The following is a 53279-nucleotide window of genomic DNA, read 5'->3' as shown; positions in this document are numbered from 1 at the left end:
AAAGACGCGTCATTCTTTTTTGAGTCAGCCTCGTCGTTTTAGTGAATCGTCATATGAGCCAGGACACCATAATGATCACTTGGTATGACGTGATGGGGCAGTCGTTCATGTCCGATCAATTGAACGCGTTGTAAGGTCACTGGTGCCGGTGAGCGTTGACACAATAACCAATCGTACCGGGCAGATGTCGTGATTCCGTCATTCTTTTTAGCATACGAATTCGTCATAGGATCAAGAGTCACAGGAGCAAGTTGACCGGTCCGCATCGCAAAACTGCCAGCGAGATCGACCCACTCTTAAGCATTGCTTGATGCAGAGAAGAATTTGGACAATCATTAAAGTCACCACCAAGGAACTCGACCGTCGCGTCATCTGTTTGTGAGGCAATCCATTCGTTGACGAATCGAAGTTGATCGAGTCGAATGTCTGAAGCACGCCAGTTGAAATGAATGTTCGTCACGGCAAATCGAACACCTTCAATCGAAAACGGAATCCGAATCGCACAGTGATGGTTGATGTTTGCTGTCGCTGCGGCACTCGAATCCGTTCGCTCAAACGGCAGTTTCGTTAAAATGGCAAGTCCTTCATCCGGTGAATCCATATAAGGATCCATCATCCAATAAGGATAACCGGTCGCCTCTGCGAGATGTTCGGCGATTGAGACGAACGGTTCATCCGGATGAAACGTCGACATCACTTCCTGCAGAAGAAGAACATCCGGTTGATGCTGATTGATTTCCGCACACAATGCCGCAAACCGTTCCTGACGCTTGTATGGATGATGCCAAATGTTATACGTCGCGATCGATAATGAAAAACTCATAATGCTAAGCCCATCAGGACAGTATCATAATAACAGCCGTCCGACAGCAACCGATCGTGGCGTAGTCGTCCTTCTTCTAGGAAACTGTGACGTTGGTAGAGTCGGATCGCCCCGTGATTCGTCTCGACGACTTCGAGTTGGATTTTCAGAAGCGACTGCGTCTTCGCCCAAGCGATCATCCGGATCGTCAATTGGGTGCCGATTCCTTGTCCCCAATCCGAACGCAGGACACCTAAGCCGAACGATGCTTTATGAGCAAAGCGCTTTAATGCAAATCCACGACACCTGGCGTAAGCAATGAGTTGTTCCTCCCGTTCAACGACGAGGATTTGATCCGGAACCGATGAATTGTGTAACTGATCAACGAAATCGGTCGCCGTCATCACGTCCTCACCTGGCATCCGGTCGAAGTACTCCGTTTCCGCGTCCAGTGCTTGACGTAGTACAGCAAGTGCTTCAGCATCACTAAGACGAGCCGGACGAATGTGGTAACGTTGCGTATTAAATGAGTGGTGCGTCGCCTGCATATATTAACCTCCCATCTAGATAGAATATGCCAGCATTGTGGCATTGTTGTCGGATTGTAATCGGTCACATGTATATGCTAGGGAAACGGTGTATCACGAAGAGGGTCAACTGACGGACCATCCGGTGCAGTTGCAAACTCAATAGTCCTTCGTCAACGATGTTAACGGCGAACGTGGACGATCCAAGCGGTCATATAGGTAAGGGTTCCAACCGATAGGACGAGCGCGATCGCATAAAACGGAAACGAGGGATACCGTTCAAGTAGTGGCTGTTCAAATAAAAAGGCGATCATCAGGATAGGAAGACTGATCAAAAAAGCAACGTACGCCGCGCGGGTCGCCTTACCAGTGATAAGGGCTTCTCGTTCGTCCGAGTCAGAGAATTCTGCTGTTGACGTCGACCATTTTGAAAATGACCGGGAGCGATCCGTTCGTGAGAGATAGCCAATGCATGAGACGACAATAGCGATGATGACCAGTGGCAGCATGATGCTGAGATCGAGCTCAAACGACAGACCGGTACCGGATACAGGATCATCTTGAAATAATTGAAGTTTGTCATGAATCGCACTGATGAGAGACGCAGCTAAAAAATAGAGACAACAATTTAAAACAGATTGGGTTATGACGCGGTTCATCAAGACTCCTCCTCTAATTGAAATAATTCCTCCACTGGTCGATCGAAGACGCGAGCAATTTGCATTGCGAGTAATAAGGATGGCGTATAGCTGCCTTTTTCAAGCGAGATGACGGTCTGGCGTGTCACGCCGATATGTTCAGAGAACTGTTCCTGCGTCCACTTCTGTTGTTGGCGGTAAATCCGGACTTGATTCGTCAGCTTCATCCAGCGACCTCCTTTCCAGTTATCTGTATTGTAAAGTCTGTTTTACATTTTGTAAAGTAGACTTTACTTTTTAGATGAGAAAAAGCCAATGAATCAAGACGATCCATTGGCGTAGTCGTAAGCGATCCATTCAAATTGGTTTATATTGCAATGGGAATGAAGCGAGCCATTCGCAAACATTACATGACGTGCGGCGTTACAATGATGGCTATGAGACATACGAACATCGTAATGACGTGATGTCGTCGTAAGGACAAGGGAAGCAAAACAAGCCCTGCGATCGTGACACCAGTAACGATCCATCCTAAAAGAAATTCCGTGTCATGGGAAGCGATCGGAATACTCAATAGATACGCTGTCGCGTGCGGAAAGTAGCCCAATACATCAAAAAGAATCCCGCTAAAAACACCAATCAATAGCAAACCGATCGCTAGCTGAAACCGTTTTTTTGATTTAATCATATAGATGCTCCTAATCTGTTTGTTTGACGCATGACTTCGTGATCGGTGCGTCTACCTTCTAGTCATTCGTCAAAATGAATCGAATTCCTGTCTGTTATCTTTCTCGGAACTTTATCAAAAATCCTTGCTTCTATGCACCAATCGGAATATTCAGATAATAATCGGGTATCATCATGAAAACACCATCGCCGATTCAGTGGAAAGGAGAAGAGAAGATGATGCCTGAACTGATACCGGATAACCGGGAGCTCGAACGAAGGATTCGAATCGTCCATCTGTTGCGAAAACTGGGTAAAACAGACGAAGCGATTGCAAGGTCCCTCTATGTACCGATCGAATGGGTCCAGTCGATTTATGAAGAAGACGACTGGCAACAAATGCAATCATCCTAAGGCAAGGGCGTCTCGTCCTTGTTTTTTCATCTGTTCTGTTAGACTTATCTAATAAACATGAAATCAGGATGTCAGAAATCAAAGACACATAACAACACGGTGCGTGATTTGAAAATTGGACAGGAGGAGACAAAAGATTCAACTATTGCACTATGATGTATTTACGACGACACCAGGAACCGGTAATCCAGCCGGAGTCGTCTTAAACGCCGATTCGCCGTCACGTCGATTTTCAACGGATGATTCCAGATCATCAATAATTTGCATCCGTTTTGACTGACTATCTTCAAGCATCGATTCACCACATCTGTTTCGATACATATGATGCGCAGGCGACTTTACACGGACGTCGCTTCTCAGCAACGGGATCAGGTAGCGTCGAAGATCCGGTAACAGGAACGGCGAGTGGTGTGATGGGTGTCTATTACCGAAAATTCATGAAGCCATCCGTCTCAGAAACGATGATCACCGTCGAGCAAGGACATGAGATAGGACGATCAGGTCAGGTGAGAATCCATGTCTCCGGTCAAGGACTTAATCACAACGACTGGAAGGTCGAGATGGACGGGAAAGCCGTCTTTGTTGGTGTTAAGAAAGTGGGAGAGGAAGAGGCAGATGTTGAAACACTTCATTTGGGATTTTGACGGCACCTTGTTCGATACCTATCCGGTGTTGATCGATGTTTTCGTGGACATGCTCGAGAGCGAGGGGCAATCGGTCGATCGAGAACGTGTCGCTGAGCTGATGGCGATCTCGGCAAAGACGATGTATGAGGCGTTTGCGGTGTCCGAAGCGTTCATTACGAACTACAAACAACAAAAGGCGACGATCGAGCGCGAACGGTCCGGTCCGTTTCCAGGAATTCATGAATTGCTTGAGACATTATCGGCAAGTGGTGCGACGCATCATATCGTCACCCATCGCGGAACATCCATTCATGCGTTGCTTGCAAAACACGAATTGACGCATCATTTTCAAGACATCCTGACTGCAGAACATGGCTTCGTCCGTAAGCCGGATCCGGAAGCTGTCACGTACTTGATTCATCGGCATCAGATGGCTCTAGACGAGACGATCATGATCGGGGACCGGGAACTCGACGTCTTAGCGGGACATCGTGCGGGTATTGCCACATGTCTGATCAACGAACGAACAAATGAGACGGTTGCGACCTATACGGTACCGACGCCTGAACAATTACACGAACGATTACTGACATAACGACAGCCCCGCTTCCAGTGATGGGAACGGGGCTGTTTTTTTAAGAAGACAAACGATCCGATTCAGTTACTTCAGTACGTGGTGCATGCCAGAAGTATGTCAGTAAAATACCGACCGCAAGCATCATCGTCGCGAAATAAAACGGATAGTTAAGGTTGACGTCAAACAATAATCCGCCGACGATCGGTCCGAGAATATTCCCGATACTCGTAAACATCGAGTTCATTCCACCGACAAAACCTTGTTCATCCCCGGCAATCTTCGAAAGATAGGTCGTGACGGCAGGTCTCATCAAATCAAAGCCAACGAAGACGACCATCGTCACGAGAATGATCGAGACATAGTTCGTCACGAACGTCATCAAGACGACGAGCAACGTCGAACCGATCAAACTGTAACGGATCAAGCGAATCTCACCGAACCAACGTGTCAAACGATCGAACAGCCCGACTTGGACGATGACACCGACAATCGCACCAAGGGAGATCGCAAGCGCGATATCTTTTGCCGTGAAACCGAACTTCCGGTCAACGAACAGCGCGAACAAGGACTCGAACGAGGCGAGGCCGAACGACGAGATCAATAGGACTAGGAAAGCGATGAAATAGAGCGGACTAAATACTTTCCGAAAACCCGTCTGTTGTTTGATGGTCGTCGCCTCATAATGACGGTTAGGTTCCTTGAGCGTAAAGATAGATAACACCATTGCCGTCAGACCGAACGCGGCAGCAAAGAAGAACGGCGTCCGCGTGCCGAGGTCAGCAAGAAACCCGCCGATCCCGGGTCCAATGATGAAACCGGTCGAGATGGCGGCAGACATATAGCCAAGCGCTTTCGGACGGGTTTCGTTCGTCGTGATGTCAGCGATGAAAGCGGTGACAGCTGGCATGATGAAGGCCGCACTGACACCACCGAGAATCCGCGACGCGAACAGGACTTCGACCTGTTGACCGAGACCGAACAAGAGCTCAGACATGCTAAAGATGAATAAACCGATGATGATCATTGGCTTGCGTCCGTACTTATCGACGGCACGTCCTGCAAGCGGGGACAGAATCAATTGCGCGAAGGCGAAGGCAGATACCATGTAACCAACCGTCGCCCCGGAGATGCTTAACTCATTCATGATCGTCGGTGTGACAGGAATGACAAGTCCGATTCCGAGAAAAGCGATGAATAAGTTGAGCAGGAGTGTACTTAAAATCAATGTATTGTTTTGCATAGGTCACCTCAATTGTTTGGAATCGTTTTCGACATGCCACGCCAGACGATTGGCCAGACGGCTTGCTGTCTAGCATGAAAGGCGTCGACGCCGTTATAGACAAGTTCTGTCAGCGTACCTTCAGCGACCGTCAAATAAGCAAGCGCTGCACTTTTGTAGTCCGTCGAATAGAAAATCTGTTCCGTTCGGTCACGTTCGCGTAACAGACGCGTCAATAAATCATGCAGTGAATCGAAGAATGGGTTGAAGCGATCGGTCATCTCTTGTTCGAGTTTTTCTGGTGGAAAATAGGCTGCCCGAAGGATGAATCGCATCAGGACATCATCCTGCTGCTCTAATATGAACCAATCGAAGAAGCCGTGCAAGGATTGCTCGAGCGGTTGCTGTCGTGTTTTTGTGAAATACGTAGCGAAACGACGCTTTTGTTCCTGCAAGGCATATGTCGTCGCTTGCAGAAAGAGGTCGTCTTTGCCTTTATAATGCGCGTAGATGGACGGTTTTTTGATACCGACTTCTGTTGCGATCTCTTGTAGCGATGCTCCTTCATAGCCGTGCGCTGCAAAATGATGGATGCTCGTCTGTAATAATTGTTGTGCTTTCAGATAAATCACCTTCCTAACGGTCGTTAGGTAATACTGTAACAGGAAATTTCATGGGCAGTCAATGAGAGTGTCTTACCACACAAAAAAACTGACTCTGCCATGGCGGAATCAGTTTTATAAGGAATCATTATTTATTCATGACACGACCGCGTGTTGCGACGCGTGAACCGACAATCCCAGCGAACGACGTGAAGATCAGTGTCAGAAGGAGACCGACGAACGACCAGATCGAAACTTTCGATGCCGTTTGTGTCGCTTGTTCCGTTTGCTGACGAACATCTTGAACCGTTTTCTTCAAGTCAGCTGATCTCTCGTCAAATGTTTGTTTCGCATTATTGATTTGATGCGTTGTTTCTTTTGTTGCCGTGTTTAAACCATCGACAATGTTTTGCGTCGCTTTATCTGCCTCGGCGCCTGTAAGATCCGTGTTCTTCGCAACTGCGTCAGCGATTTTCTTTTCATCGAGTTCCTTCGTATCGATATCTGAGACGTTTTTCGTAACGGAGTCGAACCCTTTCGTCGCAGCGTCTTTTGCAGTCGACGCGACAGACTCGATGCCGCTACCGGCATCTCCACCGACTGTTCCGAGTAATGAACCGACCGATTGTAACGTATTGACGGTCGTAAACGACAAGAGAGCGAACAAGAGGATGACGCTCGTCGACCAAGTCAAAAATCCGTGAATGAGACCGGGTCGAGCTGACGTCACACCAGGAACGAATCCGGCAACGAATAACGAAATGAGCAATGACAGAATCGCCCAGATGATCAAGCCTGTTCCGACGCCATCGAACGGGTTATACGACGTGACGTCCGTGACGCCGAGACCGATTGCCGATCCAATCAGACTGAAAAGAATCAATAAAGATAAGAATGATACCACACCGGCAAAAATTGAACTCCATGAAATGTTACGACCCGCATCGTCCGCTTCCGCTCGGAAGTGGGATGAAAAGCCTTTATTTGTTTTTTTCCGTAATCAGCACTACCTCTCCCAAATTAATCTTTCAAGTTTGAGATGTTCATGAATAGCATAGCTTCACCACAAGTTTCTTACGCGCATAGCTCTTTTATATCCGGGAAGTCACAATGAAAAACCTAGTATTACAGTTACATGATTAATGATCGTATGAACTTTAAAATGTCCGAAATATTCCAACATGCAATTACCATGACATGTAGAAAGAGACTAACGTATCCCTTTAAAGGTCAATCAACGGTGACGATATAAGAGGTGAAATGAAATTAAAACAAGGAGATGAGTATATGAATTGGTTTAAGAAATCACCTTCACCTTCCTTTGACGCGCTCATTGAAGTCGAACGCACTCATGTCATATTGAATGTTCCAGCATCCTTACATGAACAATTACGTCTAATCGGTCTACACGCCATCGATTTACAAATTGCACGAGTCATCCGCGAGGATGTTTCCCGTTGGATGCCGAGCATGGTCGATGCGTTCTACGAGGAGTTAATCCGGGTTCCGTCTCTCCGTCAGTTGATTGAAAAACATTCGAAACTTGAACGGTTGAAAGGCACCCTCGCTCGGCACATCTTACAAATGTTCGATGGTCAGGTGACAATGGACTACATCGAAGCCCGGCGCCGGATTGCTGAACGGCATGTTCGGATCGGTTTGCACAATAAATGGTACATCGCTGCCTTCCAGAAAGTCTGGAACGTTCTCAGTGAGAAGATTGACGACAGTGCTTGGCCGGAAGCAGAGCGTGTCCGAATCATGCGGGCAGCGGGAAAACTATTCAACCTCGAACAACAGATCGTCATGACGATGTATGAGGATCAAATCGATGAAGAACGCCAAGCGATCGCGACAGCAAAACATCACGTCGGGGATGGCGTTCAAAAATCGACCGAGGAACTCGCTGCGATGAGTGAGGAGTCGTCAGCAAACTTCCAAGAGATTGAACGGCACGCCAAACACGTCTCAACGACGACAAACGCGATTTCGATCCAGTTGACGGAAGCGGTCAGTGAAGCAGAAGCGGGCGTCGTCCTGGTTGAAGAAGAGACACGGCGCTTTGAGCATGTCGTTGCAGATTTATCACGGACGACCGAACAAGTCGCTGAACTGTCTCGTCTGTCGCAGGAAATCGAACGGATCGCTGGGATGGTGACGACGATTTCTGATCAGACGAATCTACTCAGTTTGAACGCCTCAATCGAAGCGGCACGTGCCGGGGAGATGGGACGCGGGTTCACCGTCGTTGCGCAAGAAATTCGGAAGCTTGCCGAAGAGAGTAAACAGTCGGCAACAGAGACGTCGCGGATCGCCCAAGAGATTACGCAAAAGATGCTCGTCGTCTCAGAGCGGATGGGAACGACGGAGACAGCGGTCGTCCGGACGACGACAGAGATGCAACAAGTCGTCCGTGCCTTTTCAAGGATTTCGGAACAGACCGACAATGTCTCGCGGCAAATTCATGAACTATCGACTGATACGAAGGATGTCGCCGGCACGATCGAAGGCATGCGTAAGATTGCAGAAGCGATTGCTGAGACAGCGGATGATTTACAAGAAGTCGCCGCGACCCTCTGATTTAGTCCTCCTTTCCATGTGAAAGGAGGACTTTTTTGACGTTTTATGGAAAAATAGAGTTGGAGGTGTGGAAGGTTCATGGTGCAGAGTCTATTATTGATTGTTTTATGCTTTTTCGCTTTGATCGGACATTACCTGACGACAGGGGAACTCGCTCCACGTGAGGTGTACGGATTACTTGGTTTAACCGTCGTCGCTTTCTTGAACGGTAGAGTCGAATGGTGGCAAATCCGGTGTGATTTGCGTTATCGTAGACGAGAGGCAGAGGTGTCCGTTCGCTTAGCGGACCGGGCGACGCAAAAGACGAATACGGTTTTCTCGCGCATGAACAATGGCTGACGTTCTCACGACGTTATGCCACGTGGTGGCAGGCGATCCTTGTGCGCTTCAAGAAGTTTGAATCGTTTTTCCTCGATGTAACGTTCGACGGAGAAGGAACCCTTCTTCAAATTAAAGAAACGAGAACGGAATGGCTTCGCAATACGACACATTTCGTGATTCGTAAAGATGGACGTGACGTCGGTACAATCCGTACCGATCCGGCACTTCGTCAGCAATTGCGGCTACAAGAAGTCTTACTCGTCTCGTATGCCGGTCAGGAGTATCAGATTCGTTCCTCGACAGTCACGAGAAAGATCGGTGTTCATCAGAACGGGGACTGCATTGCGACGAGTTCACGACACAGGACACAACTTCACTTTGATTGTGAGACGAATATACGTCTATTAGCTGTCGCAAGCATGATCGTCTTTCGACTTGTTTATTCATAATTATTTTATTTCAAATACCTTTATTATAACAAAAATAAAATGAAACAGTTTCAAGGGAGTACGGCGTTACATACTAAAATACTCTTATTACGAAAAATCCAACTGTCTGATACGGAAGCGATGTTTAGAACGGATTGTGGAACAATGGAAATGGTAGCGATGCATTAGCTGCAGTCCTTGCCTTTGGTTTTCAAGAAACGCTCCTTTATAAGGTTTCAGTCGCCCATAATATCGATAAAGCTCCAGGAGGAATCATGCAGAAGGTCGGTATGATTCAAGAAGGACTGTATGGGTGATGATTCGCAATGCGACTGGAAAATATAAGGATTGTGCAATCGATGGGCTGCTTCGTGAAATATATGATATAAAAAGAACGAATAACGAATGAGGTGTGATACGTTGCAAGAAATGACACTGTATCGGAATTTTAACGAACTGGCAGATGATGTATTGGAATTAGCGAAAGAGATTCTACCTGACCAATTGTTGTATTTAACGACGATCGAAGAAAACCAACAGATGATTTTACGACTCTCAAATGATCATCAACGAATCGAGATTCGAGCAGGACAAGTGTTCGAGATGGAAAAGACACTTTGTCGTCACATCAATTTCGAAAAGAACGAACCCATCTGGTATGAGTCCATCAGCGATGACGAGCGCTTAGAAGATATGCAGGACGCATTAAAAGCGTTACAGATCGAGTCCTATCTCGGGATTCCGATCAGCTTAACGAATGGTCAACCCTTTGGTACGTTGTGCGCTGTCCATTATGAAGCAAGTCAATTCGAAGAGAAGAGCATTCAACTTCTCCAACGGATCGCGAAACTATTTTCGTATTACCTTGAGCTCGAACAGTTTGCTTGGAAGGACACGCTAACACAATTGTATAACCGACGTTATTTGATGAGACAGTGGGAAACGGAACAGCAACATTCCGGTGCGCTGTTTTATCTTGATCTTGACGGATTCAAGCAAGTGAACGACGTGTATGGGCATGAGACCGGCGACAAAGTCTTGATCGACGTCGCGAAACGACTACAGGATAGTACACGTTCTTATGAAGACGCGTTTTCTGTCCGGATCGGGGGAGACGAGTTCTTGATTCGTTTCACCCATCAGAAGACGAAAAAGGAGTACGAACGAATTGCGCAGCAGCTCCTTCAGAAACTTGGAACATGGCAGACGCCATACGCTGTCTCGACCAGCATCGGGATCGTGCTATTTGATGATGAAACCATTAAGCTAAAAACAATCATTCAACAGGCAGACCGTGCGTTATATGCCGCAAAAAAAGACGGTAAGAATACGTTTCGTTTTGCGGATGCTGTCTCACATCGCGTCCAATAATCAACGAAAAAACGCGATGTTTCCTCACAAGGAGGAGCATCGCGTTTTCAATTAACCGGTCTTTCGAATCGATTCGAACAAGCGTCCCTTATAGACATCAGCGATCGTATTGAGGAACGTCTCGCTCAGTTTTTTCGGGAAGAACGGTTTTGCATAGACATACTGGTAGGCTTTCTTCAAATCATCCCATTGTGTACACGGTTCGGTTTGACGGAACCTTGCGACATCGATGATCCGTGCTCCATTTGCCGTTAACAAAATATTGCGTAGATGAATATCTGATGGATTAAGACCTACGGCACGTGCCTCTGCTAGCGCTGCATCGACAGTCGTCAAGACGGATTCTGGAATATAGGTCCCGCTGACGAGGCATTCGAATAACGTTTGTCCTTCGATGTATTCGAGCACAAGGTAATCGGGTCCATATTCGAACATCCTCGCATACGTCGAAAACGTCGTCAGTTGTTCATAAATGCCACCTTCTAACTCAGCGAGAGGACGAAATGACGGATAGAACTTCTTGATGACGCGGTCGGTGCCACGAACCCGGAATACATAGGCGCTACGACCGGTGCCGATCCAGTCGAGCTCTTTTGGGAGATGTTCGATCGTACAGACCGGTCCCGTTTCTTTCAACTGAATCAACTCGGCTATCTCAGCGTCTGTCTTCACTGTTGCCACTTCCTTTCGCTCTGCTTGATCGTATGGTCATTATACGCTTATCTGACGGGAAAAGTTTCAAAAATCATTCGTGTGTGAAAGTTTTGAACATTTTGTGATATGCTAAAAATGCTACACTGTTACATACTTCAAGGGGGTCTATAATCATGTCAACGACACAACAATGGCGCGACCATTTTGATGGTCTTCGCGCATACGAAGAAGCCGTCGCATTACTATACTGGGATATGCGGACATATATGCCGGATCAAGGTGCAGCGAATCGTTCCGCTTCGATCGGATTCCTCTCAACAGAGAGCTTCCGTCGCCGGACAGGGAAAACGTACCAACAATTACTGGCAGCGATGGAGCAAGAGACGCTGACGGGCATCGAAGCGATCTCGTTCGCGAAAGCAAAAGAAGCATTCGATCGCGACTCGAAGATTCCAGAAGCCGAGTATCAAACGTTCATCACGTTGATTTCGGAAGCCGAGAGTGTCTGGGAAAAGGCGAAGGACGCGAATGATTGGTCGATGTTTGAACCATATCTCGAGAAAATCGTCGCGATGGAACGCCAGTTCGTCGAGTATTGGGGTTATGATGTGCACCCGTATGACGCGCTCCTGCATGACTATGAGCCAGGGATGACGGTCGCAACACTCGATCCATTATTTGCGGAACTCCGTCAAGCAATCATTGGTTTGCTCAGTCAACTCGAAGGAAAAGACTTCCCGACGCTTGATTGGTCAGCGGACCGCGAGACACAGATCGCCTTGAATCAAGAATGGCTCCGTGATATCGGTTATGACTTCACGTCCGGTCGATTGGATGAGACGGTTCACCCGTTCCAAACGACGATTAACCGGAAGGATGCGCGGATCACGACGAAATATGATGAGAACGACTACCGGAACTCCGTCTTCGGCACGATGCATGAAGCCGGGCACGCGACGTATGAGCAAGGTATCGAACCGGAACTCGATTCACTTGGTCTCGGTGAAGGTGCTTCGATGGGGATCCACGAATCACAATCACTGTTCTTCGAGAATTTCATCGGACGTAATCAAGGCTTCTTATCAGCACGTTATCATGGTCTACAACAAGCAATCCCGTCGCTTGCTGACGTCCCATTTGAACGCTTCTACGCAGCGGTCAACGAAGTCAAACCGTCACTCATTCGGATCGAAGCCGATGAATTGACATATGCCCTTCATATCATCATTCGGTACGAGCTTGAAAAACGCCTGATGACGAAAGAACTCGAAGTGAAGGATCTCCCGCAAGAATGGAACCGTCTCTATAAAGAGTATCTCGGCGTCGATGTCCCGAGTGACGATAAAGGCGTCTTACAAGACGTCCACTGGTCAGGTGGATCGTTCGGTTACTTCCCAAGTTACGCGCTCGGTCTCGTCTACGCGGCACAATTGAACGAAGCGCTTCGTCGTGACGTCGAAAACGTCGATGGTCTGATTGCAGCTGGTACACTCGCACCGATCAAAAGCTGGCTGAAGGAAAACATTCACCGTCACGGGAAATCGAAGACACCGGCTGAACTGATCGAAGCAGCAACGGGTCAATCGATCTCGGTCGCACCCCTCGTCAACTACTTGACGAAGAAATACACGCGTGTCGTCGAGGCACTCTGATGTTATGGTTTGCACACCGCGGTGTCAGTGACCGTTTTCCTGAGAACACGCTCGAAGCAATCGCCGCTGCGATCGAAGACGACGTCGATGGTGTCGAGTTCGATGTCCATTTCTCAAAGGATGGTGTTGGTGTCATCATTCATGACGAGACTGTCAACCGGACGACGAACGGGACAGGGCGTGTGATCGACATGACGGTCGCTGAACTGCAAGCACTCGATGCCGGAGCACGTTTCAAAGGAGAAGCGATCAAGACGAAGATTCCGACGCTTGACGAAGTACTCGCAATCCTCGCACCAGCGACACTGCGGCTCAACATCGAGCTGAAGACGGATACGATTCGCTATGATGGCATTGAGGCGTATGTCCTCGAGCGTTGCGCGGCGCACGGCATTGCGACGGATCGGTTGTTGTTCAGTTCGTTCAACCATTATTCGGTTGCTCTGATTCGCAAGCTTGACCCGAGCGTCGAGACGGCGATTCTGTATCCCTATCCGATCTATCATCCGGAAGAACAAGCCCTCCGGATCGGTGCGACGGGGATTCATCCCGATTACCGACGCGTGACGGAGGCGGATGTCGCGTTCGCTCACGCAAAAGACGTCACGGTTCGGGTCTATACCCCGAAGACGATCGCCGATGTCCATCAGATGCAAACGATCGGTGTTGACGCCGTCATCGTCAATGATCCAAAAGGAATGCGCGACACACTCGAAGGATGAGGAGGGGAAGGGATGCGCAAGGAATACGTATTCGTCATCAGTTTGTCGCTCGTCGCCTTATTCGTCGGTCTCCAGCTTGGCTTTGCCCGCTTGCCGGAACCAAAACCGAAGCAAGTGACGACGACACCGATGCGTCCTGCGAATTATGAGGCAGGACTTGCATCAGCGAAACGTGAATTGAAGCAGATTCAGCGCTTCACCTTGAAAAGCACCCTTCCTGCTAATGGAACGACGGTGACTTGGATCTATGAGACCCCATCCGATGAACGGATTGCGGTCGATTGGTACTATGTTGAGAGTTACCCGGAAGCCCAAGTCCAGATGACACGTAATGAGACGTCCCGGATCATCTCGTATGAACGCTACTTGATCGTCATCCGACCAATATACGGGACGGTCGTTGATAGTGAACTAGAACAGTTCGCGCTCCGCTTTACAGGTTATTTCACGACACAACAATAGGGGGAAAACGATGTCAGGTAAAATCATTCTCTTGATTGGTGGATCGGGCAGCGGAAAGTCTTCCCTAATCAAACGTCTGCGGACGGAATACGCACACGTCCGGTTCATCCCGTCAGTGACGACACGACCGAAACGTCCGACGGAAATTGATGGAGCAAGCTATCACTTCGTCGATGTCAAGACGTTCCAGCAACTGATCCAAGAGGACGGGTTCATCGAATACGCCCATGTTCATCGCGCGTGGTACGGAACACCACGGCAAGCGTATATCGATGTCCTCGAACAGGATCAAATCGTCATCAAGGACATCGATCCAAAAGGAGCAGCAAACTTTAAACGTCTGTTTGGTGACCAAGTCATTACGATCTTCGTCTCGGTCCCACCCGATTTGATGAAGGAGCGATTGTTGATGCGAGGTGATACACCGGAGTTCGAAGCGCGACTCGTCGATTACGAGGAAGCGTGGAAAGACCGCGATCACTACGATTATATGATCGAAAACATCGATTTCGAAACGGCGTATGCCGATCTGCTTGAGATCATTGCCAGCTATATCCCACAGGCATGACGAAGAGGACGCAAGTAAGCGTCCTCTTTTTGTCTTCAGAAAGGAGTCTTCATGCTACCAGATCATCCATTACTGACCGATATCGATAGCGTTAGACGGCTTGCCGGACGCTCGCACCAAGCCATCTGGTTCGTCAAGACGGCAACAACACACTACATCGTCAAGGTCGTGACGGACCCATTAAGTCGTCAGTTTGAACGAGAGGCGGCTTTAATGGTACCAGAACAAAAGGGGATTTCTCACGCCTTACCGCTAGCGACCGGACGGACTGCGACGACCGCGTACGGCATTTATCCATACCTACCCGGACGAACCGTCCGAAGCGTGCTTCTCGAGTCACCAGAATTAGCTCCTCGACTCGGTCAGGAGGCAGGGCGAGCGTTGAGAAGCATTCATGACGTGATAGCACCGAGCGGGATGGCGGCATGGAAAGAACCTTGTCAGGCGAAACATGACCGCTATCGCGCAGCGGTTAATGGGTTGCTTGAGCCAGAGTGGATCGAGCGACTCGATCGGTTCATCCTTTTAAGGCTTTCCCTTTTAGCTGAGCGTCCGAATCAACTGCAACATGACGATGTCCATCTTGATAATCTTCTTGTTAAGAATGGACATCTCTGTGCCTTCCTCGATTACGGGAACCATGATTACGGCGATCCGTGGCATGACTTCGTCAAATGTGGATTGTTTCAAGTCGAGACGAGTCCCGTCTTTGCCCGTCACATGATCGATGGATACTTCGAGAGCGAAGTACCGTCTAACTTTTGGCAGATCTACAGCCTCTATATGGCGATGGTCGTCTTCTCGTCTCTCGTCTGGGCAAAACGGTTCGATGTAGACGGATTGGAGGCAATGCAACGACGCGTTCAGCGGATCATCCGAGACCACGATGGGTTTCAGTGTGAAATACCGCTTTGGTATGAGAGGCAAAATCATGACTAAAAAAATGGATTCGTCTCTCACTTGAAGAGAAACGAATCCATTATTTTTTGAGTGGACCTTTAAATGAAAAGGAAGATTACCATTCGAATCCTTCTTCACTATACTTGCCGTTCGAATTGAAGAACCGTTCTTCAGTTTTACCGTTTACCGTATTCGTATAAATCACGTAGACGTCGAGATGATCGTTTTGATCCGCCATCTTCTTAGCGGCTTTCTTAGCATCCGCTTCAGTCGTATAGGTTTCTGACTTACTTGCCTTACCGTGTTTTTCTTGCCCTTGTTCTTCATAACCTTCTACTGTCCATACTTTTTTTGATGACATCATTAACTTCCTTTCCTGCCAAAAGCGAGTCCGCTTGGCTGTTACATTATGCTGTGCAAACCAATCCATCGTCAACTGTTGCTTTATTCCGTAACGATCTCGTCCAAATGATCGGCATAATAACGAAGTGCCCGGTTAAATGTCTGAATCGAGGCGTCCGACGACGTCGCAGCAAGACTCTTGAGTAACCGACCGACAGCCTGATTGACTTGACCGAGGTTGTACTCCGTCATCGCGAGGAATGCTTGTAAGGCGTGGGCGTCTGGAAATTCAAGCAACGCGCTTCGGAAAACGCTTGATGCTTGTTTGAACTGACCGATGACGCGGTATGTACTTCCGAGCCCGATATGAGCTTGCAAGCGGTCCTCACCAGCAAGACCGAGCGCAAGTGCTTGTTCATAGTAGGGGACAGCAGCCTGTTCCTCACCAAGACTATCATGACACCAAGCCATCTGATAGAGGACCGTCGGATCGTTAGGGGCTATCTCGACATACTGACGGACGAGTTCCTTTGCTGCTTCATACTGTCCCGTCTTTCGTAAGTGTTGCACTGATTCGAAATCAAACATCGTGTTTCCTCCTAATCGATTACTAAAAAACGGATCCGATCGCTTTTGACCGGATCCGTTCCATCGAACAGCTTAGACTGTTTTTTCAAGCTTCGTTAAGAGCGAACGGAACAACTCCAGTTCCTGATCCGAGAAGTCCTCAAAGACGTCTGCAAGGTAATCCATCTTCATCGACTCGAGTTTTTCGTAAAGCTCAATGCCTTTCGGTGTTGCCCGCAGTTCGACGACGCGACGATCGAGCTCGCTCCGCTCACGTGAGATCAACTCTTTTTTCGTCAATTCGTCTGCCAGAGCCGTAATCATGCTTGCTGAAAATTGGAACTCTTGCGAGAGCGCTGAAGCAATTTGAGGACTGTTCGCACAAAGTGATTTTAAGATGAAGAACTCGTTACGTGTCAAGTAAGTCGTAAACATGCTACGCACGTCCTTTTTGATCGCGCGGTAGTTCATCCGTAATCCTTTTTCCGTATCAACGATCAACTGATCGCGTTGTGCTACTTCTAGTGTAGTTGCCATGTATCCTTCACTCTTTCTATACCGTAGTTTCTTTCACTCGTGATTTAGTATAGTGAAAAATTTTAGTTTAATCAATATTTTTCTCTTGAATCATCTGACTCGACGACACGGGCGACGATTTCTTCGACGTTGCGTAACTCCGGATAAAAACGGCGGAAGAAGTAGTCAATGCGGTGCGTATCTTCACCAGCGATCGTCAATGCCATACAGATATAGGCGATCCCGATTCCTTGACGAGGCAGGAATGGATTCGGCATGACCTTTGCACAACGTAAGGCGAGCGGACTATGTGTCGAGACTGCTTCAATCAGTTCACCGTACGTCCGGATATCGACGTAATGGAACATTCGGATCAGTTCGTTGATCAACTGTTGATCGGAATCGAGCATCATTTGTGACGTGACGAGACGTTTGTCGAGTTCGCTGATGACGGGGGAGTGGTCGATGAAGTAATTCAAGTTATCTGCTGTGATCCGGACTTGATGCGGATCAGACAAGATTTGTTGGACCGTCTCGTCTTCGAATTGTTTCAATTGCTTCTTGATGTTGACGAACTCCTGATCGGCGATCTCGAGTAATCCTGCCACCCGACTGAAGCTACGCCGGACTTCTGCCGGGACGCTGTTCGGATTTTTATATCCAAGATCATGCTCGATCTCGGCCCACGCATGTTGAAGGATCGAGCGGATCTGAATCTCTGCCGTATAGTCCTTGAAACGTCCATACTCGCTTAAGGCAAGCCGCTGTTCACTGAGTGACGCGACGAAGTGGACCGAGAGGTAACCGAATTCAGTCGTATCGAGCAAGGTCGACTTATCGACCGATTGATCACGATCGATCGCGAACTCATTCTCGATGATGCGTGCCGCTTCCCGGACATCGTCATGGAAATAGGTGACGATCCGGATCCCGGTCAAGTCATGGACGTCCTTGAGCGAACGGTATTTATTCGGTTGCCGTAAGACCTTTTGATACAGGCTCTCGGAGTCTTTCGTCCGGGCGACGATTGAGTGGTATTTGATGCCTGCCGCGTCTAACAGCTCGGACAGAAGCATCTTCAACTTGTCGGCATAGGCATCATATTCTTCCTTATCATTGACGTATTCGAGCATCATCGTATTCAAATCTTGTGATTGCACCGTTTTGCACCTTCCTCATCCTGTAGTCATCTAGCCATATTGTAGCACTCTGCTTCACTAAACGCACAAGAAGACCCTGTTTGAAGCAGTACGATTCGTGGGAAAAAGACAAGTAGTATGTGTTCAGGAGGAGATTGAAAATGGAAATAGTGGATGCCCGTGCTTTACCTGCCGATCATATGGATGTCTTGCATGTCACACCGTCGTCGATCTATTTTCGACGTCGCCTCGATGACGCCCGTTACCACATCAGTCGGTATGATCTTGAAGATCAAGAACAAGTCGATCTGACGCAGCAGGCTTTGACGGATCACGGACCAACTCGTCCGTTTGTTCGTCATGGAAAGGTCTATTGTCTGAATGAACATACGCAAGAGCAAGGCGGGGAGACGGAAGTGCTCGTCCTCGATCTCTTGTCCGGGAAACGCGAGCAGATTGCGTCGTTTTATGTCGAAGGGGATTTGACGCTCTACTGGGTGCTCAATGACAACTATCTCGTATTCTTGCAGACGACGGATACGACGTCCGCGTTTTTGTATGACGTCAAGGACGAATCACGGCAGACGATTCGCGATCCACGGCTCTACGGGATGACGGAGAATTACCGGGAACTCTATTTCTTTCTCGTCACGCTCGAAGACAAGGAGTACATCGTCTGTAACGCTCGGCTCGATGAGTTCTCGTTCTATGACGCCCTTGAAAGTGGTGTCATCTCACCAGAAGATCCGATTGATCACTCCGAAAGTCTGTTGATCGCACCACTGTCGACCTTGATTGAGGAGATTGAACAAGGTGTCGAACATTTATCATTTGCGACACTACTGAAATTAGATGGGGAAGGGGACACCGTCCAATATCTCGGGGAACAAGAAGGGCATCTTATCTTCAGTGCCTATACCGATCGTCTGAACGAAGAAATCTTTTACCGGATCGATACGGAAGCGAGTGTCGAAGAGGTCGCCCGGATCCAGTGGAGTGACTATGAACCGCTCGATTTCACTTACGATGACGTTGAGTCGACGATCTTCATCGTTAATGACCGTTCCGAGCACCATCATGAAGTAATCAACTTACGCAACGGTGCCCGATTCCTTGATAAAGAACCGTTCGAACGTGTCTTACGCGGACGTTTCTATCTACACGAAGCGGTTGGAGACAACGCGGAACCAATGGTCACCGTCTATGACGCAGAACACAATGAACGTTATCGGTTCGAGGATGCCTATTATGTCACCGTATCCGGAGAACTCGTCATCTTATCGGTCCATCAACTTTAAAAAAGGGCGGTTGTTCTTTTCATGAGAGCAACCGTTTATCATCTAAAATGAAATTATTTCAATTACCGAATTTATAACAAAAAATAAAAACCAGCTGAGAGTAAACCTCAGACTGGCTAGAAATGCTACACTTATTCTGCGTCAGTCGTACGTGTGTAGACGTCGACTTGAATATTTCCAGCAGTTGCACGTGAGTAAGGGCAGACCGTATGCGCGACTTTCGCGAGTTCAGCCGCAGCTTCTTCTGAGATCCCGCGGACGAGAACATCGAGTTCGACTGAAAGCATGAATCCGTCAGCTGCTTCGTTTAACGTTACGTGTGCTGTGACTTCACTGCCATCGTGTTTGATCCCTTGTTTGCGAGCGACCATGTTCAAGGCAGAGTCGAAGCAAGCAGAATATCCTGCAGCAAAGAGTTGTTCTGGGTTCGTTGCTTGTTTTTTCGATCCTGGTACTGGCATTGCGAGGGCGACGTCAAGGATTCCGTCCTCCGATACGACGCGTCCGTCGCGACCTCCGACAGCTGTTGCAGATGATGTGAACATTGGTTTCATGTGTGTAACTCCCTTTCGTTGTTAGATTCAAATAAGTAGCTTACAATTAGATTGTATACAATTTAAATCGAAATGCAACTCGTTTGCTCACGATAGGAGGAATTTTTTATGAACCCGTTAGCTTTAGATGAACAACTCTGTTTTCCGTTTTATGCGATTTCGCGTGAGATCACGCGTCGTTATCGTCCGTTACTTGAACCCCTCGGTCTGACGTATCCACAATATCTCGTCATGCTCGTCGTCTGGGAGGAGGAGGGACAATCGCTTAAAGCCATCGGCGAACGGCTCCATCTTGACTCCGGTACGTTGACGCCGTTACTCAAGAAACTCGAAGCAGCAGATTTGTTGCGACGCGTCCGTAAGCCGGAAGACGAACGACACATCCAGATTTTTTTGACAGATGCCGGTCGTGCGTTACGGAAACAAGCAGAGACCGTTCCGCTTGATCTCGTCCAAACACTCGACGTCGATGAAGAAGACTTACGCGTCGTCAAAGCGGCACTGAATCGTCTCGTCATGAAAATGAGCGACCCGGATTAACCGGATCGCTCATTGTCTTATTTACGGCGGAAGCCTTCTTCTTCAAGATAGTTCGCTGCTTCCTTATACGAGTTGAATGCACCGTCTAAAAGATCACCGGCGTAGACGAGCCACGTGTCGATGTCTTCATTGAGCAACGTCAATTCGAACTGGTTATCGTTGACCCATGTTTCTTCGAGTGTTTCGACCGATTGGACTGTTGAGAGTGCTTTGATTGCATCTTCTAATAAGAGAATTAAAGCAGGTTCTGAGAATTCACGGATGTTGACGAAACCTTTTTCGTCCGTTTCATAACCTGGTAGACCAGCGGCATAGACGAAGCCGTTACCGTTCGGATGCAAATGATAGACGAGATTCTTCTTCTCATACTGACTGTCCGGAAATTGGAAATTGACGCGCTTCAGCGAGACATCTTTTCGGACGAGTTGTGGGAAGGTCTCGATAATTCGTAGTTTTTCTTCAAAAGTTAACATGGTTCCTCCTTGGTGTTACAGTTCTTCACTTCTATATATGCGATGAAATCAAACAAAATGTCAACCGCTGTCTGAAACCAAGCGACGTTTTTAACCGTAAATGGAAACGAAAGGAAGTGTTTTTTGATGTCTACTGTACAATGGCATACGCTGCCAGAACGATCGATTCGAGCAGAACGGCTCGGATTGTTGCCGTTACATGGCTTAATCGCCGTCATCTTGATCGGAACGACGATTACTCAAGTCATGTGGCTCGACCTGACACCTTGGTGGATGGGCATCGTCGGTCTGCTTTGGCTGATCTATTTCATTCCCCGTATCGTCTACATACCCGTTCTTCGCTTGAAGTATATGCGTTATCGCATCGATGAGGAATTTCTCGTCGTCCGCAACGGCATCTTCTTCCGCCGCGAAGTCACCGTGCCGCTCGTCAAGGTGCAATTGATCGATAGCCAAACGGGACCGATTCTGCGTCGCTATGATTTGATCACACTTGATATTCGAACGGCATCCGGCTTCGTCACGTTGTCAAGACTCGATCGTGCTCAAGGAGACGCGCTACGCACACAAGTCGAACGATTCGCGAAACTCGAGGAGCGGGAGGAGGAATCGTTATGACCCGGCGCGTCCACCCGCTGTTCATCGTGATGTCGAGTATCTCGATCATCCGCTCGCTCCTGATTCCGTTCGCCGCCTTGATTTTAAATGCGATCCGAAAAGGCGAGATCAACACCTATACGTGGATCGGGATCAGTGTTGGGATTGTGTTCGTCCTCTTATACGGGATCGCCTCCTGGTATTTCTATACGTTCACGATTGATGCCGAGACGATTCGGGTCCGCAAAGGAATTTTCCAAAAGAGTGAACGGACGACGCAACGTAAACGGATCGAGTCGATCGGCATTCAGCAAAACGTCATCGAACGACTGTTGCGTCTTGCGACGTTGACCGTCGAGACATCGTCTGAGAGCGGAACACCGGAAGTCGAACTGAAGGGGATCCGTCTTGATTTTGCGAAAGAACTGAAGTCGTCGATCAAAAACGAGGGACAGCTCGTCGTCGAAGAACAACAGGCGGAAGTCGCCTATACGATCCCTGTCCGCGATTTGGCATTAGCCGGTGCCTTGTCAGGACGCGTCGGACTAGCGCTCGTCGGGATCGGGACCGCCTATCAATTCATCGATCAGTTCATTGAACGTTATGTCGATCGACTGTTCTCAGAACTCGCTCATTTATCGTTGTTCGTTTTGACGGGACTTGGCGTACTCGTCTTACTCGTCATCTACATCGGCTCAATCATCGTCTATATCTTGAAATACGGTTCGTACCGTGCCGTCTTGCAACACAACCGATTGTTGATCGGGTACGGGATGTTGAACCGGACCGAGGTCGCGTTTCATGCTGATAAGATTCAAGCCCTCGTCATTCAGGAAAGCTGGATTCAGCGTTTGATCGGACGAGCGAGCCTGTCCTTGCACATCATCTCGGCGACCGGAGAGAAGGAGCGACTGTTGCTCCATCCGTTCATCCGGACGAACGAGATTGATCCGTTTCTGGCGACATATCTGCCGCGCTTTCGACAGTTCAGCCCGCAGCATGAAGTCGCACCGATTGGCTTTCGCTACCGGGTTCGTTGGCCGTTACTCGGTTATGCGCTGTTGTTTACTGCATTAAGCAGTGTCTTCATCATCGTCCTTGATTCCTCATGGCGCTTCCTGATCTTGCTTCTGTTCATCTGGTTACCGTTCTATTACTTCGCTGTGCGTAGCGGTTACCGAAAGACCCGTTTCGGAACCGGCCACGATCTCTTGATGTTACGCAAACAATGGGTCCAAAAAGAGACCGTCTATACGCCACGACTGAAAATCGAGGAATTGACCTGGTCCGTTTCTCGCTGGCTCGAAGCAAAGGAGATTGCCCGGATTGAGATTCAACTACGGGGCAATACTGCTTTTAACGCGCTTTATTTTGAACGAACGGATATCGATACCTTACAGCGCTGGTATAAACAATCGTTCCTTTCGACCCCGTTAGCAGGGGAAGTGAAAACCGACGACGAATAAGGAAAGACTCACTGTCGGAAAGGAAGCGAAGCACATGCGCAAATGGGGAATCGGCATCGTGTTGCTCGTCACGTGTCTGCTACTGTTCATCGTCTATGATGGATACCGGATGCAAGAAACATTGATCGGTCAGTCGGACGTTTCTCCGATTCTGAAGACGACGAGAACGGACGGACAGGTGACGAAAGACGAGACATGGTTCAAACAAACGAGCGAGACACAGCAATGGTCGAAGGACGGGCTCGTCCGCTTCGGTCGTTATCTACCGGTTGACGGTAGCAAACAGACAGTCCTCCTCGTCCCGGATGAGATGATGTTTTCACAGACCGGTGCTTACGCATTAGCTCGTTATTATCATGAGGCTGACTTTAACGTCTTACTCATCGAACGGCGTGGGCAGGATCGCAGTGGCGGCGTTCGGAACTACGGCTGGCTCGATCGACTGGATGTCTTGGAATGGACAAAGCGCTTAGTGGCTGAAAACGGAGACGATAGAATTGTCTATCACGGACTCGGTGTCGGCGCTGCGACCGTTTTACTTGCTGCTGGTGAGACCATACCGATGCAAGTCCGAGCGATCGTTGCCGAAGGAGCTTACGCCCGACTCGACGACTGGTTCAGTTTCCTTGCGGACGATCAGATCCATTACCCAGCGCTGCCGTCGTTGACGGTCGCAAGCATGTGGAACAAAGGGGAACAGGACTTCTTCTTCGGCGACGTCTCGGTGACGCGCCAAGCGACGAAAATCCGGGTTCCGACGCTGTTCATCCATGGACTGAAGGACGACCTCGTCCCGGTTCGGATGATGTACGAGCTGTATCAAGCAAAAACCGGATTAAAACAATTGTATCCGGTTCGTGATGCCGGACATGACGAGACATATACGATTGATCCGGACAACTATGAAAAACGATTGCGTTTGTTCCTGCAACCTTACTTGCGGGAGATGTAAAGAAGGGAAGACGGATGCATGCAGACGACACAATCATCCTACTACTGGGTAGGATCCGACGAACCATTCGTTGACACGAAGCAGATTGACCAGATTGGTCGGGTGACGCTCGGTCGATTCGGAGGCTGCTCAAGAAGCGGTCAATATAAAAACGAAGACGGGGCTGCCATCTTGATCGGCGACGATTGGGAGATGACCGTCGTCTTAGACGCTCATAAGACAGCGGATAGTGCAGCACTTGTCTTAGAGCAGTTGGCACAACACGAGTCGCGTATTCGGACTGATCTTGATGCACCACTTACGGAAGCATTCCGACGGATCGAGACGACCGTGCTGGATCTATTTCAAGACCCGGACTTTTTAGTGGCGTGTGCGATGTTGCAAGGAGAAACCGCTTGTTTGATCGCCGTCCGCAAAGGACGTTTCATCTGGTGGTTCTCCGTTGGTGACGTCGTCTTGTATCTGTTTCACCCGGATTTGATGAAGATGGGACAAGCTGCTTTGAATGAGCGGCAGTTCTATGAATGGATTGGACGCGCGAACGCCTTTGCGTTACCGGTCCCGAGTTACACACGAGGCGTCCGCGAGTTGCGGAAAGGGGACAACCGATTGTTCGTGACGACGGATGGTTTGCTCGAGTGCCCGGGAACACCGTATGCTGAACCGAAGCAGATGGAGGACACTTTACGATCAGGTGGTATTGCTGAACTCCTCTCGACGATCGAAGTACAGGGCGTTCGTGACAGCACGACGGTCGTCACGTGGACCGTCACGATTGACGAACGCGTCACCCAACCAAGTGATACATGAAATAACCCGCGCTCCTGCTTGAGCGCGGGTTATTGTTATTCTGTTTCAGGCGTTTGTTCCTGTTGCTGATCGAGTTTGACCGGTTCTTGGTCAACGGGTGGCTTCGCTTCAGCCAACGGGAAGGCGATGCCCGCACTGGTCAACAAGGTGATCAAAGCGGCGCTCGTCAATGTTTGACGCATGGTTCGACACGTCCTTTCTGTCTGATTCCGACACTATATTTTAATAATTCTGAACATTCTTCATCGTTTCGTCAAGCAATCTTTTACTTCCACTACGTATTTTTCCCAAAAACCCAGTATACTTAAACATGAAAAAGGGGGAAATCGATTGAAATTAACGAAAGCCAACACACGTTTATTAGAAACCGTTTTACCACGCTTGAATCTGAATGTCGCAGAACCGGACCGGACGGAAATTGAAGACCGTCTGCGGGCAGATATCTACGAAGCCCAGCGGAAGCAGCGTCCATTCGAAGAGATTCACGGTCTATCCGTCGAAGCACGCCTCGATCAGATGATCGCTGAGTTACCACAACGACATCGGATGGAGACGCAAAAACGCTGGACACGAAACTATGTCTCCTCAATTCTGATGTTCATCTTCATCGAAGGGATCGACGGATTGTTCCAATTCGCCCTGATCGATTACTTATTCTTCTCAATCATCGCTCTTTTCTTGATCGATGCGATGTCACAAGTCATCACGGCACCTAAGATCAAACAAGTCAAACCGCGGGTCTGGATTCAATTCGTCATCAGTTTCATTTTATTCTCAACCTATAAGGCACTGCTCGTGACGATCTTCCCGGCACCGGACGTCTTGATTCAGGTCAGTGGATTGCCGTCTTATATCATAGGCATTGCAGGGCTGGTCGGTCTTTATATCTACTGGTCGAAGAATCCGTTACGAAAACGCGGCGCGTAATTTGCGAGAGGGGATGGTTGCGTGGAATTCACACATTGGAAACGACGGCTGCAAGATCATTTCGAACGAATGGGCTTTTCCTTACTGACGGAACGCCTAGCGATGCAAGACATGGTCAAACTCGAAGCGACACATGGTGCCTTCCTGTTCTTCCCGGTGACAATCCATCTGTATGAGCGGTCCGGCTGGAAGATGGTCGCGTTTGAGGCAGAGACGGGGGAGGATCCGCAACTCGTCGAGCAGCAGATTGCCTCGTTGTTCCAACTCTTGATGGTGACGTTCCAAGAAGAAGAGCGGGAATTTCTGCTCGGTTTCCATGCTAATACCGGTCGTTACCTGACGGACCGTAATGCACCCGTCGGACGGCTCGTCCGTCTGATCGAAGAGTGCTGGTATGACGGTGACGTCCTGCGAGTCGACACATTCGATCCGTTTCCGGGACTGTTCGTCGCACCACCTTTTGCCCATCAAAGTTATGCCTTCATGCCGGAAGAACGGACGTGGCGCTTATCCGTCGGGCGTACTGGACGTCCGGCGAACGATTATCGTTTCGACGGAACGATTTTGTCCCCACACCGCTTACCGGAATCGGAATTATTTACTGTGACACCAAAGTCGGTACCGTTAGAGGATGAAGAGGCGATCCGAAACTTACTGGAAACGGAACGACAGACGATCGCTAAGTTCCATGATCGTGCCATGGCGACGATTCGGGCGTACGACCCATCATTTGGTTTTGCTTGGCGCGGGACGCAGACATTTTTCCACGGTGTTCCGGTCAATCCATTCGCACAGCGCTTGTGGCTCGAGAACGGCGTGACGCGTTACCGGATTCTACAACAAGGATCGACGCGATTGCTTGCTTCCGGTGAGACGTGTGACGCTGTCATCGAAATGCTCGATGCTGCCGTCAGCAGTGAAGAACCGGATGGTCAATCCGTCAGTCCGATTGGTCAACTGATCCTCGGGATTTGGCAACAGATCGAGTCGGACGAAGCAACGTATATCACGAACGTTGATTGCCGCGGCATCTCGCGTACACAAGCCGATAACCGGATCCGCCACGCGCTAGCAAGGCAAGAGACGATCGAGTGGGTGCACCGGGCACCGAACGAAGATGATATTTGTCGCTTTGCCGGTCTGACGTTGACCTTCCCACATCGTCCACCGGGTGTCATCACGATTGAACGAACGGAAGCAGAATAACACGAACAGGCACGTCCGCGAGTAAGCAGACGTGTCTGTTCGTTTTTTTAGTGCGCGTGCTGTGACAATCGATTAAAGACGACGGACAGACTGTAATAGATCATTGCTGTCAGAGCAGCGATCGTAAAAGAAAGCGGCAGGTCAAATGCGTCCTTCGTCGTCAAGAGAATCAGGAGACTCGCGATCACGATACCGTACACTCCGTAACCGAGGACTGTCGGCACATACGCTAATGTCGTCGATGACCGGTTGATGATCATGCCGATAAGGAAGTCGAGTAAGAAGCCGGACAGCAAGATGATCGGCAAGGTCGCTAAGACGTAAAACAAAAATGTTGAACCGAATGATTCATACATCGTATCCGATTGCCTTTTTGCGAGCGGCGTAAAGGATATGTACGTCAGAACGGTACTAACGAGGACGGTTGTCACAATAACGGCAAGTAATCGATTCAACATCAAGGTTCCTCCTTTATTTTCCTTTTTGAGTATATCAATCTATATCAAAAAACACACCCTACTGGAGGATGTGTCAAATGATCTATATTCCGAGTGACGCGATCAGCCGTCGCACGTCCTGATCCGCTTGTTTAGGTGTTAAAATCAACAGTTGATCGTCTACGAGGACACGTGTCTGACCACGCGGCGTCAGGATTTCATCTTCACGAATGATCGCAACGACGAGCACATCCTGGGGCATCTCGATATCCTGTAACGTTCTTCCGGCAATCACACTGTTTGTCGAGACCCTGACCTCGATGATCTCCGCTTGCGGATGGGTTACGGTCATGAATTTCAGGAACGGTTCGACCGTCGTGTCGGGCTGTGTCTCTAGCCCCATTCGCCGGACGATCCACGGCAAGGCCGTTCCTTGCAAAAGAGCAGACGTCATGACGGTGAAGAAGACGATATTGAAAAGAAGCGGCGCATCAGAAAGACCACTCGAAAGCGGATAGGTCGCGAGAATGATCGGAACGGCTCCACGTAGACCAGCTGCCGTGATGACACTCTGTTCTTTGACCGTGTACTGAAACGGAAGTAGCGATAAGACGACGGCAAGTGGACGAGCGAGCAGGATCAACGTCAGGACGATGACGGCCGAGACGAACAAGGTCCGAGGATCGAGTAATTGTTTTGGAAAGACGAGCAGTCCGAGCATGATGAACATGCCGATCTCTGCTAGATGCGACAAGCTACCACTAAATCGTTTGAGCGTCTCGCGGTAGATCATATCATGATTGTTGATCCAGATTCCGGTCAGATAGACGGCGAGAAACCCACTGGCGTGCAAAATCGTCGCGAGACCATACGAGAAGAGCGCCCCACTGAACAGAAGCGTCGGATAAAGGGCGGACGATGGCAACTCGATCCGGTTCAGCAGTTGCGTGACGAGATACCCGATCGCAAGACCAACTAGTGTCCCAAGTCCCATCTCGTAGATGAAGGAAAGAATACCCGCACCAATCGAGAACGATTCCGGTGCCAATGCAAACGATGTGAATAAGATCGTGAGAAAGACAGCCATCGGGTCGTTCGTTCCAGACTCCGCTTCAAGCGTATGTTTGACATTAGCATCGACCGGTCGTCCACTTAACAGAGAAAAGACAGCCGCCGCATCGGTTGAGCCGACGAGTGCGCCGATCAATAACGCGACCGGCCAAGAAAAATCAAGCAGATAATGTGCGACGAAAGCGATGATTCCTGTCGTTGCGAGGACTCCGATGGTCGCGAGCGACAGGGCAGCAGGGAGAATCTTTCGGAAATGCGTCCATTTTGTATGCAAGCCACCGTCAAATAGAATCAAGACGAGCGCCATTGTCCCATAGAGACGGGCTTGTTCAAAATCACCGAAGTTGATGATTCCTGAAACGTCGGACCCGGCGACGATACCGACAACGACGAATAGGATCAACGTCGGTACATTTAACCGGACAGCAAACTTCGTCGTGATGATTGCAATCAGTAATAGTGTGCCTGCGACGAACAAAATCGTACCTTCTTCCATCCCACCACCTCTTTCTTGATGACATGCTCTCTTCTTAGTATACGTTATTTTTTGAAAATTCCGAAAAATAATACCGAAATAAGGTGTATAAACGAATAGAAAAAGGAAAACTAGAAGCAGGACTAGTGCGTTCAAAATGGAACATCAAGGAGGAAGAGGGATGAACATCTGTATCGTCACGGGTGCCAATTCTGGTATGGGAATGGTCACGATTCAAGAATTACTGGAGCGGGGAGATCGTGTCATCGCGACCGTCCGGTCTCAGAAAAAAGCGACGGCACTCGTTCAACTGTTGCGGGAAAACGGTGTATCGCATACACAACTGGAAATCGAGATTGTGCAACTGGATCAACTTGACTCCGTCCGTCGTTTTGCGGATCGCCTGTTCGACATGGTGGGTCGAATCGACCGTTTGATCCTAAATGCTGGAGTCATGGTACCGCCGTATCATGTCACGAAGGACGGCTTTGAATCGCAATTCCAAGTCAATTACTTGAGTCACTTCTACTTGATCGAGCGATTGTTACCTTTACTCGAAAAAGGACAAGATCCGCGCGTCATCTCGATTTCCTCTCTCGCCGGTGAAGGCGGCTTGATCCGGACCGACGTCGAACTTGAGGCGATCGCGCACGTCAAAAAAGAACACTACAGCCCGATGCGTTCTTACCGCGAATCGAAGCTCCTGCAAATGATTCATATGCGTGAGCTAGCTGAAAAGCACGGCGACCGGATCACGTTCGTCAGCGTCCACCCCGGGATCGTCAATACGGATTTGTTCTATCGCGGCAAGTACGGCAAAGTGATGAAGACGTTACTCAAACCAGTCGCGCAAGTCGGATACTGGACCGGAAAACTTTATACACCGGAATACGGTGCGAAGACGGCGCTCTATCTTGCAACAACCGACGATCCACTTGACAACGGCGGCTATTATGCTGATTCCGCTCCTCGACTCAGCAATCCGATCGTTGAAGATGACGAGTACCGGGCACAAGCACGGAATTTGTCGCGCCGCTGGGTCGAATTATCCTGAACGCCAAAAAAACGACCGGCTCGTGGGAAGCAGGTCGTTTACCGTTGTGACGACTGGGGGTCAGATCACTCCTAAAGAATACGTTACATCGAAATAAAATTGTGGAATATGAAAAAAATCACAAAATAATGGGCAAACATGAAATCTTGAAGCAAAAAGGTTTTCTTCTCGCTTTGCATTCGTTAGGATAGAGAAGAATTTTTTTGTAACAGGAGGAATAACATGATACGACAAGCTACATCAAAAGACGTTCGAAACATCGCAACCCTACTTGAGCAAAAAGCGCTCTCCCTTAAAGCTGGTGGCAGTAGCCAGTGGTCAGCTTATCTTGAGCAAGACATCGAGCAACTCGTCGTGCGAGATTTAGAAGCCGGTCGCCTGTATGTCTTTGAGGATCAGAACGAGCTGCTTGGTTCCGTTGCCCTGCTTCCTTCGCTCGAATGGGATCAATCCTTGTGGGATGATGTAGAAGGTCTGTATATCCATCGAATCGTCGTCAGCGACCGCGCAAAAGGACGTGGAGTCGGTCGGAAACTGCTGGAACATGCGATTGCTGTGACAGAGGACGAAGGGGAAATCCTACGACTCGACTGTGTCGCTTCAAACGAGTTTCTCAATGCGTATTACACGTCATTCGGCTTCGTCTATCAAGGAACACGGGACGGGTTCGCGATTTACGAGTATGAACGCATCGAAGCGACGGCCTGAAGCGGTTCAATCAAGACAACGGTCGTTTCGTTTGGTATGGTAAGAGAAAAAGAACGGTTCAAGGAGTGATCGGATGCGATTGAATATCGGCTTCATCGGCTTTGGCAAAAGTACGACCCGTTACCATTTACCGTACGTGATGATCGAGGACAACTATCACGTCACCTGGATTTACAATCGGAAGGAAAAACCGGAGCTGTTCGCGTCCTATCAAAATCGACTGCCAGATGCACGTTTTACGACGGATGTGTCTGAGATGCTCGCTGACCCGGCACTTGATGTCGTCGTCATCAATACACCACCGGCTACCCATTTCGAATACGCGTTGCTCGCCTTGCAACATCAAAAGCATGTTCTCGTCGAAAAGCCGTTTACCGTGACGGAAGAGGAGACGAAGCGTTTATTTGCGGAAGCACATGCGCAAGGCGTCAAAATTCTCGCTTATCAAAACCGCCGTTACGACAGCGACTTCCAAGTCGTCGCCCAAATCATCCGTTCCGGAAAACTCGGACGACTTGTCGAAGTCGTCTCGCAGTTTGATTTGTTTCGTCCCGAAGCAGCGTCAGCTGATGCGCGCCATGAGAACGGCGCACTCTACGGACTCGGTGTTCATACGCTTGACCAAATCATCGCCTTATTCGGAAAACCGGACAAGGTCGCCTTTGATGTGCGTAGTGTTCGACTGCCGCACAATCCCGATGATGCGTTTGCGATTGATCTCTATTATCCGGAGCTAAAAGTCAGCGTTCGGACGAGTCACGTCGCGCTTGCTCCGGCACCGAGGTGGATGTTACACGGAACGAACGGTACGTTCATCAAACAACACGTCGATCGGCAAGAGCTTGATCTGAAAGCGAACTACTTCCCGGGAGAAGAGGGCTTTGGAGAGGATTCGGAAGACGATTACGGTCGTTTGATTTATCATGATGAACATGGTCACTTACAAGACGTCCGGATTCCGAGTCCCGTCGGTGATTACGGTAAAATGTATCGTGCCTTTTACCGCAGTATCGTCGAAGATGCACCGCTTCCAGTGAAAGAAGAGGACACCTTGTTCGTTGCCCACCTGCTTGAACAGGCTTTTGCGCAACCGTCTCCTTATATCTTGACGATCCAAAATTAAATTTTAATTTGATTGCAGGTTGATGACAACTCGACTGTGCCTATAGGCATGGTCGGTTTTTTTTGATATAACGAACGAGTACATCCCTTATTTTTCAGATTTTTCTAAAGAAATGTTGATTATTTTTTCAAAAAGTTGGGAAAAGGGGAATGTCTCATCAAATCTAAACATAGGGGGTCTATCATGAAACGATTCTTATCCGCATTGCTCGTAGCGGCTGTTATCGTTGGGGTACTCAGCCCTTCGTTGATCGCTGAGGCCGCGACGAAGTTGACCGTGACGACGGAGGTCTTGCGTGTCCGCGAAAAACCGTCGACATCGAGTAAGATTCTCGGGAACATCTACAAAGGGAACGTCTACACTTCAAAGGGAACATCCGGCAGCTGGTATAAAATCAGCTACAAATCCCGTACCGGCTACATACACAAGAACTACGTCAAATCGTCCACGTCGAAATACACGTCGACAGGAACGAAGTATACGACGGTCGGTACGCTCAACGTCCGGACGGGCGCTGGTACGAAGTATAAGGTCGTGGATCAATTAAACAAAGGCGTTGCGGTTGCGACATATGGCACGTCAGGGAGCTGGACACGGATTCTCTATAAGGGGAGTTACCGTTATATCTCGACGCAGTACGTATCAAAGTCAAAGCCATCAACGTCGACGAAGCAGTTAAACGTCCCGTACTACAACCAATATTCACTCGGATATCCGTCCGGTTGTGAGTTCGTCTCGTTGAAGATGGCACTCGAGTACAAGAAAAAAGCCGTCTCTGCTACATCACTCTACAATCAAATGCCGAAAAGCATGAAAAATGCGACGTATAAAAACGGGAAGTATTACTGGGCAGATCCACAAAAGATGTTCACAGGTAATCCCGCTGGAACGCTCGACTACTACAAGAACTGGGGAATCTATCCGAAAGGAATTCTACCTCTCGCGAAAAAATACCGCAGCGGGTCCGTTGATATCTCAAAACAAGGTGTTTCAAAGATTGAGAGTGAGATCCGTAGCGGAAACCCGGTCATCGTCTGGGCAACGGTCGATTTCAAGAATCCATATGGCTACTTCTCATGGATTAAACCGGACGGCAAAACATTCACAGGTTACCGGAACTATCACGTCATGCTCGTGACGGGTGTCTCAAGCGGTTCGTTCTACGTTTCGGATCCATACCGCGGCAAGTACAGTGTCAGTCGCTCGCAGTTCACGTCCGTCTTCAATCAGACAGGACAATATGCGTTATCTGTTCGTTAAACGCTCAACCGGTCGCTTCCACGCGACCGGATTTTTATTTTCAGGCGTATTGATACGAAAACTACTGTAAAATGAAGGAGTTCACCTGCTAGGTGTGTAAAAGAATGACAATGTATCCATGAAAGGAAGTGAAGAGATGGAAGATCCACGGATCACGCGTCTCGAGCAGGAGGTCGCGGCGTTACGCCAACGCGTGGCTGCCCTTGAAGGACAGCACACTTCGCCTGTCGCCCCTGAACCGAGCGAACCAGAAGTAAGTACGGTCGCCCGCCCAGCCCCGCGTCCTGCCTTTACGAAACGAAAGCCGGTTGTTCCTCAACCAACATTCAAGGAAAAGCGCTCCCGCGAAGACTGGGAACAGGTCATCGCAACTGTCTGGTTACCCCGAATTGGAGCGATATTCGCCGCACTTGGAGCTTTGTTCCTCTTCTCCTACGCCTCGGTTGCCGGTCTGATCAGTCCGCCTGTCCGCATCGGAAGTGGGGTATTGATCGGTTTACTCGTCATCGCCCTTGGAGAATACCAGTATGAGAAGAAGCGACGTGAACTTGGGGTCGGACTCGTCGCGACCGGTACGATCGTCGCTTTGGCGGCATTGTTCGCCGGAATGGCCTTATATCAATTCTATCCACCGTCATTAGCTTTCTTACTTGAGCTCGTCGTCGTTTTCATCGCGTACGGTCTGATGCTTTGGATGCGATCGCAAGCCTTGCTCGTCCTCGTATCCATCACCGGCTTCTTATTACCGTATCTACAATTATCGGACGACCCGAACTTACCGCTCTTCTTATTGTACGAAGTCGTCTTGTTCGCAGCGATCTTCTTTGCGGTTGACCGACTGAAGGCCAAAAAAGCGTTCGTCTTCGCTTGGGTGATCTTTACGATCGCACTCGCGTTCGGTCTACTCTCGTTAGAGCTCTACTGGCTTGATGAACAGGTACCACGACTTGATGAATGGTCTCTCTTACTTGCGACATTCTTCGGCTACGGTGCGACTTCCTTCGTCGGAAAACGGATTCAGTTTGAGAAGAACGTCCCAAGTTGGCTCGCTGGGGGTGTCGTCTTACTGACGTTACTGATCCTCGACTGGTCGTTCGGTACGCTGATCGCGATTCTGTTCGCTGGCACTGCCTACCTTCTCGCTGAACGATTGAAGGATCCCGCTCAAAATGGTGTCGGTCACGTCGCCTTACTCGTCGCCGTCCTCTTGATTCCGGCAGATGCCCTCAGCTGGACGTATCAACTGCGCTACTTTTTGATTGCCGGTTTGATTGCTGCATTCTGGTTCGTTCCACGAGCGCGGATGCCACACCAACGGTTATTTAACGTCGGATTGTATGTCGTCTTCATCTTCTCGGCTGTCGTTGACTATGAAACCTATCAAAACCTAGGTTTATCCTACGCCTTGACCGTTCTAGCGATGGTCCTAGCTTCGACAGCGTTTGTCTTACTCCTCGTTCAGACACATCGTGATCCGGGCTGGAAAGGGTCGTGGCAACTCGTACTTGTCCTAGCGGCGATCGGCGTCTTTACGACCTATACGTTGATCATCATGGAACTACCGTTTTATCGTGGTCTTGAAGAGACGGCACGTAGTACGACGTTATCCGCGGCTTATATCGTCCTTGCCCTCGTGCTCGTCGCGATCGGTCGGATGCGGACGTCGTCGACGTGGCGGTTGTCCGGGTTGTTGCTCCTGACGATCAGTGCCGTCAAGCTTTTATTGTTTGACTTGTCATTCCTCACCTTGTTCCAAAAAGCGTTCGTCTTCATTGGCTTTGGAATCGTGACGTTCATCATTTCACGGACCTATTTCAAGAAACGAAAAGAAAATGCCTGACAAAGCGCTTGGATTGGTCAAGAATGACCAGTTCAAGCTTTTTTTATTGTGCAAAAAATTTATTGATAACGATTATCATTGTCGTCTATACTGATAAAGGAACTGACTTAACCATTTACAGGGGGAACGATAGATGAAACAAGCATTATTGATGACAGGCGCACTCGCGGTCGTCTTAGCAGGTTGCAGTGAAGCAAAACAAGCGGAAAAACCAGCACCGAAAAAGGCGAATTTCGATCAGGTCGTCACCGATTACCGGACGTATGCGATCAATGAAATCGATACGTTCGTTCGTGAGACAGAAAAATTCACCGATGCCGTTCAAGCAGGCAAACTGGAAGAAGCAAAAGCGTTGTACGCACCGACGCGGATGTATTACGAACGCGCGGAACCGATCGCGGAAGTGTTCGGTGATCTCGATCCGAAAATCGATGCGCGAGCAGGCGATGTCAAAGCGTCGGAGTGGGGGGGCTACCACCGGATCGAACAAGGGTTGTTTGAAAAGGGAACGACAAAAGGCTATGAAGCGTACGCGAAACAATTGATGAAAGACGTCCACTTACTGCGGGCGAAGGTCGAGACGGTCGAAGTGACACCGGAGTTACTCGTCACGGGGGCGACCGATTTGTTAAACGAGGTCTCGACGTCAAAAGTGACAGGGGAAGAAGACCGTTATTCGCATACCGATTTATATGACTTCGCAGCAAACGTCGAAGGGGCTGAAAAGATCTACGAACTATTGAACCCGGCATTGAAAAAACAAGATGCGGCGTTATCAAAAGAGATTGCAGCTCGCTTCAAGGATGTCCACGCGTTACTCGATGCGAAGAAACAGGGTGACGGCTTCGTCCTCTATACGAGTCTCTCGAAACAAGACGTCAAACAGATGAGTGTCGCCATCAATGAACTCGCGGAACCGCTCTCGAAGATGGGCATCGTACTGGAGGGATAAGCATGAAACCAATACAAGAAGGCGTCACGCGACGGGATGTCCTGAAGGTCGCAGGCTTGACGAGTCTCGGAGCCGCCCTATATGCCAGCGGTCTTGAGAAGTTTCTTCCGCGGACATTAACTGTCGAAGCAAGTGATCAAGAGCCGTTCTACGGGACATATCAAGCGGGAATTCTGACACCACCACAAAATCACGTCCAAGTTGTCGCCTTTGATATCAAGACGGAGCGACGCGATGAACTCGTTGATTTATTAAAGCGCTGGACACGGTTGTGTGCCCGACTTGCGGCTGGGTTACCATATGGCGAGTCCGACTCCCGTTACGTCCCACCGGAAGATACGGGGGAAGCCGACGGATTATCGGCCGGTCACTTGACGTTTACGTTCGGGTGCGGTCCGAGTCTGTTTGACGGTCGCTTCGGCATCCGTCATAAGCGACCGGAGGCGCTTAAACCGTTGCCGACGTTCGATCTCGATCGTTTAGATGAAAAATGGGGCGGAGGCGACCTCGTCGTCCAAGTTTGCGGTGATGATGCGCAAGTCGTCTTCCATGCAATTCGTAACCTCGTCCGTGTTGGGCGCGGAACGGTCGCGATGCGTTGGTCCCAAGCTGGTTTCCAGCGCAGTAAAGCAGCAGATGCCTCTGGCGGGACACCGCGCAATCTGTTCGGCTTCAAGGACGGTACGGGAAATCCTGACGTCTCGAATAAACAGGTCCGAAAAGAAGCACTCTTTTGCCAGTGGCAGGACGGGACGCCATGGTTGACGAACGGCTCGTTCCTCGTTGTCCGTCGCATTCAGATGCATCTCGAAGTCTGGGACCGGACGATCCTAAAAGAGCAAGAACGGACCTTCGGGCGCGAACGTGCTTCCGGGGCACCACTTGGCTCTACAGACGAATTCGCTTCCGTTACACCATCGAAACGGCAAAAACGGGGCGAAGCTGCTTTACCCGTTGACTCGCATACGGCTGTCGCGCACGGAGACGGGAAGACAGCCATCTTACGCCGTTCCTACTCGTATCAGGACGGCATCGATGAAAAAACGGGTGCCCTCGACGCTGGACTACTCTTTTTATCGTATCAGCGCTCGCCAAAACAATTTATCGAGATTCAGCGTCGTCTTGCCGCACAGGATCGACTGAATGAATACATCACGCACCGTGGAAGTGCCATCTTCGCCTGCTTCGGTGGGATCTCGAAAGGAGGCTACATCGGTGATGCGTTATTTGCGTAATCTTGTCCTTTTACTTGTACTCCTTGTAGCCGGTCAACACGCGATGCCTGTCCAAGCTACTTCGACGGATGATCTCTATGTCGCAATCGGACAAGCTTTGTCTGCCGTCGCAAGTGAAGATCGCGCGGCACTGAATCAAGCGATTGATGAACTAGGACAAGCTGCTCAAGACTTAGCTGATCAACAAGCGGCAATCACGAAAGCTGTCAAACAGGTCGATGCGAAACGGTCGGCAGCGTTTCCGGAAGTCCGCGAGCAACTGACAGCACTCTCTGCTGCCGTCCGGAAGCAAGAAGAAGCTACTAAACCGAAGACAGATCCGGTCGCGAAAGCAAAGGTGAAACAATTGCTTTCATTGACGAAAGAGATGCGGCAGGTCAAAGCGAGCGACCGTCCGGCAGCGGAGCAACGATTGTTGACAGCATGGGCGACGCACGAGAGTCTTGTCCGAAATGACAGTGTCGGTCACTATGGCAACATCGAGATGGCGCTTGCCTCGATTCGGATCGCCGCGGCGCGAAAGCCTGCGGATACGAAGGAGTGGAAGACGGCACTTGATCAATTCGATACGGCCGTTCAGTCCTTCCTTGACGGAGAACAAGTCCAAGCGAAGAAAACAGGACTGCAGTCACTGCTGACACCGCTTGAAGAGGCACAGACCGCGCTTGCAGCAAGTGATTTGCCGCAAGCGAAGCTGGCACTCGAATCGTTTCTGAAGACCTGGCCGCGAGCCGAAGGCGAGGTCCGGACACGAAATGAAGGTCTCTATTCCCAGCTTGAATCAGACGTACCCTTGCTACTTGCTCGGCTGACGCCGGAAACGCGGCAAAAGACGGCACAAGAACTCCAGTCGTTCGAGAATGCTATTGCACAATTACAAACAAAGACGCATTATACGTTCATCGACGCGATGCTCGTGATGCTCCGGGAAGGTTTGGAAGCATTATTAATCGTCAGTGCACTTGTTGCCTTTGCACGGAAAAGCCGAACCAAACAAGAAGGTAAGGTCTGGGCAGGTGCCGGACTTGGTCTGATCGCAAGTGGTCTGTTAGCCCTCATCCTGCAGACCGTCTTTCAAGCCTCATTCGCAGCAACAGGTCGTGAACAAATCGAGGGCTACACGGGAATCGTCGCGGTCGTCGTCATGTTATTCGTCGGTTACTGGTTGCACTCGAAAAGCGCCGTCGCGAAACGCAAACACTTTTTGTCGACGCTCTCAACGACGTCCTTGTTCTTCGTCAGTTTCTTGACGATCTTTCGGGAAGGTGCCGAGACGTTGTTATTCTACATCGGAATGGCACCAGCGATGACGAAGACTGCCTTGTTGTCCGGGATTGGTCTTGCAATCGTCATCATCGGACTCGTCTCGTATGCGGTCATCCAAATCGGTGTTCGTTTACCGATCCATCGTTTGTTCCAAGTCGCGTCGTGGTTGATTTATCTGATGGCATTCAAGATTCTTGGTACGAGTCTGCACGCGTTGCAGCTGACGAACGTCTTACCGATCCATCCGATCAATGGACTCGGAACCGCCGGCTGGATCGGCTTCTATCCGACGATCGAGACACTCATCCCGCAAATCGTCCTGATGATTTTGATTGCGATGTTTACGATTTGGCAAAAGCGGCGTGCATCTTCAATCCAGACGGCTGCTTAATCCATTTTTCAATTTCAGGTTTTAACTATTATGTTTCGGGTATAACTTCTTATCAGCAGCTTGCTGCATGAAGGAGAGGGATTTTTATGCTTGAAACGCGCATCGTACGAAACATGACCGCTGTCGACGCAGAAGTGACGAGCCTTAAATCAAGTGGTTATTCGAATAAACAGATCTATATCTTTGCGAAAGACGAAGAACTCGCGGAACGCATCGCGAACGATACGCAGACGTTACCGTATCGCGTGACGAAGAAGTCGTTCTTCGAGACCTTATTATCAGCCGTCCGGAGTAACCGGAAAGACCGGATCGCTCAGTTGTCCGAGCTTGGTATGACGAAGGATGTCGCCGAGGACCTAGAAGATGAAGTCCGACACGGTCGGATTGTCATCGTCGGTTCGAAGTCTGATTTACTGAATCCAGCGTTTGCGGCATCGTATGTGGCGGATGAAGCAACCGATTATGGTGCTGGCGTCCCGAAACTCGAAGATGAGGAAACGACAACAACATTACCAGCCGATCAAAATGTCAAATTAAAAGATGAATGATACGTAAGCCTCCTGTTTCTCAGTATAGAGACAAGGAGGCTTTTGTTTAACCTTCTCTTGGAAGGGAATGGAAAGGAGGAAAGATGATGCAATTCTTATATGTTGGCTATTACGATGCAGACCAGATGGATGCTTTATCGAAGGAAGAGATTGACGCCTTGATGTCGCGTTGTGATGCGTTGATGAACACCTTTAATAAACAAGTGAACGTTTTATCAGACTGGCACCCGGGTCTAGCGACACAAGCATTTTACTGGCGAGATGGTGTCGTGCAGACGAATGATGAACCAGATTGCTCGAGTGGGGAGCAAATCGGCAGTTTGATCGTCTTTGAAGCACGTGATTTGGATCATGCGATGGAACTAGCTTTCCTTCATCCGACGACTCAAGTCGCAGAAGGGGAATCTTACGGTTGGCGAGCGGAAGTTCGACCGTTATCAGGTACCTCATGATGTATGGATTATGGACGACATTTACGACTCAAAACGGACAACGCGACAACGTCATTGCCCTGTTGCTTGAAGCTGCGGCTTCTCTTGCGACGCATCCGGGCTGCCTGCACTACATCATCAGCCGTTCTGACAAGCCAGATGTTTTGCATGTTCGCGAAATTTGGACGGATGCGGCTACTCATCAAGCATCCTTAACGTTACCGGTGACGCAGCACTTGATTACGCAAGCGCGTCCGTTACTTGAACATGTTGAACGTGTACTGGAAGATCAACCGCTCGGTGGCAAAGGACTCATATAAATCAAAACCCCTTCTCTCATCGAGAAGGGGTTGAATGCTGTTAGGTTGCCTTCCACTTGATATCGATGACGTCCGACGCTCGCACCATTCGGCGCATACCTGTCGATGTGACGAGTTCAATCGTTCCACGGTCATGAAAAATCGCTTGGATTGAACCGGATACCGTATCCAGTGGTTTCAATCGGACGTGGACCGTCTGTCCGGTCCGGACTGCACGTTCCATGATGTGTTGCAAGGAGAGGCGATCACGAACAATCGTCTCTTCGCGTGATTGATACAAATGTTCAAGATGAAGGATATGCTGGCGTGAAGTCAGTTGTTTCCACTTGCGATTCGATCGTTTTTTAGATGCGAACATGGCTGACCACCTCCTGAATTGAGTCGTACGCTAGACAGTCGTGCGCTCTGCTTCAGATAATTCCCTTCAAGATCCGTGCTTAAACACGTGCACCTGACATTTTTTCGCGAAACGCCTCGATGGCCACAATTGCTTCTTGATCGTGTTCGACCTCACCCGGTGCATTCCCTTCGGCAAGAATCGTTGTCTCAAGCGTCGCACCGAGGAACGACGCGATATGCTTGAACTGCGTGACGAGTGCCTGTCCTTTGATGCGCGGATCGTCTCCACCGACGGCAATCAAGTGGAATCGTTTCCCTGCCATTCGGCTTTTGAAGTCGAGCTCTTCGTCGCGAAGTGACTCGCTGAATCGGTCGATGAATAATTTCATCTTCGTCGACATCGAGTACCAGTAAATCGGTGTGATGAACAGGATGTCATCGTGTTTAAGCATCGCTTCGACGATTCGGCGATAATCATCACCGATCGGCAAAAAGCCACCATGATGACGGCGGTCTTCAATCGGCTGAATCGAGACGTTCGCCAAATCGACAGCCACATGAGGGATGCCTTTCAACGCTTGTTCACCGAGCCATTCACTGTTTCCTTTACGTGAGCTACCATAAATCGTATACATATCGTGCATCTCCTTTTGAATTCGATTGTTTTATTCTATTCCAAACTTCACTGTCAATACACCGATATGCTCACAATTGGTTTTGAATAAGGGTTTTGCGGAAAAAGACAAGAAGACGAAAAAACAAATGGGGGAGGAACAGTCGAATGGAGAGAAGTACGCTCATTGCGCTAGAAAAACACTTATATGCCATCCACCTCGAAATGGATGGACTGGCGCGGCTGATTACGAAACAATTGATTCATTTGAGCCAAGTGGCTGCATCCGTCGAACATTTTCGGCGGATGAGCTTTGATATCTATAAACATCGGACGTCGCTCGAACAGGTTCCGTCACAAGTCTTATATGAGACGGCTCTCGATTACGAAGATTGGCTCGAGGAAGAGTTTGATGAGATTCCTGCTAATTGGCAACTGGCGACGAAAGAAGAAGAGGTACTCGAGCAGCTCTGGTGGTTCGAATTCTCACGCATTCTAGCGGAACTCGAAGAATGGCTCAGTCTTTATCTGATTCGCCGAATTCGAGAAGATGTCCGCTATATGCCACCGGTGATCGAGAAGAACGCCTACGCCTTGTCAGAAGATGCCCGACACGTCTTTTGGCGACTTTTACAACGTTCCGTCGCGAAGCCTTCATCAAAAATCAAGGCCAATCAATTATCGTGCCGAATGGGGATCGCCGAGATCGCCCGCTGTGCCCGCCTCAATCAAGATCGAACACGTCGTGCGATCGGTGAACTGAAGAACCGGGGACTGGTTGCGATCGAAGAGGACGACGAGAAGTTGAAGATGCGGCTTCGGCTTCAAGTCATCTGATTGAAAGCGATGAAGCGTTCAATCATGCGTTCATCCCGACGTGCGGATGGACCAATCCAAATGAGATGACCGGGGCTCTTCGATTCGATGAACTGTGCATGCGGAATACTTCGTCGAGCGTATTCCGCGTGTTCGAACGGAACAGCACGGTCTGACTTTGAATGGACGATCAAAACCGGACACGTGACGGCTTCGAGTCGCTCTTGTCCTAAGTCTTGCGTGATATCGAATAACACACCCCGTCCTGGACCATTTTGAAGACCGACCTCATATAACAACGAAGCATCCGTCTCACTGATGTGAGTACGGATTGTTTCGCGTGGTAAGAGACTCGTCATCTCGACCATCCGGACGGCCGCTTCTTCAGGAAACTTCCGAATTTTATCCTTCACATACGCCCAAATCCCCCATTGAATGAACTGCAAGGGACGCTGCAAGACCGGTTGGATGAGTAGGCGATGATAAGGAAGTGAAATCCGATGCGTCATCGCACATGCTAAGACGAGGGCATGAACGCCCGTATCCAATCCGGCAAGGGCGATCGCCGTCGGTCCTCCGGCTGAGATGCCGTAAACGGTATAGTGTTCGATTTGACGGGATGCGAGCCACCCGGCGTAAAATGTCGCGAGCGCCTCTGGATTATCTGCGAGTTGAAGTGGTGTTCGCCCATACCCCGGACGCGATGGTACGATGACACGATACCCTGCAGCAATCAATTTCTCGACATGGTAGATTTCCCGATAATCCGACTGCGTCCCATGAATTAAAAGAATGACGGGACCGCTTCCGCTATCCCGGTAATCAAAGCGCTGACCGTTCCATTCTGCGATACAATGCATCCAAATTCTCCTATCTCTTAATATTTACCATTTTATTGTTAATCTAATTTTCTTTTTCATGTATACTGTAAAGTATAACCAAACCATTGTGACTTAGGAAATGAGGATGCGTAGTGTCAAACGAAAAATTAACAAACCGTGACCGCTTACTTGCTGTACGAGAAATCTTCGAACGTCAGTCGGATGAAGATCATACGTTGACGCTTGAGGAATTAAGCATGGAACTCTCAAAACGAGGCTTAATCGAGAAGCTATCCCGAAAATCGTTAAAGGATGATATTGCAGCACTTGCTAAATCAGGCTTCGACGTCGTGGCGGAAGAGACGAAGAATGGACTTGCCATTCCGTATCATCTCGTCAGTCGTCCTTTTGAACATCATCAGCTCCGATTGCTCGTCGATGCCATCGCTAGTGCGAAGTTCATCTCGGAAAGTGAGACAACAGCTCTCGTCAAGACGCTTCAATCCCTGACGAGTGATAAGATGGCGGAGTCACTTCAGCCGGTCCTACATACTGTCAAAAAACCAAAAGGGATGACGTCCCGCTCAATCGATACGATTCAGAAAGCAATCAGTGAAGGTTTCGTCATCAGCTTCCAGTACCAAGGGAAATTCAACGAACGGACGCGAAAGTTCGAGTTACGCAAGGATGGCGAGCATTATCTCGTTTCACCAGCACATCTATTGATGGATAACGGAAATTACTATTTGATCGGAAGAGACGAACGGATCAAAGAGGTTCGAACGTATCGGGTCGATCGAATCGTTGATTGTAAAGCATTCGAACCGATGGAAGAACCGGTCTATGTCGAGCCAAGTTACTTAAGTAATATGTTCAACATGTATGGAGGAGAGAACGAGCAATTGACGCTTAAATTCCAGGAGAGTCTGATGCCGACCGTCGTTGACCGGTTCGGGACCGATATCCGTTGTCGTCGTCTCGATGACCTCTGGTTCGAGGTTAAGGTCGATGCGCTCTTTTCTGACGGCTTCATGATGTGGCTGATCCAGTTCGGCAACCAAGCAGAAATCATCGCACCTGTCGAACGCCGAGAGGCATTCAAGAATAAAGTAGCGGGTCTTGCGACGATGTACCAAGTCGAAACACCTGCTCTTTAAGAGGTAAAGCAAGGTTCATTTGACCATGGATCTTGCTTTTTTAATTATTGAATAAAAAAATGTCGTTTTTTGTCGGATATTCATATTTGAATATTTTAAGCGAATAGTTCCAGTTACTATTATAGGTATCTGATACTTATGTAGGAGGAACGACATGCAACAGATGGAAAAAAGCCGATCAAACGGGATGCGGAAATTAGGTGCTTTCCTGTTCTTCGTTTGTTTATCCTATACATCTTGGTACTTATTCTCACTTTTTGTCTTTCATTTCGTGTTACCAGAAGATGTCATGACATCACTCGACATCGTCGCGTTCGGATTCAGTCCGGTTATCGCTCTTGTTGTCACCATCGGATCGCTACGTTTGATCGAACGGCGCATGAAACCTAAATTTACCCCCCTTTTATTCATCGGGTATATGCTTTCAACAAGTGTTTTGATCTATTATTCAGTTGCCTACGCGCTTCTACCCCGACTGTGACTTGCAACTCCTAAGCAATTGGCATATGCTACGCTTATAGCTTGCTAGGTAAGGGGGGATACGATGAACGCACAGTATATCCTCGACTGGATGCCGCTCGTGATTCCTGTCGGTGCCATCGTCTTTATTGTCGTCATTGCGCGTAAGGCTTCAAAAATCGATGCTGAAAAGTAAGAAGACTCCAACTAGGGAGTCTTTTTTTATCGGATTCCGTTGACACTTTATTCTTGTGATTTCCCTATTGTTCGAAAACATAACTCCACACATTTTTATGGTATAAAGAAACTAGGTGAAAGACCTAATATCAGGAAATCATGGAGGGACAGATGAGACAAAGAACCGTCATGACTTTACTTGCACTCAGTCTACTGCTTACCGTGTGTATGTTGAAAAAATCGACGTTGACGCCAAAAGCTAGTACCATCGATCTCACCATCGCTGTCGTCGGAACGGCTCCAGTTCTTACACAATCTCCGGACTTCCACTCAATTGATCTGCAGGAAATCAAAGGAGATTTACGTCAATATGACGCCGTCATGATCATGCCGGAGTACTTACATAAGGCAGCAGGACGTGACTATGCCTCCGTCTACCGGAAAGCACATATTCCATTTTTCTTCATCGGCTCTCAAAAATCCATCGAACCGTTTCTTGATCCGAGTCTCTCATATGAGGGAAGCATCTCGGTGCCGAATCCGACGTTTGCAGCTGGTATGCTCTATGACGATACGCAAGAGACGACCTGGTTGTTCGGAGAGGGGATCGAACGACCGAATCGTTCGGAGCAACTGAGGATCTATCAATCGATTTTTCAAACAATTGAACAGAGCCACCTGGAAAATTAACGCTTGAAGGAAACTAGACCGAAAGTGTACTCATTTCTTTTCGCTTCGGTCTGTTTTTCGTCCATCGAAATGTTTTGTTGGCGCTAAGACGATTTCCCGGATATTGACATGTTGTGGTGGCACGATGGTGGATCAAACCATCTCTGCGACTGGTGACTTGCGACGACACTACGCAATCAATTGATGCGCACTTAATGCGACAAAAAGCCCTTGCTCCACGAGCAAAGGCTTTTTGTTAACGTTCGATTTGTTCGCGTACTTGACGCCGGAACGTTTGGATATCATAGGCGGGTTCGCTTGTACTGAATTCAATCCCGTCGATTAAACGCGCATTGGATGACGCATCCGGGAACTCAATCCGCATCAACCACTCAAGCGTCGTCTCCTCATGACGTCTTGGGAAGGCTTGTTCAAGTTGCGAAGCAATCTTCAGCAGCGGGTGATGACTATAACGTTTTGGAGCATGCGTTCGTATCTGTTTGGAACGTTTGACAGTCTGTTCCATTTCAATCGGAATGACTTTTCGCTTCCGGATGACGTACAGCGTGATTGCAACGAACAATACAGTCACGATTGCCGTCACGATCCAAATCCAATGTGACGTTCCCGCTTGGACCGTTGCTTGTTTGACGTCTTCCACGCTTTTGATGTTTTCAAGTCCCATCGCGCGGTTCGTCATGTTGTCCGCTTTTCGTCCGAGTGGCTCCGTCCAAAGGAAGAGGGAGCCAAATGCTTCAAACAGCGGTCGGATCGAATTCGTCACGGATCCTACGAGTACTTCCTTCGTCAATCGAAAAAGACCGGCTAAAAGGAGCCCTAACGTCAGCATCAGACCAACTGTTGAGAAGATACGTCGCCATTCTGTCATATAGGTGACGACGAATGGATACGCGACGACAAGGAAGAGGAGCAAAAAGGCACCAAGCGGTGGAGTCACACCTGGGAATAGAATCATCACGCCACCGACGATCAGTCCACTTGCGGCGTAACGCCAAGCTGACTCGACCGTATCAAGAAATGCGGTCCAGGCGACGAAGATAAGAGCTAAAATACAAGCAACCGGAGATAGAATGAACAGTAATCCCGCTGCGAGTAGCTGCAGTCCAATCCGAAGCGAGCGGTGCGGCACGAAGGCAAGTGCCGGGAAAACGAGTGCTAGATAGAACGGAACGGGTAACAGACTCGCTAGGAAAATCCACCAGAGAATCATGCGCTCACCCCTTTCTGCCGATGACCGAGATGGATCTCTGCCGTCGTTGACGGAACGCTCCGTTGTAAGCGTTTCGTGAAATAGCGGCGCTCGAGTGGTAAGTCATATTCCGAGATCCGGGCAAGACATTCCATCGTCCGCAGGAACTGATGTTTCCCCGTACCGGACGGGACATGATACCACTGACCCGTTCGATTGACCATCGAGATCCAAAGACTGTAGGAAGCGCCTTGTTTTTCGAGTTCGCGGATGATTGTTGCGGCACGCGATAAGAGTTTCTCGAAGTCAGAGCGGAGGGCGAGCCCGTCTGCTGACAGACCATCGACGATCACGGCATAATCATGATTACGTTTCCGATCATATTGATACGAATACAGTTCGTTTGTCTTTGCATAGGCAGACCAATAGATCGATTTCGCGTCTCCGGAATAGGGAACGACTGAATGAAAACTCGAACGATCCGAAAACGGACTCGAACGATCAATCGTCTCACCCGGAATCATCCGCTCGTTCCACTCGACGGACGCTGGTGCGAAGTCAGGGAAGACGTGACCCAACTCCTGGATGTCGAGCGTGATATAGATCGTCATGAGATGGAACGGGTCCGAGATCATGATGTCAAACGATTGAATGCGAATCGTTCCCCGGTGGGCGGCAATGACATCGATTGAAAACGGAACGATCGTCTGTTTACCAACGTACATGTGTTGACGCCAAAACTGACTACTCGCGTCAGGAAGCTTGATTTGATCCCCGAGTAATCCGGAGATCGTAATCCGGCCGAGCGGTAACTTCGTCGGATTCGTCAGTTCGAACGGAATTTGGATCGCTTCTTCCCGGAAGGCACGGACTGTCTCAAGGAGACGGATGTGAATCCGTTTCGCGACGTATTCAAGATAATACGGCATCACCCAGCCATATATCGTATAGGCGAATAACAAAGCCGCCATCCAAACAGGACCATAGAGTCCGACGATGATCCCGCTCGCGCCCGTCATGGTGAGAATGATGAGGTTAAAAGCCTTTGGTGTGATCAATTGCATGATTACACCTCAGTCGGAACGGTGAGTGAATCGAGAACCTGCTGGACGAGACGTTCGTTCGACAACTTCAACGTCGCTTCGAGTGTCAGGACGAGTCGGTGAGCGAGAAGTGGTGTCGCTAAGTGTTTGACGTCCTCTGGTGTGACGTACGTCCGCTCCTGCATCCAAGCGCGTGCTTTTGCTGCTTTTAAGAGTGCGAGTGTCGCTCGTGGACTCGGCCCGATCTCAACGTCACGATGGGCGCGGAGTGCATCACAGACATCGAGTAAGTAGTTTTCGACGCTGTCTTCGATCGAGACGGCGACGACTTCCTCTTTCCAGTCATTGAGTTGTTCGAGCGGAATCTGTAGTTCGGCTGCTGTTAAGTGCGCTCCACGTAATAATGCCTTCTCCGCCTGACGTGTCAGCGGAGCGAACGACAACTTGAACAAGAAACGGTCGAGTTGGGCATGCGGCAGCGGGAATGTACCGTGTCCATCAAACGGATTTTGTGTCGCGATGACAAGAAAGTGTTGCGGTAACGTATAAGACATATCGCCGATCGTCACTTGTCCTTCCGCCATTGCCTCGAGCAATGCTGATTGTGTTCGTGGCGTCGTCCGGTTAATTTCATCGACGAGGACGATATTCGCGAATAGCGGACCAAACCGTTGTTCAAACGATCCTGTCAGCGGGTTGAACAGCTCCATCCCAAGTAGATCAGTAGGTAACGTATCCGCTGTACATTGAATACGTGAGAACTTCGCTTCGAGTGTCTGCGCCAGCGCTTTTGCTAGTGTCGTCTTACCGGTCCCCGGACGGTCTTCGAGCAACACATGGCCTTCCGCGAGCAAGCCCATCAATAAATGATCAATCACATCGTCCTGACCAAGGACAGATTGTTTGAGTGATGTCCGTAACGTTTGAAACATGGATGATTCCCCCTTTAAGATACATCGTATTTCTAAAGTGTACGAAAATTCAGAAAAAACTGCTAGTGATTTTCCAGGAATCACGCATAAAGAAATACGTCTACCTTTTATACTACCATTTTCATCCAAAAGTTTCGTGAAATATCAAAAACATTGAAACAGGATTAGGAAGTCATTGATCGAATAATGTATTTAGGGTTGCTAAGATAAGGAGGAATGGACTCATGAAACCATACACTACGGAATCCGATACCACTCCAGTCGTTCAACATGACGTCGTCCATAGTCCGCTCGATGATTACCAACGCATCGTTTCCGGAGGTCCCCCGAATCGTCGTGCCTTTTCCGCGATCCGTCGACTCCCAATCGGATTACGTTTGCTTACGTATACGCTTGGTTTCTTATTCACAGCAAGCATCCTCACTGGACTCATCATCAGTCTACTTGATTAAAAAAGACTCCCTCAGCGCACCGAGGGAATCCCATCATTCTTCAAAGAGATCATCCATCAGCTCGGTGATCTCTTTTTTACGCACGTTCGTCTCATCGCGTAAGATTCGAATCGAGCGTCCGCTCCAATCGAGTCGGTCGCCAATCGTCGCTTGGCGCGGTAAACGACTTTTCGGTAACGTGATCGTCTCACGGTCGTCGGTCTCACAAATTGCTAGATCATCTTCAAAATCAGCTACGGTCAATCGCATCTGATACACCTCCGCGTCTCGTTATTCCGGTCGTAAATCAGGCCGGTTTGATTCCTTGATACCGTCACCAGTCGAGATATACTGAATCGTTCCACTTTGATCGGTTCGGTCAATCGTAATCCGTTCTGCCTTCAGTTCTTGTAAGACGGAAGGACGTGGATGACGATAGGCATTGTCCTTTCCGGCTGAGATCAAGGCACGTTTTGGTGATACAGCTTGTAGGAAGGGCAGGGAGGACGATGTGTCTGCCCCGTGATGTCCAAGCTTTAAGACATCAGCACGTACATCGGCGTTTGACTCGAGTAATTGTCGTTCCGTTCGGATCGGCGCGTCGCCCATGAAGAGGAAGCGGTCTTGTCCATGTTCGACCCGGAGGACGGCACTCCAGCTGTTAAGATCCTGTGTCCCGTCTGTTAGAGGAGCAAGGAACGTAAAGCGTGCGGCTTCACTCGGTATTTTAAGACCTGCCTTAACTGACTTGATCGTCACCCCTTCGCGTTTGACGGCAAGGAGGAAATCGCGATACGTCTCCGTCGTATGCGTGACTCGCGGGGCATAGACGCTGTCGACTGGAAAGGCATCGAGGACGGTATCGAGTCCACCGATATGATCGGCGTCCGGATGTGTCGCAATGACCGCTGTTAAGCGTTTGATACCCAATTTTTGCAGGTAGCGGACGACATCTTCGCCTTTGCCGTTATTCCCACCATCAATCAAGATCGCATCTTCCTTCGTTCGGATGAACGTACTATCTCCTTGACCGACGTCAAAACCATAGATCTCCATCTGTCCTGCCGTCGGGGCAGGGGGTGCTTCGTCCCGTGTCGTATAGAAGATGACGATTAAACAGAGTGCTAATAGAATCGTTGATCCCCATTTCAACATGTCGGTTCCTCTTTCTCGAACAGATACAGCATGCCATTGCGCGGATGACCGAACCGTGGTCCGCTGTAACCGCGTCGTTTTAAGGCAGCGCGCATCAGGATCATCATGCCGCCGTGACCGACGAGTAGAACCCGTTCGTCGTCTTCGAACATTAATTGATTTAAGAGCACTTCAATCCGTTCATTCGCATCCTTGATTTCGGCTTGTATTCGTTTACTGAACGGGGCTGCGAATCGACCGAGAACCGCCCAGCCGAGGAACGGTAATCGGAGATTCGACCGAATCGTCGGAAACGGCACTTCACGCAGCAGATCCGTCACGATGATTTCTTGATCATAAACGCTTTGCGCCGTCTGGACGGCACGCGGCATGCTACTGGCATAACAGACTGTCCAGTCAATCTGACCGAGCTCGACCGGTTGAATATCGATCTCTGACGTATCATACCGTTCAATCCATTTTTCAATATCGCTAGCGCTAATCCAGCCTTTCGTCGGATATCCTTCCGTCACCCGGTGATGCCTGACTAATCCAATTTGTTTCATATGCCGTACGACGGATTAAACCTAAACCGTCTCCCTCACTTTCATTCATCGTTTACAAAGCGACACGGATCGCCAGTCCACATAAAATCGCTCCTAAGATACTGAGCAAGCTCCCGATGATGTAATATTCCGCAAAGCGGCGATCTTCAAACTGTTTAAAACGAGCCAGTGCCTTCAAGGCAATGATGAAGCCAATGGCTCCAGTTGCATTCGTGACAACGAGCAGGGTGATGATTGCGCGTTCGACGAGACCGATATAACGTCCGATCCCGCTTAATTCCGTCGTATAACTGCGTGCAGAATCTTCGACTTCGTGCGTGACGGTCCGCGAGATGCCATCTAATTGCTCTTTGCGTGTCACTTTCCGCTCGAAATGTGCTTCAATCAATCGCGGGGCGAATGGTGCGAGCATCAAGGCGATTCCGTGACCGAGTAACTCCGTCGTCACTAAACTAAAGCAAAGAATCCACAGGATCTGCTCCGGTCGCGAGAACGACAACGACCAATCGATCGAAACGAACACCCATGTCAAGGCGATGATGGCAGCGATATGTAACGCTTGATCGATCCAGTACGCTACTGCTTGTTTGACGCGGCGTTTGAGCGGGGAAGCATCGAGTAGGGCGTGAAACACGAGAATGCTGCCTCCAAGCCATCCGGCGATGTCGATGGTCAATTCCCCTTGGATGACGAAGAACGCAAGCACAAGTAGCATCAGAGCCGCATGAACGGCAAGATGTTGGAGTAAGATTCGTTGGTGTCGATGTTTCAATTGCGCCATTCGTTTCGTCTGTAATGGAAAATCAGCAAGTAGATGGACAAGTAAAAGACTAAGTAAGACGGTCACCGAATCGCCTCCCAGACTTGGAATTGCTCCAGTGCCTGGGTCAAGGCAGCTTCAAGTCGCTTCCGTTGCTTACGTTGCGAGCGGGAGACGAGTTTTGCGACATTTACGCGGGCATCTTGTTCCTTGAAGCCCATCTTCAGTCCGATCTCCTCATACGTATCATCTGGATATCGATCCATCAACCGGTGCAGTTCAATCTGACGGTCCGTCTTCCCGAAGTAAGCCGGATACAGCATCTCGAGATAACCGTTCAGCAGGGCGGTCGGTAAGTAGGGCGGTCCAGCAAAAGCAATCCGCGATGGAAGCGTCTTCGCCAGTTTCTGTGCTTCAAAGGCATGAATGATTGCACTACCATTGGCTTCTTCAGCCCGCGTCGTCGAAATCGTCTCATATTGACCAAATCCAATCCCGATGTAACCTGGCAATTCTTGATTCAATAAGTGCAGAATGACCGGATAACTAACCGGATAATCTGCGAATACCGCTAGTAAACTATCGCCGGATTTGATTTGAAACGGAACGATACTCAATGGAAATGCTGTATTCAGATCGTTCGCGAGTACACGAAGCCCTTGAAGTAATGCTTCTTTGCTCGGATAATCGCGGGAGCCTTTGACATCAAACGACAAAGCAACAGCTTGCATGACGATTCCTCCTGTTCATTTGTTACCGCAATCATGGAAACATTTAATTTGTTACCGTTAAAAAGGTAACATTTGCAGTGTTACTGTTATTAGAGTAACAAAGAATAAGGAGGAAGACCAACAGGACGATAGACCGATTTTTAAATGGCAGGGGGATAAATGGATCTGACTAAAATATCATTTTTTTATTCAAGTTAACATAACATATATTATCAATAGTTATGAGAATTCGTCTCATAATAAAGGTAAACTTAAGATAGTGAGACAAAATAAAAAAACACGGGGTTAACCGTGTTTTCGACAATCATACGGACGTGTTCGTTCCAATCGATGAATCAAACGATCCAAGAATATATGATGGCGGCGTTCGAGTTGCGTGATCCGTTCAAGCGGCAACCACGCAAAATCAAAGAAATCACCGCAATCCTGACCGTCACCAGCAACACAGTGCGTCCAGCGGTTCTCTTGGCATTCGATGTGCGCATGATAGAAATACGTGTAATGCACCCGCATTCGCTCCGGATAGCGCATCTCTTCTTCGCCGATGTACTGGACGGATGTTAACGAGAGACCACTTTCCTCAAGCGTCTCACGGACAGCCGCTTCTTTTGCGATTTCAGCATCTTCGATCGTACCTGCAGGAATCTGCCAATCACTCTCAGGAGCCGATTGTGGATGAAAAACAAGTAGTTCCCATCCGTTAGGTTTTTCCCGAGTGATATAGATTGCTACTTTTTCGCGACGTCTGAATTTCATCTTCATCACCTCTCCAAGGTCGGCAGATTGCACAACAAGCAGCTAAAGGGACGGTCCCGTAGCTGCTTGATCAATTGACGCTATAAGCAAAGCTGCGGAGACGCGTGACCCGACGCTTGTTCGTGACGAATCGTGACCTGACTATTTCTTCTATTGTAGCCGTTATTGGTCAGTGTTTCAATTTGTAAACGATATTTCTCGCGATAAATCTCAAAATTCCGAGCATTTGTCTCAAAATCCCCTCTCCTGCCCTGCTAAATCTAAAAAAGCTCCCCCGTTATCCGGAGGAGCCTTATCTCATCGTGTATACCAGTCGAGCAATGGACCGAATTTCTCTTCATCATAGGCGAATGAACCGTTCGATAAGCGGTCGAGGAACGATAACGAACCGATTTGGATCGTTTTCTCCTGCTCTTTCCCGCTGAGAACTAATTCCTT

Annotated in this window: 69 protein-coding genes (1 of these 69 cut by a window edge); 37 read left to right on the top strand and 32 right to left on the bottom strand. The window is 49.1% G+C overall.

Annotated elements, in window-relative coordinates; translation table 11 throughout:
• Positions 1-38 precede the first annotated feature (38 nt).
• From B3M90_RS10110 to B3M90_RS10085, 6 genes are all read right to left on the bottom strand, one after another.
• Positions 39-227 (bottom strand): hypothetical protein, encoded by a 189-nt coding sequence (locus tag B3M90_RS10110; protein ID WP_290783918.1) that lies wholly within the window; start codon positions 225-227, stop codon positions 39-41.
• Between the two features lie 11 nt (positions 228-238).
• Positions 239-823: an endonuclease/exonuclease/phosphatase family protein gene (locus tag B3M90_RS10105; protein ID WP_290783916.1), complete on the bottom strand. Its 585-nt coding sequence runs from the start codon at positions 821-823 to the stop codon at positions 239-241.
• Positions 820-1350, bottom strand: coding sequence for a GNAT family N-acetyltransferase (locus B3M90_RS10100; protein WP_290783915.1), 531 nt, complete (start codon positions 1348-1350; stop codon positions 820-822). The genes B3M90_RS10105 and B3M90_RS10100 overlap by 4 nt, the downstream gene beginning before the upstream one ends.
• Positions 1351-1511: 161 nt before the next feature.
• Positions 1512-1988, bottom strand: coding sequence for a hypothetical protein (locus B3M90_RS10095; protein ID WP_290783913.1), 477 nt, complete (start codon positions 1986-1988; stop codon positions 1512-1514).
• Complete coding sequence (locus tag B3M90_RS10090) at positions 1988-2194, bottom strand: helix-turn-helix transcriptional regulator (protein WP_290783911.1); 207 nt, start codon at positions 2192-2194, stop codon at positions 1988-1990. The genes B3M90_RS10095 and B3M90_RS10090 overlap by 1 nt, the downstream gene beginning before the upstream one ends.
• 179 nt (positions 2195-2373) lie before the next feature.
• Positions 2374-2655, bottom strand: coding sequence for a hypothetical protein (locus B3M90_RS10085; protein WP_214853685.1), 282 nt, complete (start codon positions 2653-2655; stop codon positions 2374-2376).
• A 173-nt stretch (positions 2656-2828) separates the two neighbouring features.
• Between B3M90_RS10085 and B3M90_RS10080 the strand changes: the two genes are divergently transcribed.
• The 3 genes from B3M90_RS10080 (at position 2829) to B3M90_RS10070 (ending at position 4268) form a co-directional block, all read left to right on the top strand.
• The gene (locus B3M90_RS10080) at positions 2829-3047 is read left to right on the top strand and encodes a hypothetical protein (RefSeq protein WP_290783909.1); all 219 of its coding nucleotides are present in this window, start codon (positions 2829-2831) and stop codon (positions 3045-3047) included.
• 272 nt (positions 3048-3319) lie between these two features.
• Complete coding sequence (locus tag B3M90_RS10075; protein WP_214853701.1) at positions 3320-3691, top strand: PhzF family phenazine biosynthesis protein; 372 nt, start codon at positions 3320-3322, stop codon at positions 3689-3691.
• The gene (locus B3M90_RS10070) at positions 3663-4268 is read left to right on the top strand and encodes an HAD-IA family hydrolase (RefSeq protein WP_214853703.1); all 606 of its coding nucleotides are present in this window, start codon (positions 3663-3665) and stop codon (positions 4266-4268) included. Before B3M90_RS10075 ends, B3M90_RS10070 begins: the two co-directional genes overlap by 29 nt.
• 40 nt (positions 4269-4308) lie before the next feature.
• Here the strand turns inward: B3M90_RS10070 and B3M90_RS10065 are convergent, their stop codons facing one another.
• The 3 genes from B3M90_RS10065 to B3M90_RS10055 form a co-directional block, all read right to left on the bottom strand.
• Positions 4309-5490, bottom strand: a complete 1182-nt coding sequence (locus tag B3M90_RS10065; RefSeq protein WP_056061330.1) for an MFS transporter — start codon at positions 5488-5490, stop codon at positions 4309-4311.
• 8 nt (positions 5491-5498) lie between these two features.
• Positions 5499-6101 (bottom strand): TetR/AcrR family transcriptional regulator, encoded by a 603-nt coding sequence (locus B3M90_RS10060; protein WP_290783904.1) that lies wholly within the window; start codon positions 6099-6101, stop codon positions 5499-5501.
• Positions 6102-6219: 118 nt separating this feature from the next.
• Positions 6220-6975 carry a hypothetical protein gene (locus B3M90_RS10055; protein ID WP_290783902.1) on the bottom strand — a complete coding sequence of 252 codons (756 nt, stop codon included), beginning with the start codon at positions 6973-6975 and terminating at the stop codon, positions 6220-6222.
• A gap of 383 nt (positions 6976-7358) precedes the next feature.
• Between B3M90_RS10055 and B3M90_RS10050 the strand changes: the two genes are divergently transcribed.
• The 5 genes from B3M90_RS10050 to B3M90_RS10030 all read left to right on the top strand — a co-directional run bounded on the left by B3M90_RS10050 (position 7359) and on the right by B3M90_RS10030 (position 10771).
• The gene (locus B3M90_RS10050; protein ID WP_290783900.1) at positions 7359-8651 is read left to right on the top strand and encodes a globin-coupled sensor protein; all 1293 of its coding nucleotides are present in this window, start codon (positions 7359-7361) and stop codon (positions 8649-8651) included.
• Between the two features lie 78 nt (positions 8652-8729).
• Positions 8730-8990 (top strand): hypothetical protein, encoded by a 261-nt coding sequence (locus B3M90_RS10045; RefSeq protein ID WP_290783898.1) that lies wholly within the window; start codon positions 8730-8732, stop codon positions 8988-8990.
• Positions 8991-9145: 155 nt separating this feature from the next.
• A complete protein-coding gene (locus B3M90_RS10040) occupies positions 9146-9421 on the top strand; it encodes a hypothetical protein (RefSeq protein ID WP_290783896.1) in 276 nt (91 codons plus the stop codon).
• A gap of 134 nt (positions 9422-9555) precedes the next feature.
• Entirely contained in the window at positions 9556-9717 is a 162-nt protein-coding gene (locus B3M90_RS10035) for a GNAT family N-acetyltransferase (protein ID WP_290783894.1), read from the top strand.
• 112 nt (positions 9718-9829) lie between these two features.
• Positions 9830-10771, top strand: a complete 942-nt coding sequence (locus B3M90_RS10030; RefSeq protein WP_290783930.1) for a sensor domain-containing diguanylate cyclase — start codon at positions 9830-9832, stop codon at positions 10769-10771.
• 51 nt (positions 10772-10822) lie between these two features.
• Here the strand turns inward: B3M90_RS10030 and B3M90_RS10025 are convergent, their stop codons facing one another.
• Positions 10823-11443 carry a serine/threonine protein kinase gene (locus B3M90_RS10025; protein WP_214853713.1) on the bottom strand — a complete coding sequence of 207 codons (621 nt, stop codon included), beginning with the start codon at positions 11441-11443 and terminating at the stop codon, positions 10823-10825.
• A gap of 155 nt (positions 11444-11598) precedes the next feature.
• On the opposite strand from B3M90_RS10025, the gene B3M90_RS10020 reads away from it, so the two are divergent.
• The 5 genes from B3M90_RS10020 to B3M90_RS10000 are packed head-to-tail and all read left to right on the top strand — an operon-like array spanning position 11599 to position 15768.
• On the top strand, positions 11599-13077 hold the full coding sequence (locus tag B3M90_RS10020; protein ID WP_290758393.1) for a carboxypeptidase M32: 1479 nt from the start codon (positions 11599-11601) through the stop codon (positions 13075-13077).
• Entirely contained in the window at positions 13077-13799 is a 723-nt protein-coding gene (locus tag B3M90_RS10015) for a glycerophosphodiester phosphodiesterase (RefSeq protein ID WP_251137840.1), read from the top strand. Before B3M90_RS10020 ends, B3M90_RS10015 begins: the two co-directional genes overlap by 1 nt.
• A gap of 12 nt (positions 13800-13811) precedes the next feature.
• A complete protein-coding gene (locus tag B3M90_RS10010; protein WP_290783892.1) occupies positions 13812-14261 on the top strand; it encodes a hypothetical protein in 450 nt (149 codons plus the stop codon).
• 10 nt (positions 14262-14271) lie between these two features.
• Positions 14272-14829 carry a guanylate kinase gene (locus B3M90_RS10005; RefSeq protein WP_290783890.1) on the top strand — a complete coding sequence of 186 codons (558 nt, stop codon included), beginning with the start codon at positions 14272-14274 and terminating at the stop codon, positions 14827-14829.
• Positions 14830-14880: 51 nt separating this feature from the next.
• Positions 14881-15768 carry an aminoglycoside phosphotransferase family protein gene (locus B3M90_RS10000; protein WP_290783888.1) on the top strand — a complete coding sequence of 296 codons (888 nt, stop codon included), beginning with the start codon at positions 14881-14883 and terminating at the stop codon, positions 15766-15768.
• A gap of 76 nt (positions 15769-15844) precedes the next feature.
• Here B3M90_RS10000 and B3M90_RS09995 read toward each other — a convergent pair whose 3' ends face one another.
• The 4 genes from B3M90_RS09995 to B3M90_RS09980 all read right to left on the bottom strand — a co-directional run bounded on the left by B3M90_RS09995 (position 15845) and on the right by B3M90_RS09980 (position 18314).
• Entirely contained in the window at positions 15845-16090 is a 246-nt protein-coding gene (locus B3M90_RS09995; protein WP_035408028.1) for a hypothetical protein, read from the bottom strand.
• Positions 16091-16173: 83 nt separating this feature from the next.
• Positions 16174-16659 (bottom strand): tetratricopeptide repeat protein, encoded by a 486-nt coding sequence (locus tag B3M90_RS09990; protein ID WP_290783886.1) that lies wholly within the window; start codon positions 16657-16659, stop codon positions 16174-16176.
• 72 nt (positions 16660-16731) lie between these two features.
• Complete coding sequence (locus B3M90_RS09985) at positions 16732-17175, bottom strand: MarR family winged helix-turn-helix transcriptional regulator (protein WP_035397402.1); 444 nt, start codon at positions 17173-17175, stop codon at positions 16732-16734.
• Positions 17176-17246: 71 nt separating this feature from the next.
• Positions 17247-18314: a GTP pyrophosphokinase gene (locus B3M90_RS09980; protein WP_290783884.1), complete on the bottom strand. Its 1068-nt coding sequence runs from the start codon at positions 18312-18314 to the stop codon at positions 17247-17249.
• Between the two features lie 140 nt (positions 18315-18454).
• Here B3M90_RS09980 and B3M90_RS09975 point away from each other — a divergent pair, with 140 nt between their 5' ends.
• Entirely contained in the window at positions 18455-19591 is a 1137-nt protein-coding gene (locus B3M90_RS09975; protein ID WP_214853733.1) for a Six-bladed beta-propeller, TolB-like protein, read from the top strand.
• A gap of 131 nt (positions 19592-19722) precedes the next feature.
• Here B3M90_RS09975 and B3M90_RS09970 read toward each other — a convergent pair whose 3' ends face one another.
• Positions 19723-20145, bottom strand: coding sequence for an organic hydroperoxide resistance protein (locus tag B3M90_RS09970; protein WP_023468292.1), 423 nt, complete (start codon positions 20143-20145; stop codon positions 19723-19725).
• Between the two features lie 108 nt (positions 20146-20253).
• On the opposite strand from B3M90_RS09970, the gene B3M90_RS09965 reads away from it, so the two are divergent.
• Entirely contained in the window at positions 20254-20685 is a 432-nt protein-coding gene (locus B3M90_RS09965) for a MarR family winged helix-turn-helix transcriptional regulator (protein ID WP_023468293.1), read from the top strand.
• A 17-nt stretch (positions 20686-20702) separates the two neighbouring features.
• Here the strand turns inward: B3M90_RS09965 and B3M90_RS09960 are convergent, their stop codons facing one another.
• Positions 20703-21158, bottom strand: coding sequence for a hypothetical protein (locus B3M90_RS09960; protein WP_023468294.1), 456 nt, complete (start codon positions 21156-21158; stop codon positions 20703-20705).
• Between the two features lie 126 nt (positions 21159-21284).
• On the opposite strand from B3M90_RS09960, the gene B3M90_RS09955 reads away from it, so the two are divergent.
• The 4 genes from B3M90_RS09955 to B3M90_RS09940 are packed head-to-tail and all read left to right on the top strand — an operon-like array spanning position 21285 to position 24983.
• Positions 21285-21776 (top strand): PH domain-containing protein, encoded by a 492-nt coding sequence (locus B3M90_RS09955; protein ID WP_035408021.1) that lies wholly within the window; start codon positions 21285-21287, stop codon positions 21774-21776.
• Complete coding sequence (locus tag B3M90_RS09950; RefSeq protein WP_290783881.1) at positions 21773-23221, top strand: PH domain-containing protein; 1449 nt, start codon at positions 21773-21775, stop codon at positions 23219-23221. The genes B3M90_RS09955 and B3M90_RS09950 overlap by 4 nt, the downstream gene beginning before the upstream one ends.
• Positions 23222-23255: 34 nt before the next feature.
• Entirely contained in the window at positions 23256-24173 is a 918-nt protein-coding gene (locus B3M90_RS09945) for an alpha/beta hydrolase (protein ID WP_290783879.1), read from the top strand.
• A gap of 18 nt (positions 24174-24191) precedes the next feature.
• Complete coding sequence (locus tag B3M90_RS09940) at positions 24192-24983, top strand: protein phosphatase 2C domain-containing protein (RefSeq protein ID WP_290783877.1); 792 nt, start codon at positions 24192-24194, stop codon at positions 24981-24983.
• A gap of 35 nt (positions 24984-25018) precedes the next feature.
• Here B3M90_RS09940 and B3M90_RS09935 read toward each other — a convergent pair whose 3' ends face one another.
• Positions 25019-25165 carry a hypothetical protein gene (locus tag B3M90_RS09935; protein WP_290783875.1) on the bottom strand — a complete coding sequence of 49 codons (147 nt, stop codon included), beginning with the start codon at positions 25163-25165 and terminating at the stop codon, positions 25019-25021.
• A 148-nt stretch (positions 25166-25313) separates the two neighbouring features.
• On the opposite strand from B3M90_RS09935, the gene B3M90_RS09930 reads away from it, so the two are divergent.
• Positions 25314-25910 carry a DUF1129 family protein gene (locus B3M90_RS09930; RefSeq protein WP_290783873.1) on the top strand — a complete coding sequence of 199 codons (597 nt, stop codon included), beginning with the start codon at positions 25314-25316 and terminating at the stop codon, positions 25908-25910.
• 21 nt (positions 25911-25931) lie between these two features.
• Positions 25932-27116 (top strand): hypothetical protein, encoded by a 1185-nt coding sequence (locus tag B3M90_RS09925; RefSeq protein ID WP_035408013.1) that lies wholly within the window; start codon positions 25932-25934, stop codon positions 27114-27116.
• A gap of 47 nt (positions 27117-27163) precedes the next feature.
• Here the strand turns inward: B3M90_RS09925 and B3M90_RS09920 are convergent, their stop codons facing one another.
• Both B3M90_RS09920 and B3M90_RS09915 read right to left on the bottom strand, forming a co-directional pair.
• Entirely contained in the window at positions 27164-27574 is a 411-nt protein-coding gene (locus tag B3M90_RS09920; RefSeq protein ID WP_290783871.1) for a hypothetical protein, read from the bottom strand.
• A gap of 82 nt (positions 27575-27656) precedes the next feature.
• Positions 27657-29120, bottom strand: coding sequence for a potassium/proton antiporter (locus B3M90_RS09915; protein WP_290783869.1), 1464 nt, complete (start codon positions 29118-29120; stop codon positions 27657-27659).
• A 160-nt stretch (positions 29121-29280) separates the two neighbouring features.
• Here B3M90_RS09915 and B3M90_RS09910 point away from each other — a divergent pair, with 160 nt between their 5' ends.
• From B3M90_RS09910 to B3M90_RS09860, 11 genes are all read left to right on the top strand, one after another.
• On the top strand, positions 29281-30153 hold the full coding sequence (locus B3M90_RS09910) for an SDR family NAD(P)-dependent oxidoreductase (protein ID WP_035408008.1): 873 nt from the start codon (positions 29281-29283) through the stop codon (positions 30151-30153).
• Between the two features lie 222 nt (positions 30154-30375).
• Positions 30376-30861, top strand: a complete 486-nt coding sequence (locus tag B3M90_RS09905) for a GNAT family N-acetyltransferase (protein ID WP_214853766.1) — start codon at positions 30376-30378, stop codon at positions 30859-30861.
• A gap of 73 nt (positions 30862-30934) precedes the next feature.
• The gene (locus B3M90_RS09900) at positions 30935-31984 is read left to right on the top strand and encodes an oxidoreductase (protein ID WP_290758436.1); all 1050 of its coding nucleotides are present in this window, start codon (positions 30935-30937) and stop codon (positions 31982-31984) included.
• A gap of 183 nt (positions 31985-32167) precedes the next feature.
• Positions 32168-33244 carry a C39 family peptidase gene (locus tag B3M90_RS09895; protein WP_290783867.1) on the top strand — a complete coding sequence of 359 codons (1077 nt, stop codon included), beginning with the start codon at positions 32168-32170 and terminating at the stop codon, positions 33242-33244.
• 118 nt (positions 33245-33362) lie between these two features.
• The gene (locus B3M90_RS09890; RefSeq protein WP_290783865.1) at positions 33363-35084 is read left to right on the top strand and encodes a DUF2339 domain-containing protein; all 1722 of its coding nucleotides are present in this window, start codon (positions 33363-33365) and stop codon (positions 35082-35084) included.
• 133 nt (positions 35085-35217) lie between these two features.
• Entirely contained in the window at positions 35218-36036 is an 819-nt protein-coding gene (gene efeO / locus B3M90_RS09885) for an iron uptake system protein EfeO (protein ID WP_290783863.1), read from the top strand.
• Between the two features lie 2 nt (positions 36037-36038).
• Complete coding sequence (gene efeB, locus B3M90_RS09880; protein ID WP_396212976.1) at positions 36039-37271, top strand: iron uptake transporter deferrochelatase/peroxidase subunit; 1233 nt, start codon at positions 36039-36041, stop codon at positions 37269-37271.
• A complete protein-coding gene (locus B3M90_RS09875) occupies positions 37255-38928 on the top strand; it encodes an FTR1 family iron permease (protein ID WP_290783926.1) in 1674 nt (557 codons plus the stop codon). The genes efeB and B3M90_RS09875 overlap by 17 nt, the downstream gene beginning before the upstream one ends.
• Before the next feature lie 86 nt (positions 38929-39014).
• Positions 39015-39476 carry a general stress protein gene (locus tag B3M90_RS09870; RefSeq protein WP_035407992.1) on the top strand — a complete coding sequence of 154 codons (462 nt, stop codon included), beginning with the start codon at positions 39015-39017 and terminating at the stop codon, positions 39474-39476.
• 86 nt (positions 39477-39562) lie between these two features.
• Positions 39563-39928, top strand: a complete 366-nt coding sequence (locus B3M90_RS09865; protein WP_290783861.1) for a YciI family protein — start codon at positions 39563-39565, stop codon at positions 39926-39928.
• Positions 39928-40227, top strand: coding sequence for a putative quinol monooxygenase (locus B3M90_RS09860; protein ID WP_290783859.1), 300 nt, complete (start codon positions 39928-39930; stop codon positions 40225-40227). Before B3M90_RS09865 ends, B3M90_RS09860 begins: the two co-directional genes overlap by 1 nt.
• Before the next feature lie 40 nt (positions 40228-40267).
• Here B3M90_RS09860 and B3M90_RS09855 read toward each other — a convergent pair whose 3' ends face one another.
• Both B3M90_RS09855 and B3M90_RS09850 read right to left on the bottom strand, forming a co-directional pair.
• Positions 40268-40585, bottom strand: a complete 318-nt coding sequence (locus B3M90_RS09855) for a hypothetical protein (RefSeq protein WP_214853779.1) — start codon at positions 40583-40585, stop codon at positions 40268-40270.
• A 79-nt stretch (positions 40586-40664) separates the two neighbouring features.
• Positions 40665-41201 carry a flavodoxin family protein gene (locus B3M90_RS09850; protein ID WP_214853782.1) on the bottom strand — a complete coding sequence of 179 codons (537 nt, stop codon included), beginning with the start codon at positions 41199-41201 and terminating at the stop codon, positions 40665-40667.
• A 146-nt stretch (positions 41202-41347) separates the two neighbouring features.
• Between B3M90_RS09850 and B3M90_RS09845 the strand changes: the two genes are divergently transcribed.
• A complete protein-coding gene (locus tag B3M90_RS09845) occupies positions 41348-42016 on the top strand; it encodes a hypothetical protein (RefSeq protein ID WP_214853785.1) in 669 nt (222 codons plus the stop codon).
• Here B3M90_RS09845 and B3M90_RS09840 read toward each other — a convergent pair.
• Complete coding sequence (locus B3M90_RS09840) at positions 42004-42855, bottom strand: alpha/beta fold hydrolase (RefSeq protein WP_290758452.1); 852 nt, start codon at positions 42853-42855, stop codon at positions 42004-42006. The two genes, B3M90_RS09845 and B3M90_RS09840, sit on opposite strands and share 13 nt — an antisense overlap.
• A 113-nt stretch (positions 42856-42968) precedes the next feature.
• Between B3M90_RS09840 and B3M90_RS09835 the strand changes: the two genes are divergently transcribed.
• The 3 genes from B3M90_RS09835 (at position 42969) to B3M90_RS09825 (ending at position 45299) form a co-directional block, all read left to right on the top strand.
• On the top strand, positions 42969-43973 hold the full coding sequence (locus B3M90_RS09835; protein ID WP_290783857.1) for a helix-turn-helix transcriptional regulator: 1005 nt from the start codon (positions 42969-42971) through the stop codon (positions 43971-43973).
• A 154-nt stretch (positions 43974-44127) separates the two neighbouring features.
• On the top strand, positions 44128-44454 hold the full coding sequence (locus B3M90_RS09830; protein WP_290750408.1) for a hypothetical protein: 327 nt from the start codon (positions 44128-44130) through the stop codon (positions 44452-44454).
• A 326-nt stretch (positions 44455-44780) separates the two neighbouring features.
• Entirely contained in the window at positions 44781-45299 is a 519-nt protein-coding gene (locus B3M90_RS09825) for a hypothetical protein (protein WP_290750411.1), read from the top strand.
• Between the two features lie 235 nt (positions 45300-45534).
• Here B3M90_RS09825 and B3M90_RS09820 read toward each other — a convergent pair whose 3' ends face one another.
• Genes B3M90_RS09820 through B3M90_RS09810 form a run of 3 tightly spaced genes read right to left on the bottom strand, consistent with a single transcriptional unit; the run spans position 45535 to position 48463 of the window.
• Positions 45535-46509 (bottom strand): hypothetical protein, encoded by a 975-nt coding sequence (locus B3M90_RS09820; RefSeq protein ID WP_290758455.1) that lies wholly within the window; start codon positions 46507-46509, stop codon positions 45535-45537.
• Positions 46506-47552 carry a DUF58 domain-containing protein gene (locus B3M90_RS09815; protein ID WP_290783855.1) on the bottom strand — a complete coding sequence of 349 codons (1047 nt, stop codon included), beginning with the start codon at positions 47550-47552 and terminating at the stop codon, positions 46506-46508. The genes B3M90_RS09820 and B3M90_RS09815 overlap by 4 nt, the downstream gene beginning before the upstream one ends.
• A 2-nt stretch (positions 47553-47554) precedes the next feature.
• Entirely contained in the window at positions 47555-48463 is a 909-nt protein-coding gene (locus B3M90_RS09810; protein ID WP_290783853.1) for an AAA family ATPase, read from the bottom strand.
• A gap of 224 nt (positions 48464-48687) precedes the next feature.
• Between B3M90_RS09810 and B3M90_RS09805 the strand changes: the two genes are divergently transcribed.
• Entirely contained in the window at positions 48688-48915 is a 228-nt protein-coding gene (locus B3M90_RS09805; RefSeq protein WP_290783851.1) for a hypothetical protein, read from the top strand.
• A 33-nt stretch (positions 48916-48948) separates the two neighbouring features.
• Here B3M90_RS09805 and B3M90_RS09800 read toward each other — a convergent pair whose 3' ends face one another.
• From B3M90_RS09800 to parC, 7 genes are all read right to left on the bottom strand, one after another.
• Complete coding sequence (locus B3M90_RS09800; RefSeq protein ID WP_214853815.1) at positions 48949-49164, bottom strand: DUF3006 domain-containing protein; 216 nt, start codon at positions 49162-49164, stop codon at positions 48949-48951.
• Positions 49165-49185: 21 nt separating this feature from the next.
• Positions 49186-50049, bottom strand: a complete 864-nt coding sequence (locus tag B3M90_RS09795; RefSeq protein WP_251137842.1) for a ComEC/Rec2 family competence protein — start codon at positions 50047-50049, stop codon at positions 49186-49188.
• The gene (locus B3M90_RS09790; protein WP_035407960.1) at positions 50043-50594 is read right to left on the bottom strand and encodes a histidine phosphatase family protein; all 552 of its coding nucleotides are present in this window, start codon (positions 50592-50594) and stop codon (positions 50043-50045) included. The genes B3M90_RS09795 and B3M90_RS09790 overlap by 7 nt, the downstream gene beginning before the upstream one ends.
• Positions 50595-50646: 52 nt before the next feature.
• Positions 50647-51441 carry a DUF3307 domain-containing protein gene (locus tag B3M90_RS09785; protein WP_290783847.1) on the bottom strand — a complete coding sequence of 265 codons (795 nt, stop codon included), beginning with the start codon at positions 51439-51441 and terminating at the stop codon, positions 50647-50649.
• A complete protein-coding gene (locus tag B3M90_RS09780) occupies positions 51438-52085 on the bottom strand; it encodes a hypothetical protein (protein ID WP_214853822.1) in 648 nt (215 codons plus the stop codon). The genes B3M90_RS09785 and B3M90_RS09780 overlap by 4 nt, the downstream gene beginning before the upstream one ends.
• A 285-nt stretch (positions 52086-52370) precedes the next feature.
• Positions 52371-52841 carry an NUDIX domain-containing protein gene (locus tag B3M90_RS09775; RefSeq protein ID WP_251137843.1) on the bottom strand — a complete coding sequence of 157 codons (471 nt, stop codon included), beginning with the start codon at positions 52839-52841 and terminating at the stop codon, positions 52371-52373.
• Between the two features lie 297 nt (positions 52842-53138).
• A protein-coding gene (gene parC / locus B3M90_RS09770; RefSeq protein ID WP_290783844.1) for a DNA topoisomerase IV subunit A crosses the window boundary here: on the bottom strand, positions 53139-53279 show its final stretch. The gene runs 2265 nt beyond the window's last position; 141 of the gene's 2406 nt are visible here — the last part of the coding sequence; the start codon falls outside the window, past its right edge — the gene reads right to left on this strand; the stop codon is at positions 53139-53141.

It is taken from the genome of Exiguobacterium sp. UBA6309 (genome assembly GCF_002439205.1).
Lineage (GTDB): Bacteria > Bacillota > Bacilli > Exiguobacteriales > Exiguobacteriaceae > Exiguobacterium_A.
Note: the sequence above shows the minus strand (reverse complement) of the source record. Positions and strands in the feature narration are given on the sequence as shown.

Bases quoted from the DNA above. Each gene is read 5' to 3' on its own strand.
- B3M90_RS09910 (WP_035408008.1), top strand. From the start codon at position 29,281: ATGAACATCTGTATCGTCACGGGTGCCAATTCTGGTATGGGAATGGTC.
- B3M90_RS10070 (WP_214853703.1), top strand. From the start codon at position 3,663: ATGTTGAAACACTTCATTTGGGATTTTGACGGCACCTTGTTCGATACC.
- B3M90_RS10045 (WP_290783898.1), top strand. From the start codon at position 8,730: ATGGTGCAGAGTCTATTATTGATTGTTTTATGCTTTTTCGCTTTGATC.
- B3M90_RS09890 (WP_290783865.1), top strand. From the start codon at position 33,363: ATGAAAGGAAGTGAAGAGATGGAAGATCCACGGATCACGCGTCTCGAG.
- B3M90_RS09845 (WP_214853785.1), top strand. From the start codon at position 41,348: ATGGAGAGAAGTACGCTCATTGCGCTAGAAAAACACTTATATGCCATC.
- B3M90_RS09915 (WP_290783869.1), bottom strand. From the start codon at position 29,120: ATGGAAGAAGGTACGATTTTGTTCGTCGCAGGCACACTATTACTGATT.
- B3M90_RS09775 (WP_251137843.1), bottom strand. From the start codon at position 52,841: ATGAAATTCAGACGTCGCGAAAAAGTAGCAATCTATATCACTCGGGAA.
- B3M90_RS09995 (WP_035408028.1), bottom strand. From the start codon at position 16,090: ATGTCATCAAAAAAAGTATGGACAGTAGAAGGTTATGAAGAACAAGGG.
- B3M90_RS10050 (WP_290783900.1), top strand. From the start codon at position 7,359: ATGAATTGGTTTAAGAAATCACCTTCACCTTCCTTTGACGCGCTCATT.
- B3M90_RS09780 (WP_214853822.1), bottom strand. From the start codon at position 52,085: ATGCAAGCTGTTGCTTTGTCGTTTGATGTCAAAGGCTCCCGCGATTAT.
- B3M90_RS09935 (WP_290783875.1), bottom strand. From the start codon at position 25,165: ATGCGTCAAACATTGACGAGCGCCGCTTTGATCACCTTGTTGACCAGT.
- B3M90_RS09940 (WP_290783877.1), top strand. From the start codon at position 24,192: ATGCAGACGACACAATCATCCTACTACTGGGTAGGATCCGACGAACCA.
- B3M90_RS09825 (WP_290750411.1), top strand. From the start codon at position 44,781: ATGAGACAAAGAACCGTCATGACTTTACTTGCACTCAGTCTACTGCTT.
- B3M90_RS09895 (WP_290783867.1), top strand. From the start codon at position 32,168: ATGAAACGATTCTTATCCGCATTGCTCGTAGCGGCTGTTATCGTTGGG.
- B3M90_RS10110 (WP_290783918.1), bottom strand. From the start codon at position 227: ATGACGAATTCGTATGCTAAAAAGAATGACGGAATCACGACATCTGCC.
- B3M90_RS10015 (WP_251137840.1), top strand. From the start codon at position 13,077: ATGTTATGGTTTGCACACCGCGGTGTCAGTGACCGTTTTCCTGAGAAC.
- B3M90_RS10020 (WP_290758393.1), top strand. From the start codon at position 11,599: ATGTCAACGACACAACAATGGCGCGACCATTTTGATGGTCTTCGCGCA.
- efeB (WP_396212976.1), top strand. From the start codon at position 36,039: ATGAAACCAATACAAGAAGGCGTCACGCGACGGGATGTCCTGAAGGTC.
- B3M90_RS09945 (WP_290783879.1), top strand. From the start codon at position 23,256: ATGCGCAAATGGGGAATCGGCATCGTGTTGCTCGTCACGTGTCTGCTA.
- B3M90_RS10005 (WP_290783890.1), top strand. From the start codon at position 14,272: ATGTCAGGTAAAATCATTCTCTTGATTGGTGGATCGGGCAGCGGAAAG.
- B3M90_RS09960 (WP_023468294.1), bottom strand. From the start codon at position 21,158: ATGTTAACTTTTGAAGAAAAACTACGAATTATCGAGACCTTCCCACAA.
- B3M90_RS09955 (WP_035408021.1), top strand. From the start codon at position 21,285: ATGTCTACTGTACAATGGCATACGCTGCCAGAACGATCGATTCGAGCA.
- B3M90_RS09805 (WP_290783851.1), top strand. From the start codon at position 48,688: ATGAAACCATACACTACGGAATCCGATACCACTCCAGTCGTTCAACAT.
- B3M90_RS09855 (WP_214853779.1), bottom strand. From the start codon at position 40,585: ATGTTCGCATCTAAAAAACGATCGAATCGCAAGTGGAAACAACTGACT.
- B3M90_RS09865 (WP_290783861.1), top strand. From the start codon at position 39,563: ATGCAATTCTTATATGTTGGCTATTACGATGCAGACCAGATGGATGCT.
- B3M90_RS09870 (WP_035407992.1), top strand. From the start codon at position 39,015: ATGCTTGAAACGCGCATCGTACGAAACATGACCGCTGTCGACGCAGAA.
- B3M90_RS09860 (WP_290783859.1), top strand. From the start codon at position 39,928: ATGTATGGATTATGGACGACATTTACGACTCAAAACGGACAACGCGAC.
- B3M90_RS09850 (WP_214853782.1), bottom strand. From the start codon at position 41,201: ATGTATACGATTTATGGTAGCTCACGTAAAGGAAACAGTGAATGGCTC.
- B3M90_RS10000 (WP_290783888.1), top strand. From the start codon at position 14,881: ATGCTACCAGATCATCCATTACTGACCGATATCGATAGCGTTAGACGG.
- efeO (WP_290783863.1), top strand. From the start codon at position 35,218: ATGAAACAAGCATTATTGATGACAGGCGCACTCGCGGTCGTCTTAGCA.
- B3M90_RS09790 (WP_035407960.1), bottom strand. From the start codon at position 50,594: ATGAAACAAATTGGATTAGTCAGGCATCACCGGGTGACGGAAGGATAT.
- B3M90_RS10085 (WP_214853685.1), bottom strand. From the start codon at position 2,655: ATGATTAAATCAAAAAAACGGTTTCAGCTAGCGATCGGTTTGCTATTG.
- B3M90_RS10100 (WP_290783915.1), bottom strand. From the start codon at position 1,350: ATGCAGGCGACGCACCACTCATTTAATACGCAACGTTACCACATTCGT.
- B3M90_RS09975 (WP_214853733.1), top strand. From the start codon at position 18,455: ATGGAAATAGTGGATGCCCGTGCTTTACCTGCCGATCATATGGATGTC.
- B3M90_RS10090 (WP_290783911.1), bottom strand. From the start codon at position 2,194: ATGAAGCTGACGAATCAAGTCCGGATTTACCGCCAACAACAGAAGTGG.
- B3M90_RS10095 (WP_290783913.1), bottom strand. From the start codon at position 1,988: ATGAACCGCGTCATAACCCAATCTGTTTTAAATTGTTGTCTCTATTTT.
- B3M90_RS09950 (WP_290783881.1), top strand. From the start codon at position 21,773: ATGACCCGGCGCGTCCACCCGCTGTTCATCGTGATGTCGAGTATCTCG.
- B3M90_RS09905 (WP_214853766.1), top strand. From the start codon at position 30,376: ATGATACGACAAGCTACATCAAAAGACGTTCGAAACATCGCAACCCTA.
- B3M90_RS10010 (WP_290783892.1), top strand. From the start codon at position 13,812: ATGCGCAAGGAATACGTATTCGTCATCAGTTTGTCGCTCGTCGCCTTA.
- B3M90_RS09965 (WP_023468293.1), top strand. From the start codon at position 20,254: ATGAACCCGTTAGCTTTAGATGAACAACTCTGTTTTCCGTTTTATGCG.
- B3M90_RS10080 (WP_290783909.1), top strand. From the start codon at position 2,829: ATGAAAACACCATCGCCGATTCAGTGGAAAGGAGAAGAGAAGATGATG.
- B3M90_RS09820 (WP_290758455.1), bottom strand. From the start codon at position 46,509: ATGATTCTCTGGTGGATTTTCCTAGCGAGTCTGTTACCCGTTCCGTTC.
- B3M90_RS09800 (WP_214853815.1), bottom strand. From the start codon at position 49,164: ATGCGATTGACCGTAGCTGATTTTGAAGATGATCTAGCAATTTGTGAG.
- B3M90_RS09985 (WP_035397402.1), bottom strand. From the start codon at position 17,175: ATGGCAACTACACTAGAAGTAGCACAACGCGATCAGTTGATCGTTGAT.
- B3M90_RS10030 (WP_290783930.1), top strand. From the start codon at position 9,830: ATGACACTGTATCGGAATTTTAACGAACTGGCAGATGATGTATTGGAA.
- B3M90_RS10065 (WP_056061330.1), bottom strand. From the start codon at position 5,490: ATGCAAAACAATACATTGATTTTAAGTACACTCCTGCTCAACTTATTC.
- B3M90_RS09875 (WP_290783926.1), top strand. From the start codon at position 37,255: ATGCGTTATTTGCGTAATCTTGTCCTTTTACTTGTACTCCTTGTAGCC.
- B3M90_RS09990 (WP_290783886.1), bottom strand. From the start codon at position 16,659: ATGTTTGATTTCGAATCAGTGCAACACTTACGAAAGACGGGACAGTAT.
- B3M90_RS09830 (WP_290750408.1), top strand. From the start codon at position 44,128: ATGCAACAGATGGAAAAAAGCCGATCAAACGGGATGCGGAAATTAGGT.
- B3M90_RS09920 (WP_290783871.1), bottom strand. From the start codon at position 27,574: ATGTTGAATCGATTACTTGCCGTTATTGTGACAACCGTCCTCGTTAGT.
- B3M90_RS09840 (WP_290758452.1), bottom strand. From the start codon at position 42,855: ATGCATTGTATCGCAGAATGGAACGGTCAGCGCTTTGATTACCGGGAT.
- B3M90_RS09815 (WP_290783855.1), bottom strand. From the start codon at position 47,552: ATGCAATTGATCACACCAAAGGCTTTTAACCTCATCATTCTCACCATG.
- B3M90_RS09810 (WP_290783853.1), bottom strand. From the start codon at position 48,463: ATGTTTCAAACGTTACGGACATCACTCAAACAATCTGTCCTTGGTCAG.
- B3M90_RS09970 (WP_023468292.1), bottom strand. From the start codon at position 20,145: ATGAAACCAATGTTCACATCATCTGCAACAGCTGTCGGAGGTCGCGAC.
- B3M90_RS10105 (WP_290783916.1), bottom strand. From the start codon at position 823: ATGAGTTTTTCATTATCGATCGCGACGTATAACATTTGGCATCATCCA.
- B3M90_RS09795 (WP_251137842.1), bottom strand. From the start codon at position 50,049: ATGTTGAAATGGGGATCAACGATTCTATTAGCACTCTGTTTAATCGTC.
- B3M90_RS09900 (WP_290758436.1), top strand. From the start codon at position 30,935: ATGCGATTGAATATCGGCTTCATCGGCTTTGGCAAAAGTACGACCCGT.